The organism is Streptococcus sp. S784/96/1 (assembly GCF_902729355.1).
Taxonomy (GTDB): domain Bacteria; phylum Bacillota; class Bacilli; order Lactobacillales; family Streptococcaceae; genus Streptococcus; species Streptococcus caledonicus.
On record NZ_CACVCC010000008.1, the window covers coordinates 1 to 57,671 of the forward strand.

Genomic DNA, 57,671 nt, shown 5'->3' on the forward strand with positions numbered 1-57,671 from the left:
GTTATGTTTACCACAAACAGGGAAGGATGTTCCTTAGCGTCATAAAAGATTGTTATGACAACTCTATTCTAGCATATACTCTTTCAGATTATAACGATAATCAGCTCGTTTTTGAAAATTTAGACCTCGTCTTCAATGAAAATTGGGATGCCACACACATTTGTGTCTTGCATTCTGATCAAGGTTTTCAGTACACCAACCAACTTTATCTCAGAAAACTAGATCAGTATGGTGTTACGATTTCCCATTCTGGAAAAGGGAATTGTTATGACAATGCTTCTTGTGAAAATTTCTTTTCCCATCTCAAGAGTGAGTCCTTACGGCTCTTTCCTCCTAATAACAGAGATGAACTCATCCAACAAATTAAAGAATACATGGACTGGTATAACTATGATAGACCACAAGAAATATTAAAAGGTATGACCCCTATGGAATTCAGGGAGTCATACCTTACTAACTAATGTTCTTTTTTACACTGTCTATTTTAGACGGGGCTTGACAATTTGGTCTTCTTTTTGTTTTACCAGGATGGGTTTAAAAGATACAATTACAAAAAATGAAGAAATCTTGTAAAAGAGTTGACAATTTAAAAGAAAAGGCTTACAGTCATTGTGTTATCAAAACAGATGCAACTGTTGAAATAAGTTTTATTTTTTATAAGGAACCATATCTCTATTAAGGAAGTAGTGTTTGGTTCACATAAAAGTCTAACAAAGTAGGATGGCTGGCAGGAATAGTTTCAGTTAATATTGTCTATAACGATAATTTTAGTTAGGAGAAAGCAACAAGTTTTCTCCTTTTCTTTATAAAGTCACTTTTGGGGGATTATTTTATGACCTATTTTATAACGGAGTTCAAGCGAGCAGTGTTTTCAAAAAATACTGTCATAGCCTTTTGTCTCATTCTGAGCAGTTTAGTGATAGGGATGGTTAGTAGTTGGACCTCAATACAGGCATTTAAGGGGATTTTTTTTTCTTTATTCTTTTTCGCTCAGTCAAGGGGCAATCTTATCTGTTATCATTCTAATGATAGTTGCTCTGCCATTTTCGAATGCTTATCTTCAGGATAAGGAAAATAATATGATATATGGTATGTTGACGAGAACTACTCTAAAGAGGTATTACCTTACTAAATTCCTTGTTAATAGTTTGGTTTCTACCTTAGTTGGTATATTACCTTTAGCGCTATTTTTAACTGCTAATGAGGTATTATTTCCAGTTGAACAAGGCAGTTATTTTGGTGAAATCGGTGGCGCTTGGTCAGTTATTTTTAAGAAATCACCGTTGCTTTATTCAGTGATAACGATTATCAATAGTGGCTTTTTTGCTACTATCTATGCTAATCTAGGCTTGGTATCAACCTTTTTTATACGCCATAAACTTGTCTCCATTGTGATGCCGTTTATGATTTACATTTTGCCTTCTTTTGTATTTCCGTTTGTTGGATTAGATCAATTTGAACCCGTGACAACTTTTGATTTGACAGCCAACACATCGGCAACAGCAGTTCTTGTTTATAGTCAAATGGTAGTATTTTTCTTAGTGATAGCGGTGCTAGGATATGTCAGACTAAAGAAGGAAGTGATCACCTATGATTGAAACCATTTTTAAGTTTTTTGGAAGACGTATGAAAGAAAATGCTATCTGTATTTGTCGACTTGTGGCTTACTAATAGGGTTAAGTTATATCCAATTTAATAGCTTACCATTAGGGAAACATAGTTTTTGGATTTGGCAATTATACATTAGCAGTGACCTCTATATAGCTATTGTTGGTTTGCCTCTCATTTGTGTCATTGGATATCAGTTTTTATCGACAGTTTTTTTCTCAAATATGTTAACCTTATTACGTTTTAAAGATAAGACGAGATTATTTAAACAACGCATGTTGCTACAGTTGGTTTTTATAGGTGGCTTTATACTTCTAATCGGCTTACTTGGAAGTCTGATTTGTCTATTGTCCGCAACTTATCATCCTGTTTGGGAGTCAGATAATATCAATCAATACACTCATCTTTTTTTAACCGTTCCTGATTTAGAGATACCATTGATTAAGCAAGTGATATTGACAACGATAAATTTTTGGTTGTACTTATTATTGTTATTGAGTCTGCACCATTTTTTGAGATTGCTTTTCAAGGAAAAAATAGCTCTATTTTTGGTAATTGGATTTATTTTTTTACAATCATTTCTTTACAAAATGGCGAATCATTCTCCCTTGTTGGCATTATTTCCCGTTTATCACTATCAAGTGACTAATGTCACAGATGTTTTTGGAAATATCAGTTACTGGGTGATTAGCCATGTATTTTTGAATGAGGTGAAATAAGGTTTCATTACATTTCAGTACACGCTGAAAACCTTGATTTTATGCGATTTCTAATTTTTTTGAAATTCAGTAGATTGCAATAAAAATCAGTTGAAACTCTACCTTTTACTCTACCTTTTTTGGGATAGAATACATTGAACGGATAGTGCTAAAACCCTCATCAGCTTTTGCTGATGAGGGTTTTCTATATCATTTACTGTAGACGCATAAAGTTATTCTTACAAAATACCTACATGGAAGTCTCATGCTCTCAATATAATCAATCTGTATTAAACTCATGGCAGGTACTGGCAAAATTGTTTCTAAATCTAAATATTTTTTCAGTCTATCTATCTAGGCTGAAATACCTTTGTCTTTGCTCCTGCTCTTGTTCTGATTCCTTGCCCCCCAGTCCAGGGTTGTGTCGGACGGATTGGAACTCTTCATAGAGTTCTGGATCCTCTTCCCTAAAAATTCCGAATTTGAACGATTTCCAGGCAAAAATTGACTTCAAATACTCCTCAGCCTTGTCAAAAGCACGCTGTAATGTGTTTAGAGCCTTCGATAGAATCCCATTCTCGCGCTTTAGATTCTCGTTTTCTTTTTCTAGTTTTTTATACTTAACTGACCACAATTGATTCAAATCAGACAGTTTCTTTTCCGCTTCATAGGCTTTACGTTCAGCCCGAAAAGCTCGTTCATCCAACTCGTCAGTACGTTGTTTTGTCAGCTCATCTGCCTTTTCGAGAATCCTATCAACGTCCTTTTCAACCAATTTTCGCTTTGCTCTGTCGAAAACAGAGCCTTCATTTAGCTCTTGCTTGACAAGCTTTTTCTTTTCGTTCAGTTTCTTCAATTCATCATTCTTTTTGTCAGCTTCGTTGAAGATACGTCCCTTCAAATCTTTTAGTTCTGCGGTCTCACGTTTCAACACTTCAATGGTCTTGTTATAAGCTTTAGTCTTTGCGTTAGGCTTGTCAGCCCACACGCCAACATCAAAACCAAATTCCCGCTCCAAGTGCTCAGAAAGTTCTGGATGGAACTTCTTCAAATCATCGATCGAAAACATTTCCTTTGCTGAAAACTTGTGCTTCTCTTTCTTCTTGTCGAAAAAGACAGGAGTAACCTTAATATGCACGTGCGGAGTTGTTTCGTCATTGTGGACATATGCTCCAACCAAATTATCATACCCATACCTATCCCCCACAAACCTAACCGACGATTCAAAGAATCGTCTCTTGTCAGCCTCTGAAGCGTTTTTAAGGTTCTTTGGTAGTGTTATTATCCCAAGACCCTACCCAATTGACATCTGCTCGATTACGCACGTTTTTAGCGAGATATTTCATCGCGCGCTGCTTAATAAATTCATAATCAGAAAGACCATCGTTTCTTTCATGGAGATTGTAATTCAAATGCGTTCTAGAACTGTCGATACTGTCGTTCCCGAATCGAATATAATTGCCTTTCTCGTCTCTCGCTCGTTCATCATGTTTGAGAAGATGAGGCAATTTTTTGCTTGTGTATTTTCCTAAATGTGCCATGAAATCCCCTCCCGCTTAACAAATCCATTGCTGACCATAAACTGGAAGAGTATATAAGCCCATTCCAGAGAAAAACATGGTCTAGTATAGAACACCAAATATGCCATAGAAAACTCCTTTCTCTTAATTAGTCCATTTTTGGCAAATAATTGGGAGACTATATAAGTCCATTCAGAGGACGGAAACATGGTCTAGTATAGAACGCCACGTTCAATACCAGGGCCACACCCCCAATCGCTATTATTATGCCGGAAAAAGTTTTTGAAAAAAGATTGGTATAGCACGTTATACCAATCCAAAGGATTGAACGTGGGCTGTCTGCCGACTCCTAACGGAGAGCTCGCCCACTCCGTGGACGACTGGGGGCCTCCCCCACGAAAAAAGATCAGCCAAGCTGACCTTATTTTCTCCCCCTAGTCTCCTCTTCCACCCCCTCGAAAACATGCCAGCCTGACGGCTGACAAGTTCGGGGTGTCGTCTTCGACTGTCGCACGAACAACGTGCGATTGTCTGCGCTTCGCATTGCAGACAAAAAAAGCAGACTTTCGTCTGCTAAAAATTGAAGAAAAGTCCATTTTGGACAATTTTCTTCAATCTGGGAACACTTCGTACGAAGTGTTCCTTTTGTGTTCTCTAATAACAGTTCTTATCTGATTAGGTAGGATGGTTCATGAATCAGAAGTTCGGCTTGACAAGAGCAGGCGATTAGTAGGATTTTCCGACAAATCCTGCTAATAATTCAACCGTCGCTGGGTCATGATGGTCTGCAAATACAGTAGAGTCGGTGTTAATATCCTTGATAGCTTTCATATCTTCAGCTGTGAGTTCAAAGTCAAAGATGCCGAAGTTTTGGCGAACACGCTCTGGGTTAGCTGATTTAGAAAGGCTAACGATGCCACGTTGTAACTGCCAACGAAGCATGACTTGGGCAGTGGTTTTACCGTATTTGTCTGCGATGGCTGTTAAGACTGGGTGGTTAAAGACATCGAATTTTCCTTCTGCAAAAGCACCCCAGCTCTCAACTTGAATCCCTTTTGAGGCTTGATAGGCAACGGAAGCTTCTTTTTGGTGGAAGACATGGAGCTCGATTTGGTTGACGGCTGGAACGATGTTATTGAAAAGGGAAAGATTAGCAATTTGGTCGTCTTTGAAGTTGGACACGCCAATAGCTCTCACTTTTCCTTCCTTGTAAAGTTCTTCCAGCGCACGCCATGCCCCAAAAGTATCGCCAAGTGGCTGGTGGAGCAGATAGAGGTCAATGTAGTCCAAGTCCAATTTTTTCAAAGATTCTGCAAAGGCCTCCTTAATCCCCTCGTAGCTCATGTGCTGGATGAAGGCCTTGGTCGTGATGAACAGCTCCTCACGCGGAACACCTGCTGCCTTGATGGCCTTGCCGACCGCTTCTTCGTTGCCATAAGCCTCTGCCGTGTCAATCAAGCGGTAGCCCGTCTTGATGGCCGTTTCCACCACTTCTTGACAGACGGTTGGATCTGGGATTTGGAAAACGCCAAAGCCGACTGCTGGGATTTTCACACCGTTGTTAAGGGTAAATGTTGCTAGTGTCATATGAGTCTCTCCTCTATATTTTGATGATATTAGTTTACCCTGAAATTCTTGACTTGAAAATGACTTTATTTGTATAATAGTATGCAAAAAATGTATACTAGAAAGGAAAGGACATGATTGACCTTTACTTACTTGAAGAATTAGTAGCCTTTGCGAGATTCGGAACCTTAGCCGCCACAGCCCAGCATCTTAGGGTGACTCAGCCAACCGTCACTCGTGGCATGCAAAAGATCGAAGAGGAACTCGGTGTCAAAATTTTTGACCGCAAGCCCAATCGTATCACGTTGACAGAAACCGGAAAACTTGCTGTTCAAGAAGCCCAGAAACTTATAGATGCACAAGCCGCTTTTATTGAGACCATTCAAAATTTTGACCGCCATCATGCGGTTATCCGCATCGCCAGCGTAGCGCCTGGCCCCCTCTTTCTTACCCGCAAGCTCCATCAGCATTTTCAAATTGAGCAACTAGACCGCCTACTTGCCCTAGAGCATATTGAGCATGTTCTGACGACACGACAGGCTGACCTGGTCTTCTCCCACAAGCCTCTGGAGACACCCGAAATGACCTCTACCTACATCGGAACAGAGTATCTCTCAGTCAATGTCGATAATATGGTACTACCTGCGGGACAAACAAGCCTCACGTTCCAAGACATGAATCACATGAGCTTTATCGTTTTATCTGATATCGGAGTCTGGAAAGAGATTATCCATGAACAAATTCCTCAAGCCACCTTCCTCTACCAGACTGGTGATGAATCCTTTACGGTTATTTTAGAAAATTCCAATCTCCCCTATTTTGTGACCAACTTATCTGCAGCGGCTAATCACCATCAGTACCCAGATACACGAAGACGGAAGCTAGACATCACAGATGATACTGCCCAATTGGATTTTTTCGTCACTTATCGAAAGGAAGACGAAAATCGTCTCCATGCCATCATTTCAGCCTTGCAAAATGCATGGAGCTATGACGATTGATCGTTTTGTAAAGCTTTTTTATAATTATCTGCCTTATCAGCTAGGACTTGTAAGGCTTTTTGCAGCGCTTTGATTTGCTGTTGGACATTGAGTTGCTGCTGATGAATGAGCTCATAACGCTCAGTAATGGTGCTATCACCCATTTCATAGAGTTTAAAATAGCGTCTGATTTCTTTGATAGGCATGCCTGCGGTTTTGAAACAGCTGATATGAGTCAAGATATCAATATCCACATCTGAAAATTGGCGCAAGCCTGATTCTGTCCGTCGAACCAAAGGCAAAAGACCATGCTTATCGTAATAACGAATGGTTGAAATGGGAATATTGAGGCGCTTAGAAACCTCTCCAATACTGTAATAGGATGTCGTCATAACATTTTTTCTCCAAAATCGTATTTTTTGCTTGACCTAAACCTAAGTTTAGGTCGTATACTGCTATTATAACAAAAAAGAAATGGAGCATTCAAATGACAAACACCTATACATTTGATTTACATGACAACGTAACTCGCACCAGCGTTCGCTTTAAAAATCGCTACGGCATCGAGCTGGCGGGTGACCTTTACCAACCTAAAAATACCATTGGGAAATTAGCTGCCCTGCCTGTCTCAGGTGCCTTTGGAGCTGTCAAAGAGCAAACTTCAGGTTTTTACGCCAATGAATTGGCTAGCCGTGGCTTTGTGGCCCTTGCATTTGACAATGCTTTCACAGGCGAAAGCGGTGGAGAAGTGAGAAATGTGGCTTCACCAGATATTTTTACAGAAGATTATAGCGCTGCTGTTGATTTTCTAGGAAAGCTAGATAACGTAGATCGCAACCGTATCGGGGTTATGGCAATTTGCGGTTTAAGTGGTATGGCCATTACCGCTGCTATCAATGACAAGCGCATCAAAGCGGTAGCAACAGCCTCTATGTATGACATGTCTCGCAGTATTTCGAAAGGCTACGCTGACAACTACAGCTTGGCTGACCGCAATAAAATCCGTGACTACCTAGCTGCTCAACGCTGGGCAGATGTGGACGCAGGAAACTTTGCAACCGGCCCTCATGAGATTGCCTTTGATGAAAATGGCGACGTTCTGGTCACACAAGGTCTGCCTGATATCATTCCAGATTTCTTGAAGGATAATCCTGTTCTTACAGCTTTTCATCATTACTACAAAACAGAGCGTGGTTACCATGAACGTTCTGTCAACTCCACAGGGGCTTGGACAGCGACGACACCGCAAGCTTTCTTTAACTTTCCATTGGTAACTAACATCGAAGAGATGGATCGGCCAATGCTGTTGATTGCAGGGGAAAATGCCCACTCACGCTATTATTCTGAGGATGTCGCCAAAGCAGCTGGCGATATCGCAGAATTGGTTATCGTCCCCAATGCAGACCATGTTGACCTCTATGACAAGGTAGAAAAAATCCCGTTTGATCAGTTGGTCAGCTTCTTTAACCAAGCATTATCCTAAAAAGGGATTACAATGAAAACAATCCATTTTTCCTTACTCCTCCTCACCCTCTTTGGTTTAACAGCTTGTGGTAAACAGCCAAAACTAGCTACTGAAACGACTTCGCAATCCACCACGGCAACAACTATATCTGAGACTATTACCGACCAAAAGGAGACAGAGATGACCCTAACACTTAGCATCAATCACGAAACACTCCCTGTAACTTGGGAGAATAATCACACCGTTCAAAGTTTAAAAACAAAGCTCACTGACCAGTCGCTTACTGTTAATCTTTCTGCTTACGGCGGATTTGAACAAGTTGGTAGCCTTGGATTTACACTTCCAAGCCAAGACCAGCAACTACGGGCAACTTCTGGCGACATCATGATCTATAACAGCAATAACATCGTTCTGTTTTTTGGTAGTAATAGTTGGTCCTACACCAAGCTAGGGCATATCGACTTGTCCCAGTCAGAGCTAGATAAACTCCTTAACCAAGATAGTGTCAGCATCACCCTATCGCTTTCAGATGCAAAATAACTGATTGGTAGCCAGCACGTCAGTTTATACCTCAGACCCATTAGATTTTATCTGATGGGTTTTATTAGAGAAGTCATATGACTTTTTTGACATTCTTGTCAGCTCATTCACTAGCCTATTTTTAAAATATACCTTGTGATTTGCGACCGCTTAGATACCAAATTCATCTGATGCCATTCAAGAAACAAACCATGAAATACTCACCAGGAACATCAGATGGCGCCTCTATCCCAAACATCTGATCTGGAACGTGACCGAATTTTGAATAGTAAGTAGATTCTCCTAAAACAAAGGAATCCATCTCTTTTTTATAGTATACGCCCAACAATTTCTCTGTCAACTTCCACTACAAAAGATAAGTCGGAAATATCGGAAAATCTCCACCTTTTATGTCAAGGATTTTGAAGATGATATTTCTTGAAAATTATAACTCTCGTCAATCATCTAATTATCTCTATATAATAATATTTCAAAAATGCTGATTCGTTCTTTTCAGACTGGTGAGATAGTGACATTTTGCGCAGTTCGCAAAACATCGGTTCTTTAGAACCGACTGCCAAGAAAAAAGAAAGATTACCGCCGTCACTAAGTTATCAAAATAGGTGTCAAATAGGCAGAGAATGTTATTATTCCCTGCCCGTTTTTATTTTATGGACCTCTCTCTTTAGGAGGCTACTATTTAAAGGATAACTGGGTCTCCTTGCCACTCCATCATTAGAAATAGAGTTGGCTATTTTAGTTAGTCATATTTGGCAACAACAGGGACTTCTATACTATTTCAATTTTTTAACAATGTATTTTTCTTAATTGATAAATGCTAATATCATCTCATAAGCAGCCTGAGCTGCTCCTGTTTTATCGTATTTAAGGTTGGACAGGTAGCCATGGGCAGTTAAGCCGTAGGTTTCCTCGTCCGTGTGAAAGTAGGTATTGGTGACACCGAGCTGACTGAGCTTGTCACTAAAGGCTCTCATATCTTCTGGGAAACCATCAGCTGTGCCTGCCAGCATGATTGAAGGTGGGTAGTCAGTGGTCAGATAGGGGATGGGATTGTATGATTTGAGCAATTTTTTCTGTTGCCACAAGAGGTTATCATCCAGATAGTTTGATATCATCAGGTCCAGTGCCAGATTGCCGCTGGGGATTTGAAAGGGGGCATCATCAATGACCATGGCTTGGACTTGAGCGCTGGTAAGTTTTGGGTCTTGGGTCAAGGGATAGAGGGCTCGGTAGTCAGGATTTGACAGAATGGCGCCGTACTGGCCGACCATGATAGCGCCAGCCGATTGTCCAAAGAAAATCACCCGATCCATGTTTAGGCCTAGCTCTGTTTGATGGTCCACCAAATAGTTGACCGCCTCATTCATCTGAACAATGGGGTCTGGGAAATGGTGGTCAGGCACCAGCACATAGTTGACGTTGACCAAATTGTAGCCCTCCTGGACCAGCCGATCAAAGAGGTAGCTACTATCGTTGTTGGCAGCTAAGGGGTCGCCCATAGCCTTATCACCGCCAAAATAGCCACCGCCGTGAAAGTAGATAATGGTTGGTCTGTCCACTCTGATATCCTCAGACAGATAGGAAATGTCTAAAAACGAGTTGGGGTAGGTGTCGCCATAGTCGATATCATTGCGGTAATAAATCCCATTTTCCTTGACCTGTTGGGAAGTGGGATTGAGGGGGTCGGTTGGGTTAATGGGTTTGCCCTTGGGATACAAGGCTGACTGGATGACGCCTATAGCCAGTTGAGGTTTAAGGGCAATAGCTCCCGCTAGGAGGCTAAGCAGGCCGAATAGACTGGCTAGGGTAATCCCAACAATCTTCCAGAGTCGTTTTGATTTTTTCTTCTGTGTCATTAGGGATGCCCTTTCTACTTGTTCAATAACTCTAATCCATAGCTCTTCACGTCACCATTAACGGCATCGTCCATCCAGTCAGCAATGCTTTTGTCATTTGTCATGGGAGTGAAAAAGGTGGGGAAATTGATGGTTGTGTGTTGGGTAGCCGTTGTTTGGTCATCTTGACCGTGGTTCCAGACATAGATACCAACGCCGTCAATACGGCTTTGTAGGCTGTCAACCATGGCTTTCAGCTCGGCTTGAAATTGCTGGCTAGTCTCGGGTGTCGGGTCAGCCAGCTGTCCCTTGTCGATATAGTTCTGGTATTGTTGGAGAGTGCCGTCACGATAGGAGCTATCAAAGAGGATTTTGACGGTATCGCCTCGCTTATCATGGAGGGCGACCAGACTATCCAGGACCAGATTGTTAGAGTTCAGGCGGTCGCTGATGTGGTCAGGCGTTTGCCAAACCCTTTCGGCGATGCCCTTCCAGTCCTCATGCAACAAGAGGGAGCTATCAACTGCCACAGTGATGTTTTTTGCGGTTGGAAACTGGTCAATCACATCGTCAGCAAGGAGAGATGTGGCAAAACCACCAGCTGAAAATCCTGTGACCAGAAGGGTATCAGGATTGCCCATATAAGTTTTGGCTTCAGACAACAGAGCCATCAGGTTCTGGTAACCCTTGTGATGGAGGATTTTTTCTTGACCGTTTTTATCGGTGTAGGAAAATTCCCCTGTTCCAGCATGAAAATCACCGGTACTGTAAGGCAGGGCTAAGATGGTCCAATCCTTAAAAGGATTGTCTTCCTGGGAACTGCCAATTCCCCAGGTAGCGACAAAATCTTGTTGCTTGGTTGAGGTGGCGTAGAAGGCCTTACCAGCTGCAGCTGTTTCAGCGTTAATGCTGACCCCGCCACCAAAGAAATAGACCATGACCTTGTTTTTGTCCTTACCAATCCTCAGCAAACCATGGGCTGGTTGACCGGTCGAATCAACCACACCATCAGGACTGAGGCGGTACCATTTCCCCACATCAGGTCTTTCTTGTCTGAGTTCAGGTGCCGACAAGCCAAAGGTCTGTTTGTAGGCGGCAAAACCAATTAAAGCAAGGCTAGCTAGGATAACTGTAAAAACTTTAAAAAATTTTTTCTTGTAGAAGGGTTGTTTGGTCACGATGTTCTCCTCTTGTGGTATAATTTTAGAAACAAGTGTTTCTGTTTTGCTAGTATAGCAGATGACGGGCTAGAAAACTAGTGCTAGCTCTGCTATTGCTCCAAAAGGAAACAAAAGAAAGGAAGTGTTTCGCATAGATAAGGTTAAGCGGCAGGAATCGCTGTTTGTGGAGAGCGTGATTGGGGCGATGTGGGAGCTACTTGCGGTCAAGCCCTTTGAGAAGATTAGCGTGTCCGAACTGGTGGCATGGGCTGGTGTGGGGCGAGTGACCTTTTACCGTAATTTTACCAGTAAGGAGGAGGTGCTGGCCCGCTCCCTCCGTCATGAGATGCAGGCTTGGTTGGAGAGGTGGGAGATGGATTTGTCGGATTTGTCGGATGCTCATTTGATGCTGGTCCTGCGGCAGTTTTTCGATTTTTGGTATGGGCAGCAGGAGCCAACTCGCCTCCTCATGGCAAATCGCTTGGATTACTTGCTGGAAGAAGAATTAAATCGGTATTTTCAAGATCGGCTAGGGCATCTGACGGATGATTTTCACCTGCAATTTATTGTCGGTGGCTTTTTCAGGGTTCTACGGACTTGGGTGGCCAAAGGTTGTCAAGAGAGTCCTGATGAGATTATGGCTTTACTGAAAAAGGAATAAGTTTACAAACTCAAAAAGACGGGCGACCTTACCCGTCTTTTGTCTAGATCAATATGCAAATATATTCATGTACTTAAACACTGTTTATTCCATAAATAGAGTTCGTGGCTACCTTGATAGCTACCTCTTGCCAACTTTTGGTGATTTCCAAATTGACCAAATTTCTTCGAGTGATATTCAACTTTGGATAAATAATCAAGCTCAAAAAGCTAAAAAGTCTGTAGAATCTGGTGTAAGACGGTCAAAAAAAGGAGAAGCTAAAGACTTTGGTGCCATCGCTCATAAACTTAGTGATATTTTTGATTTTGGTATGACTAATTTTGGATTACAGCATAATCCAGCAAAAAACATACTATTCCACCCAAGCCAAAATCTAACAAGAAAAGGGTTATGGTGTTACAGGACGAAGAATTGAGTAAATAATCACTACCAAATACAAGAGCTAATCGAAGGTTTAACATCATTTGCGATACATTGTTAGCTTCAGCATTGCGCATTAATGAACTGCTTGCGTTAACCATTGATGATTTAGATTTTTCTACCAATGAAATCACTGTCTCAAAGACGTTAATGTGGAAAGCAGCTAACCGTAAATTCGGTACCAAGGGACAGGTAGTATGTAAAAATACACCCAAAACAGATTCGGGTAATCGCAGTGTTTCGGTTCCAGGTGAAATTCTTGAAGGGCTTCGCTCTTTCCACAATGAAATGAACGAATGCTTCGAAAAAAATGGGTTGCCACAAACCAAACTTATCTTTCCTACTATCTACGGCAATTATATGTGTGATAGAAATGAACGTGCGACATTAAAAAAGCGTCTAGCTTCCATGGGCTTGCCGGAGTACGGATTCCATCTGTTCCGTCACACACATGCTTCCCTCATGCTAAATGCTGGTTTGAATTGGAAAGAATTACAGGTTAGAATGGGCCACAAATCTATTTCAACAACTATGGATACCTATGCGGAACTTGCACCAAAAAAGAAAGCAGCAGCTGTCAATATTTTTCTTGACAAGATAGCTAGTCTATCCTAGTACATTCACTCTACCTTTTTAAATTTAAAGCTAAAAACCCTATTACAATAAGGCTTTAATAGGAAATACTAAACCTTTACTGAGGTTAATTATTTTCTAACTCTAAAAGGAGAGTATAAATAGGGAGGCTGCGATGTTAAAGGTTTTAATAAAAAGAAATGTGACTCAAAAGCAGGTTATTAAGGTGTTATTGTTTTTATCCTGCTTCATTTATCTGGAAAAGCTTTACTTGATGTTGATTTCCCAATGAGCGTACTGCATTATTATCACATCGAACATCGTAATTTTTACCTCATCGTGAAATATTTACTGCCTATCATAGTCTATCTGTATCTATTTGTAGGTCGTATTGACTTAGCCGAAGATGATATGTTGCTGGTAATCATTAGAACTCGTAAAAAATATGAACATCTAAAGGCTATTAGCCTCTACATTCTTCTGACAGGCACTACCTACTGGTTGTTTTATTTTTTATCTTTTATTGCTTAACGGGAATTGGTGATTTAATCATTGCTAGAGAAATATTAAGGATGCTCATTATCGTTTCTCAGATGAGTAGTATGTACTTTTATTTATCAAGGGGCATTAAACAGGCGCAAATAGCCGCATTGATTTCGTATGTTTTCTTAATGGTACTAAGTTTTCAGTCACATTATATAGCTGATATTATCACATTATCATCACTAGCAATTTTAATACTGATAATAAATGTCTCTCTTCTCATTAGGGATATTGCAAAAAAGGGGGTATTAACATTATGAAAATCATTGAAGTAAAGGATTTATCGTTTTCTTTTGGGAAGCACCACATTTTTAAGGAACTGAATTTGTCCTTGGACTCAGGAGAAATTGTCGGTATTATTGGTAAAAATGGTTCTGGTAAATCTGCTTTATTTAAATTAATTGCTGGCTTAATCAAGCTTAAGAAGGGAGAAGTCTGGGTAAACGGTGTAGAAATTGGCAACTCCACTAAATTTGCTGAAAACATCGGTGTTCTTAGTGAAGAGCCATCTTTTTTACCGGAGTTAACAGCCTTTGATAATTTGGCCTTATTATTGAGTATCAATCAAAAGGTTTCAAAGGAGGTTGTCGAAAAGGCTTTAGATGCTAAGGAAGATTTATTAAGATTAGCCGAAAAGCTAATTGAAGAAATTCCAGATTACTTGCTTGGGATAGCTGCTTTAATGACAGCAATCAACACAAGCAAACAAAAAAAGCGAAAACCAAAGCCTCGCAAGCATAAGTAATCGCTCTTAGGACACGAGGGGGTGCCACCCCTCGGCTTGTCCTTATTGTATCAAAAAGAAAGAGGTAACGCAATGTCTAAGGTAATTGCAATTATCCTAATCGCTATCAACTTGTATTTAATCAATAAGGAGAAATAATCATGGAAACAATCACTATCAAAAAGCACACCCCAGCGCTAAAAATTAATACGTTATTTAATACGTTGTTTTTAAATTGATTGGAATTGAATAGTATCTATAATTTCAAAACCCCCTTATTTCACAAGCAAAAACCAACTGAATATTATTGATTGGTAACCAAAAATAAAATGTGTTATAATGTAGGAAACATTACAGGATAAGAGGAGCTAGCGGTTTAAATTGTGCTAGGTGAATACATGTACGTAGAATTTGTAGATGAGACTGGTCAAGTCTCAGAGGACATCAAAAAACAAACCTTGGAGTTGCTAGATTTTGCGGCGGAAAAGTTGGGGAAGCAAAATAAGGAAATGGCAGTTACCTTTGTAACGAACGAACGTAGTCATGAGCTTAATTTAGAATTTCGTGATACAGATCGTCCAACAGATGTGATTAGTTTAGAATATAAGCCAGAAGTTCCTATTATGTTTGAAGAAGATTTGGCAGATAATCCTGAACTGGCTGAGATGATGGATGAATTTGATGCTTACATCGGAGAGCTTTTTATTTCGATTGATAAAGCAAGAGAACAAGCTGAGGAGTACGGTCACTCATATGAACGTGAGATGGGCTTTTTGGCGGTACACGGCTTCTTGCACATCAATGGCTATGATCACTACACGCCTGAGGAAGAGGCGGAAATGTTTGGCTTACAAGAGGAGATTCTGACGGCCTATGGACTTACGAGACACTAATTCACAAAAAAAGTGGAAAAACATGACTTTGGTTGCCAGCCTTGAATTTGCATTGACAGGTATCTTAACGGCTTTTAAAGAGGAACGAAATCTTCGGAAGCATGCTGTTTCAGCAATTTTGGTAACCATATCTGGATTGCTTTTTCAGATTTCAGCGATTGAATGGCTATTTTTATTACTAGCAATTTTTTTAGTGATTACATTTGAAATTGTCAATTCGGCGATTGAAAATGTTGTTGATTTGGCAAGTAATTACCATTTTTCAATGCTGGCTAAGAATGCTAAGGATATGGCAGCAGGAGCGGTTTTAGTTATTTCAGCCTATGCTATTTTAACTGGACTCATTATCTTTTTACCTAAAATCTGGACTGTTTTCTTTGGATAATTTAAAAGACATTACTTGAAATTAAATGCACAAAATATTATAAGGTGTCAACTTACTGATGCCTTATTTTTATGGTATAATGAGAAAAAAACTTGGAGATGGTGATGAAAGAAGAAAAACGTCGTATTCGGCTTTTAAGAAAAGGTCAAAAAGGTTTTTGGCGTCTCGTTTTTAGTCGTGTTTGGATTATGGGATTTTTCATTATCCTGCAATTTCTATTGTTATTGACTACATTTCAATGGCTGGAAGATTATGAGACATTATTTCAAATGATTTCTTTTGTGTTAGTTTTTGGTGCAGTGCTCTATCTTTTTAATAGCCAGATGGAAGCGACGGCGAAGATGACTTGGTTGCTTTTAATTATGCCTTTTCCAATTTTTGGCTCAGCTATGCTTTTTTACAGTAAAGCAGATATCGGCTATCGTGGTCTAAAGCGGCGCATAAATGCCTTGGAGAAGGAAGGGCTTAGGTATTTAAAGCAAAAATCCGAAGTTGAAATGGAATTGCGCGAAACGCACTCGACAACCTATAATCTGGTAAAATATTTTAGAAGAAGCGATGGTTATTACCCTGTTTATAAAAATACTCGTCTGACTTATTTTCCAACTGGAGAAGCCAAGTTTGAAGAAATGAAAAAACAACTTTTGAAAGCCAAAAAATACATTTTTTTAGAGTATTTTATCATTGCGGAAGGTAAGATGTGGGGGGAGATTCTGGCTATTTTAAGGCAGAAAGTCCAAGAGGGAGTCGAAGTTCGCGTCCTTTATGATGGGATGAATGAATTCTCGACCTTATCCTTTGACTATGCTGAGCGATTACGGAAACTTGGGATAAAGGCCAAGTCCTTTGCTCCGCTTTCTCCTTTTTTATCAACCTACTATAATTACCGTGATCACCGTAAAATCTTAGTGATTGATAATGAAGTGGCCTTCACAGGAGGAGTTAATTTAGCAGATGAGTACATCAATCATATTAATCGTTTTGGTCATTGGAAAGACACGGCGATTATGCTTCAAGGTGAGTCTGTTCAAACCTTTACCGTCCTCTTTATACAAATGTGGTCAACTTTGGAGCGAGAAGTGGATTACACATCCTATCTTATCGAACCTGCAAAGTCTTACGCTAGTGATGGATTTATCATTCCTTTTGGGGATTCGCCTATGGATCAGGATAAGGTCGCCGAAAATGTTTACATTGATATTCTAAATCATGCGCGCGATTACGTCTATATTATGACACCGTATCTGATTTTAGATAGCGCACTTGAACACGCTATTTGCTTTGCGGCAGAGCGTGGGGTAGATGTCCGTATCATTATGCCGGGTATTCCAGATAAGCCTATTCCTTACGCTCTTGCCAAGACCTACTATCAGCGATTGATGCTGTCAGGGGTTAAGATTTATGAGTACACGCCAGGGTTTATTCACGCAAAGGTTTTTCTTTCGGACAATAGCAAAGCTGTTGTGGGGACAATTAACCTAGATTATAGAAGCCTTTATCACCACTTTGAGTGTGGTGCTTATATTTATCGATCATCAGTTTTAACAGACATATCCAAAGATTTTACTGATACCTTTAATCAAAGTAAGCTGGTAACCTTGAGTGAAATTGAAAATCGTTCCCTCTCTTCAAAAATGATTGGAAGTTTAGCACGAATGGTTGCACCTCTCTTGTAAAATAAAGGATGGTTTGTTATAATGATAACATGCGATGAGCCGAATTTGCTATTCATCTAGAATGAGCAATTTTGCGCAGGGGAAATTATAAACGCAGGAGCGGATTTTGATTAGATGATGTGAACCTTCTAATCACATTCTTTTAGGAGAATGCCCCCGACGACCGTAAGGTCGTTTTTTTCATATCGTTTTTAGGAAATTTAGAATAATCGTGAAGGAGTAGATGATGTATCAAACGAAAATTACTGGTGATAAGCTTTATCATGCCGTGTCATCTGGTTATGGAAGCCCCATTGAAACATTTGGCTTTGTAGAAAAGGGGGAGACACCGATGAGTTTATTGGTGATTGCTTTATCGTCATGTGTAACTATGTGTATTCAAGGTTATTATAAGAGAAAGCATGGTCTTGAACGTTTTGATATGGAAACAGTTGCTTCTTATGACGATGGAACATTTGAATTGACCATCCAACTCCCTGCACAGCTTTTGGCAGAGACAAATCAGGAAGCTTTGAGAGATTATGCAGATCGCTACTGTCGCGTGAAGTCATTGTTACGTGAAGATGTCATTGTTTCAATGATGTTTGAGGGAGTATTATAATGGCGATTTCTTTTTTAGTTTTTGAAAAATTAGTAGTTCTTTTTTTATTGATGGGAATGGGGCTGCTTTTTGCTCAGCAAGGGATTTTTTCTAAAGCAGTAACTTTACAGCTTTCCAAATTATTGACAAAATTTGTAGCACCTAGTCTGTTTGTTTCCTCTTTTATAGCTTCAGAATTTTCTTGGGAAAAGCTGAGCAATCTTGGAGTAAGCGTCCTCTCAGCTTTTTTGATTTTAGGGATACGAATTGTTATTGTTCATTTTCTCTTTCCTTCTGAACGTAATATGGATAAGTATGCTGTTAATTTTGCTAATGTTGGTTTTATGGGAACGCCTTTAGCTTTGGCAGTAGGTGGCAAAGAAGCTGTCTTTTACATATCAGCTTTTGTCATTGCTAATCAGTTGACTCAGTGGACTTATGGAATCTATTTGATTTCAAGGGATAAATCTGTGATTAATGTTCGTTCGCTTTTAATTAATCCTGCAACTATTGGAACGGCAATCGGGATTTTTTTCTTTATGCTACCAATGGATTTACCTCAGGTTATCACGAATGCAGTCGATTCGTTTGCGACGCTCAACACGCCTCTTTCAACCTTGGTTTTAGGTTCTTACTTTTATAAGGCAAGTCCGCGGAAAATTTTTCTTTACCCGCCTGCTTATCAAACAGCTTTTTGGCGCTTAGTAGGGACATCGATACTTAGTATCATGATAATTTGGCTTTTGCCAATAGCAGAGCAGGAGGTCAAGTTGGCGCTCAGCATTGCTTCAACAGCACCAGCAGCTATGAATACAGCCCTTTTAAGTCAAGTTTATGGAGGCGATTACGAATACGGTTCACGCTTAGTTTTATTAACGACAACGCTCTCTCTTATAACAATTCCTTTAACAATGGGATTGGCTGGAATCTTGTATCTCTAATCAAACAGAAAAAGACCTACTCAGTCATTTCTAGTAAATGATAGAATAGGTCTTTTTGTTAACTTCAAAAGGTTACATTAGCGTGATACACGACGACGTGCAGCTTTTTTACGATTTTCCTCGATAAAAGCAGCTTTCTTTTCTTCAGGTTCGATAATGGTTTTTTGGATTGCAAAAAGCGCACCAGCAGCGGCAACAACTGAACCAACAACACCAGTCACAAGACCTTTAACAAAAGGATATTTTTTAGCCATAAGAGTGTCTCCTATCTTCTTTAAGATACCTTAATCATAGCAAAATAGAGAAATTAGTCAAGTTTTAACTTCCTGTGGTATAATGATGTTATGATTGCTATTGAAGAAATTGGTAAGCTAACCAAAGAAAAATTGTGGCTGATTACGGTCGTGACTGGTGAGGATTTAGGCCAGTATAGTCAGCTAAAAGAAGCTTTTATGAAGGCTATTGCATTTGATAAGGACGATTTGACCTATTCTTATTTTGATATGGCTGAAACTGATTATGCAACAGCTGAAATGGATTTGGAAAGTCTCCCTTTTTTTGCAGATGAAAAGGTTGTGATTTTTGATAATCTTCTAGACATTACAACAGATAGAAAATCTTATTTGGCTGAGCAAGAACTCAAACGATTTGAAGCTTATCTGGAGAATCCTGTGGAGACGACACGCCTTGTCATTATGGCGCCAGGAAAACTAGATGGTAAACGCCGTCTTGTCAAAATCCTGAAACGTGATGCTAGGATTTTTGAAGCTGGCCCTTTAAAAGAAGCAGAGCTGAGAACCTATTTTCAGAAATGGGCTCATAAGGAAGGATTGGCGTTTGAGTCAGGTGTTTTTGAAGAGCTCTTGATTAAGTCTAACTTTGATTTTTCTGATACCTCAAAAAATCTAGCTTTTCTCCAATCTTATAAGAAGCAGGGCACGGTGACACATGAGGATATTGCGCAAGCTATTCCCAAAAGCCTACAAGATAATTTATTTGACCTGACCCAGTATATCCTGTCTGGCAAGATTGATGTTAGTCGTGAGTTGGTGAGGGACTTGCGACTTCAAGGGGAGGATGAGATTAAGCTGATTGCCATTATGCTTGGGCAGTTTCGTCTCTTTTTGCAGGTCAAGATTTTAGCTAGTCAGGGGAAACCTGAGCAGGCTATGGTAGCTGAGCTTTCTAGCTTGATAGGACGGAACGTCAATCCCTACCAAGTTAAATTTGCCATGAGAGACAGTCGTAGCCTGTCACTGTCTTTTCTGAAAAAAGCTGTCGCAACGCTCATTGAATGCGATTATCAGATTAAGACAGGTGTTTATGACAAAGATTATCTCTTTGAAGTGGCATTGTTGAAGATAGCGGGTTTAACGAAAAAATAATACATTAGAAATTGAACAAAATAAAAAGTACTCTGTTGAGATCTTGTGAGAGCTACAAAGCTTATTGCATTTTAACAGAGTTTTTTGTTGCTTTTCTTGAAAAAGAAATTTAAAATCTAAAAAATTTTTCTAATTTTTTTCTAAAAATAGCTTTCTGGCAAAATGCTTGCTAGGTGATGTGGTATCTTGAGAGAGTTAGAAATTTCTAGTGATTTTTTGAAGAGGTGCTTAGGTAATATAAAAAACTTGCGAAACTCTTCATAAAATAATGTCTAATAAAAAGGAGAAACTAATGTATAAAATCATTAAAATTGAAGACGGTGTTGTTTATGTGGGGAAAAGTTCAGATAGTCAGTTTATTGAAATTTCTCAGAATAATTTTGGTTTTGAACCTGTAGTTGGGGACTACGTAGAATTTTATAAAAATGGGGAAACTTATATTGTTTCGAAAGTTGATCAACTAGCTCAATTTGCTAATTTTCAAGGAGTAGGTGGTCAAAGTGATAAATCGAAAATTGTTGCTGCTATTTTAGCGTTTTTGGGAGCATTTGGCTTTTATGAGTTTTATATTGGAAATACAGGTAAGGGTATTTTACGTGTTCTATTGACGATCGTCGGATCCATTCCTTTTATCTTACCACTGATGGTTTTGATGAACATAATATGGAATGTGATTAATATGATTCTAGTATTAACGTCAAAACCAGGAAGTAAGTGGCATCAAGATGCTCAAGGTAGAGAATTGAAAGATTAATTCTTAGTAAAGAGAAATGTCATAACAATTGAGGAGTTTTGATATGAAAAAGAGTGTTTTAAGCCTTATTTTATTAAGTTCACTTTTGCTTGTAGCATGCCAGCAAAAGAGTGAGCCTGAGCTAGGTGAGAAGAAGGAAGTGACTACTTCTGCTGTCAGAGAAGATAAATCAAAATCATCTAGTGAGAACTCTGTGAACACTACAATGGATGAAGAGAAGAACCTAGCGACTTCTTTACTACTGGATCCAAGTACAGTTTCTGAGCAGGAGCTTAATTCATTTGCGAGTACTCCATTTAAGCTTTCTAGTATGGTGAAAGATGTTGTAGGAACCTATAGAGGAATATCTTATACTAATTCTTTTGCTGGTAATGAGTTATATGAGCTTAGGATAAAAGAGGATGGAACTTATTTTAAAGTCACTCGACCTTTTATGCCGAAAGATTGGGCTGAAGATAGTAACAAAGTGTATTATCTTGATAATGCGAACACAATGCAAGTGGTGAATAAAAGTGTTTCAATGGATGGTAAAGACTTTGTGTATGATGATCATTTTTCTGTAGAACAAGGGGTTCTGGTTGAAAAATTTGGTAAACTACACTTTATCTCACTTTACTATAAGGATTTAATTGATTATTACTATAATCAAGATGGATCAATGGATTTAGGAAAATCATTTGTTAGTGCCACAATGGATTTACAAGGAATTCCTGACACAGAGAGTCGCTTAGAATCCTATGCGATATCATTATATTCAAATTATGAGAAAGAATTCTTTTTTGAAGAGGATAGTGACTATATCATGGATGGTAAAATCTTTTTTGGAGAAACAGAGTTAACGGAGTCTAATGAAGTGTCCCAGCTTGTATCAGAGGATTTAGATAGACTTGTTACACCAGATCATGTGAAGGATATACTCAATAGTCCGAATGGTCTTTTCCAAGTGACTTTACATGGTGGTTGGGATGATTTAAAGGTATCTGAATTTACTGATTATGATAAAATCTTTGAAAAAGATGGTGAAAAAGCTAAAGTAAGTTTTTCTATTAGAGATAAGAATTCAGGTGATATATATGTTTATCAACCTGGAAAAGTAAAGTATGCTGATGACCTAAATGGTACGTTTGTTTTGAGAGATTATAATTAAGGGATAGCTCATGGATAAAATGAAAAAAATAGTAGTAATGGTAGCGGTATTGGTTCTTACAAGTTTAACATTAGTCGCATGTGGAAAACCAGACATTAGTGGAAAGTGGTATTCGACAGATAATAGCAACGAGTTTCAAATGTATTTACAAATTAAAGATGATAAAGTGACTTTAAATTATGCCTTTGTTAATTACACTAAAGAAGGATTGTTTTCATCTGTTGAAAGTGAAGTGAAATCTGGGAAAATGTTGACAGGAAAAGTTATATCAGGATCAAAGATAGAGATTACGGAAACCTATCAAGTCGAAGGCGCTAAGGGAAATCCTTTTGATGGAGTAGAGGAGTTCAATTATTCACTGTCCAAAGACAAAGAAAGTTTAAGTTTGTCAATTGAGGGAGAAGAAAGTAGTTCCGACTTTGTCAAGAAAAATCCAGTTGCAACTTTGGAATGATATTTTATATGAGAGTAAAGAAAAGGTTATTAATAAAATGAAAAAAATCTTACTAGGTTTAATTTTGATTTCATCGATCACGTTAACAGCATGTCAAAACAAGACTAACGAAAAAACATCGGTTTCAAAGGAAAGTAAGGTGACTACAACAACTGAAACGACTGCATCAACTACTGCTACACCAAAGGTTGATGAAAGTTTGTATCAGACCATTATTGATCAGTATGCTACGGCTATTGGTTCAAACACGGCTAATCAAGAGTTGAACCCTCTAGCTGTGACGTATGCATCGGTGTATGACACGGCTACTGGCTATGCCTACCATGATTTTGATAAAAATGGGATTCGGGAGTTAGTCATAGGATTTTTACCAAGTAAAATAATACCTGCTCATACAGTTACGGACATTTATACGATAACAAAAGACAATCAGTTGGTTCGTGTGACTTCAAAAGAATTAAATCTTGATATGATTGGGGAACGGATGACGCTTTGGCCGTTGGCTGATGGTAATTTTATATATGGCGGAAGTTCTGGGGATGGTTATCGTTGGTCAGCGACTGGGGATAAATTGGAGAAAATCGATACTCCAACATCAACAGAAAGATTTGATCTTTCTAGTCTTGAATGGGCATCTGTTATCAAAGAAGCAGAACCACAAGTAGAAGTTGATTCATCTGTGGATGTAAATGCTTTGGTAGCTGGCGATTATGCTAGTCTTGCTGGCACATGGACAAATGCGAAGGGAGATGTCCTTGTCATTGATACCAGAGGCAATGTGACGAATAAAGAGTCTAACCGAATTGAAGTTAGAACCATTTCAGAGAATGGGCAAGCTTCTGGTAGCTATATTGCAGGGATGACAGGCGCAAATATCAGTATTTTTCCAGTTGGTGTATCTTTGACGAATTTTGCTAATCCAGAAGAAGTTGATATTAGTGATACATCTAAAGACAGAATTTTTATTACACAATCATTTAGGACACCTGAAGAAGCCGCAAATGAGATGTATTACCGTCAATAGTGGATTAGTATAGTATTCATATCAATAAAAGCATCCGTGTCGAGAAGATTCGGATGTTTTTAGGAGTGATAATCTATCCTTTATCTGATTTATTTTAGAATTAGGTTAGAATAATAGAAATGGAGGTATTATGCTTCAAAAAGATAATAGTGGCAAGAGACAGATGACAATGCTACTTCAGTTATTAGATGGTCAACAGTTAAATAAAAAAGAGTTGGAATTAATGTTTGGTGTGTCACCTCGTACCATTCAAAATGACATTGCCCAAATTAAGCAAGTTTTGGAAGAATGTATTTCACAGCGCTATGATTTATTACTTGGAAGTAGTAATTTAATAGATTCCCTTACTGATCGCTTTCAAGTTCAACTGAGAAAGTCGGGGGAAGGAGGGCAATATTTTGTTAAAGAAAATATTGCTAAACTATCAAGCTTCGGCAATTTATTATCTGCCAATGAAAGCTTTGCTATTTTAAAAATTCTCCTTGAAAGTCGTGCATTATCAAATGATGAAATGTTTGGTCTAATTGACAGTATTGTTCAGATTGGTGACAATAATGAATACTTGAAAAATAGTATTTTGAATGAGCGATTTCACTATAAAGGTGTTCCAGACTCTCCGTTACTTGAAATACTAGGGATGATTAATGATGCTATTGAACAGCAATTAGAGATTAGTTTTGATTATACGAAGAATTTTGTAACTCATCATTTTAAGAAACTTCCAGAACAATTATATTTTCAAGATTTGTATTTTTATATGGTTTCTGATCATCATACTAGTCAAGATGACCGTGATTTAACAAATTTAAATAAGTTTCGTGTTAATAATATGAAAAATATTCAGCTTCATGGTAAGAGAAGAAAGCTAGATTATAACAATCGCTTTCAAGCGGGTATTCTTCGTAATAACACGGGCGTGTGGGGGTATTTTGGGAAACCGATTACGTTGAGTATTGAATTTTACTATGATCCAGTCTATGTGCTGGACCGTTTCCCAGGTGCTAAAATCATTTCGCAACATTTTGATGATGATCGACAACAGGTTGTGAGTCGTATTGATATAGCAACAAATGATGGTTATGGTGTCAAAATGTGGCTTCTGATGCAGTCTGATCAATTGAAAATTTTGTCTCCAAAGTCAGTTAGAGATTACGTAATCCAGAGCGCTCGTAATATGCTAAATTATTACTCAGAAGATTTAGAAAAGAAGTGAGCAAATCAGTTGAAAGCTCTGCCATTTTCCTATAAAATGAGACTAGAAAAACGAAATGAGGAATTTAATCATGGCAATTATTTTACCAGATTTACCATACGCTTACGATGCACTTGAGCCAGTTATTGATGCTGAAACAATGACCCTTCACCACGATAAACACCACGCAACTTACGTGGCAAATGTGAATGCTGCGCTTGAAAAACACCCTGAAATCGGTGAAGATTTAGTGGCGCTCTTGTCAGATGTTGAGTCAATTCCAGCAGACATTCGTCAAGCAGTTATCAACAACGGTGGTGGTCACTTAAATCACGCTCTTTTCTGGGAACTCCTTTCACCAGAAAAAACAGAAATCACAGCAGAAGTAGCAACAGCTATTGATGAAGCCTTTGGTTCATTTGACGCTTTCAAAGAGGCGTTCACAGTAGCAGCAACAACACGCTTTGGTTCAGGATGGGCTTTCCTTGTTGTCAATGCAGAAGGTAAACTTGAAGTAGTATCAACACCAAATCAAGAAACACCAATTATGGATGGCAAACAACCAATCTTAGCACTTGACGTTTGGGAACATGCTTATTACCTCAACTACCGTAACGTACGTCCAAACTACATCAAAGCATTCTTTGAAATCATCAACTGGAATAAAGTTGATGAACTCTATAAAGCAGCAAAATAATTGGCGATGCTTTTCAAGTAAGACGATAATTCTTTCTTGAAAAGTTAGTAAGTCCTCTAGAAAAGTCTCATAGGACTTTTCGCGTGACATCGAGCGCTTCTCCGATGGAGCTGAGGAGTGGAATAAAGTAACTGAATTGTACGCAGTAACTAGATAATACTGAGAGAACTGGCTTTGGTCGGTTCTTTTTTGATGTTATTATTAGAGACTTCTTCAAATTTGGTTTATAATGACCAATGGATATGAAAAAAGAAAATAGATGTCGTTCTGATCAACGACACAGAAAACGAGGATTTTCAGATTATTTGAAAACTGTTGTAAAAAATATTAAGAGACGTAGGCGGAGAAATCAAAGAAAATCTGGAGTTATTGCAGACTTGAGAATTCCTAAGGTAAGAGTTACTCAGCTTTTAATTGTATTTTGGCTACTTATTATACCTTTTTTACTTTGGAGGTTTCCCCTAAAGATGAATAGGAAAGAATCTCAGTTTTTCGCGTATCATGCTAAAGAGGAGGAGGTAGCTCTGATAAATCTGGATATTAAGGAAGTTATCGTGACTCCAACTTTTAAAAGTATGGAAGCAAAAGAAGCTGTTATAGCTGAAGATTTGCCTTATATGTATTCATTGGGATTGTATTATGATTACAGCCACCTCAGTTTAGAAGAAACGATTAAAACGTTTTTATCTGAACAGGGGCTAGATGCTTCTCAAGTTGCGTTCTCTTATAAGTTGCGTTCTCTTATAAGAATTTGAATACAAATGAGACATTTTCATTGAATGATACTCAGCCTATGACTGCAGGCTCTACTTATAAGTTGCCACTTGGAATGTTGATTATTGATGAGGTTGAAGCTGGACGTCTTGATATGGCTGAGGAAGTGTCTTATACAACTATTAACAATATCACTGAGGCGCCTGATTACCCTCTTTACTTAACTGGCTTTGGGGAAACGATGAATTGGACACAGATTCTTGATAATGCCCTCATTCATTCTGAAAATACGCCAGCTTATATTATGGCTGATCGTTTGGGAGGGTTTCATGACGCCTATCAAAAAATATCAACATTTGGTCAATCAAAGGGAGATATTAAGACCATTGACTATGAAGGAGGTAATAAGACGACCAGTGCTTACTACATACAGGTACTTGATTATCTATGGCAACATAAGGAAAAGTATGCGCCAATCATTGCTCGATTAGATGCTTCTTTCTCGGGTCAATGGTATGAGCAATATGTTCACTCAGTGCGCATTTCTCAAAAACCAGTTTTTTCTCAGGAAGCTTTGAATGTGAATGCTATCGTAGAAGAAGAGATTCCTTATATTATTTCGGTTTATACAGCAGGATTTGGTGGAAGCAATGAAAATACAGTAGAGATGAGTGGGTATGGTCACTATCAATTAGCCTGTCTAGCATATGTCATTAACGAATGGCATAGAGTTAATATGAATCCAGAAAAAGAAATTCCTAAAGTGGAGATAACACTAGAAAATAATTGATTTTTGGTGATGGGAACTAACTAGGAGGTTGCTTTTGCAGTCTCTTTTTTTTGATTTTATGTGCAGCTCTAGCCTTTATCTTGAAAAATACCCTTATAAAAGGTAAAATAAATAGGATATAAATGATAGAATGGACTTGTTGTGGCATGAAACAGATCACAGATTTTAAAAATAAAAAAGTACTTGTATTAGGTTTAGCACGATCAGGAGAAGCAGCAGCACGGCTTTTAGCAAGTCTTGGAGCTATTGTGACGGTTAATGATGGCAAACCATTCAATGAAAATCCATCAGCACAGGCTCTCCTTGAAGAAGGAATTAAGGTTGTTTGTGGCAGCCATCCTATCGAACTTTTGGATGAAAATTTTGAAGTCATGGTAAAAAATCCAGGGATTCGTTACGATAACCCAATGGTGGCTCGTGCACTTGAAAAAGGTATTCCAGTGTGGACTGAGGTTGAACTAGCTTACCTTATTTCGGAGGCGCAGATTGTTGCTATTACAGGTTCAAATGGTAAGACAACAACAACAACAATGATTGCTGAGGTGTTTAATCATGGTGGAAAGTCTGCACTTTTATCTGGAAATATTGGGTTTCCAGCCTCTGAAGTAGCAGTTACTGCCACAGCAAAAGATACCCTTATTATGGAGTTATCTTCCTTCCAACTTATGGGCATCAATAATTTTCATCCTCATATTGCGTTGATTACTAATTTGATGCCGACACACATTGACTATCATGGTGATTTTGATGCTTATGTTGAAGCAAAGTGGAACATGCAAAATCGCATGACCGAAGAAGATTTTGTTGTTCTTAATTTTAATCAAGACTTGGCTAAAGAGCTAGCGCAAAAAACACAGGCTATAGTTGTCCCATTTTCAACGACAGAAAAAGTAGATGGTGCATATCTTTATGATGAGACACTTTATTATAAAAATGAGGCAATCATGTTAGCAGCTGAAATCGGTGTTCCTGGTTCGCATAATGTGGAAAATGCCCTAGCAACTATTGCTGTGGCTAAATTATCGGGCATTTCAAATCAAGTTATCAAAGAAGCTCTTGTGTCCTTTGGGGGTGTCAAACACCGTCTTCAATATGTTGGAGAAATTCAAGGGGTTAAATTTTATAACGATTCGAAATCAACTAATATTTTAGCCACACAAAAAGCTCTGTCTGGTTTTGATAATGCCAAAACAATATTAATTGCAGGAGGCTTGGATCGTGGTAATGAATTTGATGAACTTGTCCCTGATATTGAGGGACTTAAGTTGCTGGTTGTTCTTGGAGAATCAGCAACTCGTGTTAAAAGAGCAGCTCAAAAAGCAGGTGTAAGGACGCTTGACGCTAAAGACATAGCTGATGCTACTCGAATCGCCTTTGAACAAGCGCAAGCAGGTGAGTTTGTTCTCCTTAGTCCAGCAAATGCAAGCTGGGATATGTATAAAAATTTTGAAGTACGTGGCGATGAGTTTATCGCTAGCTTTGAAGAATTAACCTTAAACAATAGCAGATAATTAAAAATGGTAAAATAACACGTTTTCTTGCAAGTGTAGAGAGCGGTTAGGTTAATGCTCTTTAGGTGGTAGGAAGGCAAAGAAAAAATATGATGGCAAAAAAAATTGTATTTACTGGTGGCGGGACAGTTGGTCATGTTACACTTAATCTTATTTTAATTCCTAAGTTTATCGAAGACGGGTGGGAAGTTCACTATATTGGTGATAAAAATGGCATTGAGCACAAAGAAATTGAAAAATTAGGTCTTAATGTAACGTTCCATTCGATTGCAACAGGAAAACTTCGTCGCTATTTTTCATGGCAAAATATACTAGATATTTTTAAGGTTGCTTGGGGAGTCTTACAGTCATTTATTATCTTAGCTAGGATAAGACCACAGGCACTTTTCTCTAAAGGAGGATTTGTATCTGTTCCCCCCGTTGTAGCGGCTAAGAGTTTGCGTATTCCGGTATTTATTCACGAATCAGATTTATCTATGGGGTTGGCCAATAAAATTGCTTATAAATTTGCGACGACAATGTACACCACTTTTGAACAGGCAGAAGGGCTTGTTAAAACACAACATGTTGGTGCAATTACTAAAGTCGGTAAGGCTAAACCATTTGAACAGGGACAGCTTGACCAGATTAAAGAACAATTTGATACTGGTAAAATAACCTTGTTATTTATTGGTGGGTCAGCAGGTGCTAGAGTTTTTAATGAGTTTATCAACCAGCATGATTTGACAAATGATTTTAATATCATCAATATTTCTGGAGATGAAAGCCTTAATACCTTATCACAAAATTTGTATCGTATCCATTATGTAACGGATTTATATCAACCTTTGATGGATTTGGCTGATGTAGTTGTCACGCGTGGAGGCTCAAATACCATATTTGAATTGGTTGCCATGCAAAAACTTCATGTGATTGTACCGCTTGGAAAAGATGCTTCACGCGGTGATCAGCTGGAAAATGCGGCATATTTTGTGGAAAAAGGCTACGCTGAACAATTACTTGAGTCTGACTTAACAGTAGATAACTTAAAAGAGAAAGTTGCTCTGCTATTGTCTCAAAAAGAAAACTATCAAGAGGCTATGGCAAATTCAAAAGAAATTACCTCTCCAGAAGATTTCTATACAGTCTTGAGTAATGCCGTTGAAGGGAAGTAAATGACTAAAGAAAATGAAATGTTAGAGCCTGAAAAGTCAACTGAAAAAACGGAATGGCAGAAACGCCATGAAGAGTTTGTGGCGAGAAAGGCAACTAAAAAAATAGAAGAAGACAAACTGCTGACAGAAAAGAAAGCAGAATCATTAGAAGAGGAAAAGGAACTTTCAGGTGAAGAGATTTCTTCCGAGCCTTTTGAAAAGGAAACTCAGGAAGAGCCTCTTAATGAGGAGGATGCAACCGAGGAGCTGGAAGTAGAATCTGAGCTAGAAGATATTCCAAATGAAGAGCCAGAGGCAGGGCTTTCTGAAATCACTGAAGTGAAAAATTCATCTGATAAGAATTCGATAGATGATAAGTTGTTAAAACAACAGCTCAAGGCTGATAAAAAGGCAAAACGCTTGGAGCAACGTCTTCAAACCCGTCCCTTACGGCTAGCGAAGGTAAAAGTGGCTTCAATAACTTTTGTAGCGCTGATCACGATTATTATTTCAGGTTTCATTCTTAGCCCGTACAGCAAAAAGAAAATCTTTAACGTAACTGGATTAGAGCATGTTGATCGGAATGCCATTTTGATTTCTACGGGAATTCAAAAATCTGATTATATTAGTACTGTTTTTTTCAAGAAAAAGTCAACGGAACAAGCTATTTTGGCTGCCAATCCATGGGTGAAACAAGCAACTATCAGTTACCGTTTTCCTAATGTTTTTGATGTTACCATTATAGAAAATCGCATTATTGCCTATGCTCAGACAGAATCAGGTTACCAACCTGTTCTTGAAAATGGTGTCCGTATGCCGGTTATTTCAGAATCTCAGTTACCAGAGCATTTTTTGACGGTTAATTTGACTGATGAAAAAGCGGTGCAATCTTTGGTTGTGCAACTGGCTAAATTAGATGAAAAATTGGTTGCTAATATTCAAGTTGTGAATCCAGTGACTGATGCAGCCACAAAGGATTTAATTCTTTTAGAAGTTAAAGATGGACATCGTATTCGCGTCCCTCTTTCTCAAATTGATGTTAAATTACCATTTTATGCCAAAATTGCAGGCAAACTGACTTCACCTAGTATTATTGATATGGAAGTTGGGATTTTCACAACAAATGAGACTATAGAAGCAACCATGGCACAGGAAAAAGTAGAACGTGAGGAAGCTAAGAAGAAGGCAGAAGAAGAGGCTAAGAAATCTGAAAAATCAGCTGAAGATGGCGACAATTCAGAAGAAGGAACTTTAGAAAATCCCGAGGAAACGACTAGCCAAGAAGCTTTAAGTTCAGAATAAGAAGAACTGTCAGAAACTGAAGCAACTAGTACAGAAATGAAAAGTCAATAAGAAAATATACTCATTTGAACTCTCTTGAAAAAGGGAGTTTTTATTTATAATCAATTTGCATTTTTTTATGAAAACGTTATAATGATAGCAAAACGAGGTGATTTCATGGAAAAGAAGCTTTTTAAATATAAGATGCCAGTCCTCCTCCTTCTGACTTTATTTGGCGGTAGATTTTTTCTCAGTCAACCTAATGGAGGAAAAGAAAATAATCAGAATAATCAGCTGATCCAGGCAGAAAATTCGACAACATCTGAAAATGCCAAAATAGAGGATACTACTAAAGTTACGACAGGGACGACTACAACTGCAAGTTCTGAATCGACAATAGAAAAAAGTAGCGAGACAACAGACACACAAGATGTTCTGCAAACAGATGTTGCTAGTAGCAAGGCTACTAAACAAATGACTGAGACTACCATAAGTGCACCTCAATCAAGTAGCACATCTCAAGGAGGGCAAAAGGTTAGGTTAAATGTCATGCATCAACTTCAGAGAACGGCAACTTCCTGTGCCCCAACTACAGTCAGCATGCTCCTAGCTTATAAAGGCATAGATATTAGCCAAGAAATTTTGGCAGACCAGATGGGAACGGATAATTCCTTTGGGACTCATAATAGCGATGCTATTGGAGTCTTAAATCGTCATCTCTTTGGCTATGATGTTCCTGGAAATGGACAGGCAGGTTATCGCCTAGCAACAGTTACCAATCCGGAGGCGGATAAGGCCCTTTTCAAAGAAAGGCTTAAGCAAAACATTGACGATGATTATCCAATGTACTATACCATAGAACTGTCAACCCTTTACCCTAATATAAAGGCAGAGCATAATGTCCTTGGAGTAGGTTATCAGCTCAATGCTGCAGGAAATGATATTGAGTACGTTTACTACCTGGACCCAGCTCCGTCTATACAGGATCCCGTCTATGGTGGATTGAAAAAAATTACGGTTGAAGAATTGCTCTACTCAACCAGTGTCTGTGTGGAACCCAATTACGGATGGTAAGAAATAGCAAAGAAAATCCCCAGAAAATTTTTCCGGGGATGTTTTTGGTCTCTTTACAAGTTCTTGCGTTTTTTAGCTTCAGTGGTCAATTTAAAGTCTGAAACCTCTAGAACCTCAAGGAGGTGTTGGCTGAGGTTGAAGTCATCGTTTGGTGATAAGAGCTCAACTTCATAGGCCAGTTTAAGGTTACTACTTTTTTTGCCGCTTTTAACTGAGATCAGCTCAATGGCAGAGCAATATTTCTCGAGTGCAGCCTGAAGCTGCTTTTCCAGGTTCTGATCCTGAGCTAGGCTCAAAGTTAGGTGACGACGGGTCTGTAAGGGTAGCTTGCTCTGCCCTTTTTCTAAGAGAAACCAAATAGCAAGAATTAGGATGGTGGTGATGAGGGCAAGTAGCAAGTAACCTGTCCCTGCAGCAAGTCCGATAATCATAGAGATGAAGATGGCTAGGAGTTCACGAGAGCCGCTGGTCGCTGAACGGAAGCGAATTAGTGAGAAAGTTCCGGCAACGGCAATACTAGTCCCTAGACTGCCGTTGACTAAGAAGATTACCAGGGTCATGAGACTGGGGAGTAGGGTAAGTGTGATGATGAACTCCCGAGTATAGAGGGTCCGGTACTTGTAAACATAGGATAGAGCAAGTCCTAAAATAAGACTGACTCCTAGGGCCATAAAGAGGAGAAAGGGGTCCACAGAACTGCTAGTGGTTTGGAAAATGCTGTCAAAAATGGTCATCTAGGCACCTACGCTTTCTTTCTTAACTTTTGCTTGTGGCTGATAATCTAAACCTTGTGATCTATGATAGGCACAGGAATATTTAGAAAACTTCATCTTAACCAAACCATGTTTTTCTAAGATTTCCTTCAGCCATTCAGGTTTATCCTTACTGGCCTTGATTTCCATAACCATCTGGTTATCTTCTAATAAAGGAAGGCCTTCTGTTCCAGCACTTAAGTCAACATCAAAATCGCGGTAACGGAGGTTACGGTCAAAGGTAATCCTTACTTTATTGACCAACTTTTTCTTTTGTTTAAGCGAGAAACGATCATAGTAGATATAGATACGGGGTTCAAGTCCAGGATAGCGCTGGCCTAAGGCATTGATTTCTTGAATCAAAGCTCCATCAGTCATTGATTTGTCGGCTTCACCAGAGGTCAATAACCTATTGATTGCCTCAGGTTTTGAAACGAGTCTAAACTTGTGACCAATCCCTTCAGAATCTTTCTGTTTTATTTCCAAGAAGGCCGGGCAATCCTTGCTAGGATTTGCAGAATAGCTGCGCATTCTAATTTTTTCACGTAGATTCTTTTTTGCCAAGGCATCTTTGATAAGATCAAAATCAGGAGTGTCATAATAAATGTTACTGATAGTAGAGGTTGGGTAGTCATCTTCTTTTAAATAAACTTTTAAATCTTTTAGAAGCTCATCGAGTTGTTCTTTTTTGACAATGTATTTTGTCTCTACTCGTTTAAATTGTGTTTGAATCTTTTCAGTCATTTGAATCCTCCTCTTATATTCATATTGGTAATGGATGAGTTAGCTGACAGATTTAGTCAGGTCTTACTCTCCAGATTGCTTTCTGAAACTAACTATAAGGGAGAAAACTGAAAGTTTTATTAAAAAATAGCAGAGCAAAAATCATTTTAAGTTTTCTTTATGAAAACTTTCAGCCAAGTTTCAGATTTGACCGGTAAACTTAACCTATTCAAATGAAATGAGGGCAAGATTATGCTAAAAACAACACAAAAGAAAGTAGTTTTCACCAGTTTAACAGCTCTGCTTTTATTGACAGCTTGCTCAAGCAAACAAGCGGCGAGTCAATCAAGCAGTCAAACCACTACAAGTGAAACGGTGATGACAAGTATCAGTACTCCGACTAGCAGTATTAGTGCAAATTCTGATCATTTTACCAATACGGATTTAACGGATAGCTATGATGAATCGACGGCTGCAACCATTACTTTATCGGTAACAAATGCTGCCATATCTGGAGATGGCGTTTCTGTATCTGGTTCAACGGTAACCATTTCAACATCTGGAACCTATATCATTTCAGGTGAGAGTGAAGACATGCAAATCCTAGTCGAAGCCTCTGATGCAGATAAGGTTCAATTAGTCTTGAACGGTGTCACCATGAAGGGAAGCGATGCTTTGATCGCTGTTAAGGAGGCTGATAAGGTTGTTATCACAACAGCAGCTGGAACTATAAATACAATTGAAGATTCTAATCATTCCACTGATGACTACAGCGCAGCTATTTACAGTAAAAGCGATTTAACCTTTAACGGTTCAGGAAGCTTGACAGTCACAGGAAACTATAATAATGCTATCAAGGGTAATGATGATGTCAAGTTTACTGGCGGAACTTACACGATTACATCAACTGTTAAGCATGCCATTTCTGCCAATGATGCCTTAAATATTGTGAATTCTGACATGACCTTGACAGCGGCAGAAGATGCCATTCACTCAGATAATGATGAAGACACGGAGCTTGGTAATATCTATATTGAGTCTGGAAATATTACTATTAATGCAGGGGATGACGCTATCCATGCTTCAAATATCCTCACCATTGATAATGGAACGATTGATATCCAGTCATGTGTCGAAGGAATCGAAGGGAAGACTGTTACCATCAATGATGGAAGCATTAAGATTGTTTCTTCAGATGATGGTATTAACGGTAGCGACTGGGCTTCGACTGCAGGTGAGATGCAAAAGCAAGAAGGTGTCTCAGTTACCATCAATGGTGGTAATATCACTATTGATATGGCTCAAGGAGATACGGATGCCATTGATTCCAACGGAGATTTGACCATCACAGGAGGTACTGTAACCATTACCGGACAGTCAGCTTTCGACTATGATGGAACTGGAAAATATACTGGTGGGACCCTAATAGTTAATGGCAAAACTGTGACAGACCTTACCCAAACTGGTCCAGGTGCCATGGCTGGTTTCGGAGCAGGAGCACCAGGACAAGGCGGTCGTGGTTTCTAAATATGATTAAAGGCTACCTAAGGGTAGTCTTTTTGCTGACTTTAGGTTAGAATAAGAAAGGAAGGCCCTTCTTGCTATCGCTCTATTTTTTAGGCAGAGCTTTTATAGCTTGCTTTGTTCAAATTTTTAGATAAAATAGAATAAAATGTGATATAAAAGGGATAACAATCTATAAAAAAAAACGAACAATTATCACATTAGGTGCAAACAACACGTGTTTTTTAACCTGGGTCTGTTATAATAGATTTATTAAATTTGCGAGGTGTCTCATGAAATCTGATATCGAAATTGCACAAAGCGTTCAACTGAAACCAATCACGGAAATTGTCGAAAAAGTTGGAATTACTTTTGATGATATTGAACTCTATGGAAAATATAAAGCAAAACTATCTTTTGATAAAATTAAGGCTGTTCAAAATAACGATGCTGGTAAACTTGTTTTAGTAACTGCGATTAACCCAACGCCAGCAGGTGAAGGAAAATCAACCATGTCTATCGGTCTAGCAGATGCTCTTAATAAGATTGGTAAGAAAACCATGATTGCCCTTCGTGAACCATCTCTTGGACCGGTTATGGGAATTAAAGGCGGAGCAGCAGGGGGCGGTTACGCCCAAGTTCTTCCAATGGAGGATATTAACCTTCATTTTACAGGTGATATGCATGCCATTACAGCAGCTAACAATGCGCTTTCAGCTCTTCTAGATAATCATATTCAGCAGGGAAATGAGCTTGGTATCGACCAACGTCGTATTATTTGGAAGCGTGTGGTTGACCTCAATGATCGTGCCCTTCGTCAAGTAATTGTGGGACTTGGCAGTCCAGTCAACGGCATTCCTCGTGAAGACGGCTTCGACATTACGGTTGCTTCTGAAATTATGGCAATTTTGTGTCTTGCGACAGATTTGAAAGATTTGAAAAAACGCTTAGCTAATATCGTTGTGGCTTATACCTATGATCGTCAGCCTGTTTATGTCCGAGATCTTAAAGTTGAAGGTGCTCTGACTCTTATTCTTAAAGATGCCATTAAGCCAAATTTAGTACAAACGATTTATGGGACACCTGCGCTTGTTCATGGTGGTCCATTTGCTAATATTGCACATGGTTGTAACTCTGTTCTTGCAACGACAACTGCTTTACGTTTGGCAGATTATACGATTACAGAAGCAGGTTTTGGTGCAGATCTAGGTGCCGAGAAATTCCTTGATATTAAAACACCAAATCTACCAAAATCTCCAGATGCCGTTGTCATTGTTGCAACTCTTCGCGCGCTAAAAATGCATGGTGGTGTAGCTAAGACTGAATTGGGACAAGAAAATGTTGAAGCTGTTCGTAATGGTTTTGCTAATCTTAAACGCCATGTTGAAAATATTCGTAAGTTTGGTATTCCAGCAGTGGTTGCGATTAATGAATTTATTTCTGATACAGAAGCTGAAATCGCTACACTTAAAGAACTTTGCGCAGCAATTGAAGTTCCTGTTGAATTAGCTAGTGTTTGGGCAAATGGTGCAGATGGTGGTATAGATTTGGCTCACGCAGTGGTTGATGCGGTTGAAAATGGTGGGGCTGATTACAAGCGTCTTTACTCAGATGAGGATAGTCTTGAGGAAAAAATCACTAAAATTGTGACAGAAATTTATGGTGGAAAAGCTGTTCAGTTTGGGCCTAAAGCTAAAATGCAACTCAAACAATTCTCAGAATTTGGCTGGGATAAGCTACCAGTCTGCATGGCCAAGACACAGTACTCATTCTCAGATAATCAATTCTTGCTTGGTGCTCCTGAACATTTCGACATCACTATCCGTGAATTTGTACCAAAAACAGGAGCTGGTTTCATCGTTGCTTTAACAGGTGATGTTATGACTATGCCAGGGCTTCCAAAACAACCTGCAGCGCTCAATATGGATGTTTCAGAAGATGGGACTGCAGTAGGGTTGTTCTAGTAATTTTTTCTAATAATCAATTATAAAAGTCAACTTTAGTTGGCTTTTTTGGGTTACAAAAAACCTCTCCTGCAGCATCAGGAGAGATTATACTTATTTACAATCAAAATCTGATAACTTGTATTGTAGGGATGCTCCAAAAGTCTGGGAGACCTTTGGAGGTTGGAAATAAGATGATCGCTAACGATTCCGTAATATTAAAATGTTTTAGATTCAAGCTTGAAAACGAACGAGTGGGAATAATCCAGTGAATGTTTTAGGTAGACACTTGAAAATGAAGAAGTGTCCAGTTTAGGACTTCCAATCACCAACTGCATCAATCTGTTATTACTATAAAAAAAGAAGGTTGAGATATTTTTGTTCGAAGTTCTAGTCTCAATATAAACTATAAATCTGGTTGAATTTCTATAACAGGAGACATTTAATCCACTCCAATTGTTATAATATAAGGTCCACAATTCTAGATTTTGAATTGCATTCAGTATTGAAAAGTATCATTAGCTCAACTACAAAATATTTAAAGAGAAGTGAGAGTCAATGAAACTAATCTTTCTTTTCTGTTGTACTGGTTTGGCTAGTTGTTTCATTTTCCTCAGGTTTAGGATTGAGGGCTGTATAGCTAGGGGCATTAAAGCGATCAACGGTTGTTTTATTACCATTTTGGCTATAGATGCTAGTTGATTTAGGGCCACGTTTTTCTTCAATTTCTTTTAGTCTATCCAGACTTTGGGTGTAAGAAAAAGATTTAATATCAACGACTTTTAGCCCATTATCCGTATCAAAACGGAGTAAATCCCCCGTTTGAATCTCATCACTGATTTTAAGTTGTAATGTTGCTTCAGCTCGGACTTCCTCAAGTTTAGCAGAAGTATTTTCATCAGGGTTAGTGATTTCAAGTCCGCTGACGGTGTCGTATATGCGACCATTGTAGGAAGTATACTGAGGTGTGATGTAACTGCCAGCAGTTCGAAGTGCAACGATTTGTTTATTATCAGCAGATAATAAATCTTGACCAACTTGACTGAAGTTGGCAGTATCAATACCTAAGACATGAAGAAGGGTCGGAAGTCCATCAATTTCACCACCAAAAGTATCACTGATAAAACCTTTGGTCATTCCTGGAACATGAACCATATAGGGAACACGTTGTAACATGGCATTATCATATTGACTCCAAGTTTCAGAATCTTTGTCCAGTAGGGGGGCTAATTCTGGATTGCGCGAATTTGAAATACCGTAGTGATCGCCATAGAGTACTATAACAGAGTTATCATAAATGCCTGTATCTTTAAAATATTGAAAGAGTGCCTTTATGGATGAATCTAGGTAATTGGCAGTCGCAAAATAACCATTAATGGTTTCATCATTTGTTTGTGCCAATGGAAATCCTTGCTCATCACTGTTACCTGCTAGACTATTATAGGGGTAATGGTTAGTAACTGTTATAAATTTGGTATAAAAAGGTTGTTGCATGTGCTCCAAATATTTAATGGAATCAGCTAACATGGTTTTGTCGTTAAGTCCATATTGGAATGAATTACTTGCAGTTTGTTTAGAAAAGTATGAGGCATCAAAGAAGTAGTTGTATCCCCACTGTTTATAGGCATTGTTACGATTCCAAAAAGAGCCAACATTTCCATGAAAAACTGCGCTAGTGTAGTCACCGTTTTGGGCCAAAATAGTTGGTGCAGCAAATTGGGTATTTTCGCCTCCATAGTTAACCATGAAAGAGCCGTTTGAAAGGCCGAATAAACCTGTTTCCATCATGGTTTCGGCATCTGATGTTTTACCGGCTTTAACTTGATTAAAAAAGTTAGAGAAGGCAAATGTTTCTGTGGAATGATAAAGCGAATTGATAAAGGGAGTAACTTCATATTCTTTATCATCAATTTTGAGTTTGTAGTCAATTAAAAATTGTTGAAAACTCTCCAAATGTAGGACAATCACATTACGTCCTTTGCCAATTCCAAAATAATTTTGATTTGGTGCGGCGTATTGAGTAGTGAGATATTCCTTGACAGGAACCAAATCTTTAGCACTGGCACTATCACGTTCTTTTTGAGCTTGAATGGCTTGGTTCGTTGAGTAAATACTAAAGGTTGGCAAACCTAGAGCACGTACAACATAAGTATTTGAAAAACCACGTGTCAATAGTTCAGGGCGGTCTAACTCTGCCATGAAGAGGTTAATTGAAAAGGCGAGTGCTGACAAGGAGGTGACAGCGAAGCTAGCTCTTTTGTGAAAGGGGCGACTGTCTGTGGTGATTTTCTTTTTCCAAAATAACAACACCAAAATGAGGTAGTCAAGCAAATAGATGATGTCCCAAACTTGAAGAGAGTCAATGACAGTCTTACCAAGACCTTCAGAAGTTTTTCGGCTGGCCATAGCAGAGCTAAACGTGATAAAATCGGCAAATTCACGATAGTAAATGATGTTGGCAAAAAGAAGGATAGTCAGGAGGGCTGAAATCAACCAAGCAATGAAGTAAAACGATTTTTTTCGGTTAATATAAAGGGATAGCCCAATTAGCATCAAACCAATGGGAATAGGGTTAATTATAACTATGATCAGGCGGAGATAGTATTGGACCGGATGCTCAACAGAAGCTAGATCCAAATTAAAGGCCATAAAATATGCCCATATCGTTTTGAGGGTATAGCCTAATAATAACAACAAGATGAAGCCTAATCTGGTTGAGACGACATCAAAGAAAGTGTCTTTAAATCTTTTCAAAGTGTTTTCCTCATTCATAGAAATCATATGACTTCATTATAACACAAAACAAAAATCAAGAGTAATCTAAAACCATTGTGGCTAATTGTCTGAAAATTTGCTATAATACTCCTATGATTAAACTTGTTATGGGTGATTTAGCTGAAAAGCGTGTTAAATCAGGTATTCAGCTCATAGATGGCAGAGACTTTCTAGACCAAATAGTTACGGACGGAGTGGTTTCTTTGGTCAATCAAAAAGGCGCTTTTCTTGGTACGGCTTACTTGTCTCGCCAAAATAAGGGGATTGGTTGGGTTCTATCTCGAGAAGCGATTGAGGTAACGGAAGATTATCTGATTCATCTCTTTAAAAAGGCGAAACAAAAACGTAGGCAATTTGAGATGTCAGATTTAACGACAGCTTACCGTCTTTTTAATCAAGATGGAGATAATCTAGGTGGCCTTACTATTGACAGATATGGAGATTACGCTCTCTTTTCTTGGTATAATTCCTATATCTATCGTCAGAAAGAACTTATTATTTCTGCCTTTCAAAAGGTTTTTCCAGAACTCAAAGGTGCTTATGGGAAAGTACGTTTTAAAAGTGACCGTCCTGAAAGTTCTTATCTATATGGGGAAGAAGCGCTTAATCCTTTCGAGATTTTGGAAAATGGCGTGCGCTATTCAGTCTTTTTAAACGATGGACTAATGACAGGGATTTTCTTAGACCAACATGAGGTCAGAGGAAGTTTGGTTGATGGTTTAGCCTTAGGAAAAACAGTTCTTAATATGTTTTCTTACACTGCAGCCTTTTCTGTTGCCGCTGCCATGGGTGGTGCACTAGAGACTACATCAGTTGATTTGGCCAAAAGGTCTCGAGAACTCTCGCAAGCTCATTTTAAAGCAAATGGTCTTGGACTTGAAAATCACCAGTTTGTTGTCATGGATGTCTTTGACTATTTTAAATATGCGAGACGCCATGCTCTGAAATTTGATGTGATTGTCATCGACCCACCAAGTTTTGCTAGAAATAAAAAACAGACCTTTTCTGTCTTAAAAGATTATCATAAATTGATTGCGCAGGCATTAGATATTTTAAGTCCTAGAGGGATTATTGTTGCATCAACAAATGCCTCAAATATGACAACGCAGCAATTTAAGAAACAAATTCAAAAGGGACTTGGAAAAATCAAGTACCAATTTATAGATTTAAAACAGTTGCCGGGTGATTTCACTGTCAACAAAAATGATGAAAGCAGTAATTACTTAAAAGTATTTACGATAAAGGTAAACCAATGAAAATTGTCGTTCCAGTAATGCCTAGGAGCTTAGAAGAAGCTCAATTGCTTGACGTGACTAAGTATGATTTAGCAGATATTATTGAATGGCGGGCTGATTACTTGCCAAAAGAAGAGATTTTAACGGTTGCCCCTGCGATTTTTGAAAAATTTGTAGGTCGCGAGGTACTTTTTACCCTTCGCACAACTCATGAAGGTGGAAATATTGAATTAGAAGACCAGGAATATGTAGGTCTTATCAAAGAAATCAGTGCGATTTACCAGCCAGACTACATTGATTACGAGTATTTTTCACACATGGGTGTGTTTAACGAGATGCTTGATTTTTCAAATTTGGTATTGTCTTATCATAATTTTAATGAAACTCCAAGTAACATAATGGAAGCCTTTTCTGAGATGACAGCTCTGTCACCACGTATCGTAAAAATTGCAGTCATGCCTATTACACATCAAGATGTTCTTGATTTGATGAACTTTACTAGAGGTTTTAAGACTCTGAACCCTGAACAGGAATATGCGGTCATGTCGATGGGCAAATTGGGGCGTATTACCCGTATTGCAGGCGAGTTGATGGGATCGTGCTGGTCCTACGCCAGCCTTGAAGAGGAAAGTGCTCCTGGACAAATTCCTCTTCATCAATTGACGAAGTTTTTGGAGGTGCTAAATGCAGATTGATGGACATACACGTTTAGCTGCTGTGGTAGCAAGACCGATCAAGCATTCTATTTCTCCCTTTATTCACAACTATGCTTTTAACAAGACGAATATCAATGGTGTTTATGTAGCTTGGGACATTCCTGAAAGGGATCTTGAAGAAACCCTTAAAAATGTGAAGCGCTATGACATGTGGGGTGTTAATATTTCCATGCCTTATAAGCAAGCTGCTTTGCCTTATATGGACGAATTGACGGATTCAGCTCAACTTATTGGTGCGGTCAACACGGTTATCAACCGAGATGGAAAATTGATTGGCCATAATACAGACGGTATTGGATTTTTCAAATCATTATCGACTTTTTTAGATTTTGATGTCAAAGGTAAACATATGACCATTTTAGGCGGTGGTGGTGCGGCAACGGCAATTATTGCCCAAGCTGCGCTCAATGGTGCCAGTCATATCACGATATTTAACCAGACAGCATTTTTAGAGGAAACACAAGCAAAAGCGCAAGCCTTATCCCAAAAAACAGGTGTGGAAATTGATGTTTATCCGATTGAAAATCTTGCCTTGATTGAGGAAAAAGTGGCTGAAAGTCAGTTGTTTGTTAATGCGACTAGTGTGGGCATGGATGGTCAGTCAATGATTATTCGTGATGATTTTCAATTTCCAGAAGGTCTTACAGTAGCAGATGTGATTTACCAACCCTTTGAAACCCTATTTTTAAAACTGGCACGTAGCCGTGGACTCAAAGCTATTAATGGCTTAGGAATGCTTCTCTTTCAAGCGGCGGCAGCATTTGAAGAATGGACAGGGGCAGAAATGCCAACTGATGAGATTTGGCAGGTACTAGAGGAAAAGTATCAGTGTTAAGGACTTATCAGATTGGTAATTATGACAGTGATTTTCTAATTGAAAGCAAACGCCAGGCAGTGCGAGGACTTGTTGTCACTCCTGATGAGAAAGTTCTTGTGATGACTTATGGCAAGTATGATTTTTCAGTCTTACCAGGTGGTGGATTAGGAAAAGGTGAAACCTTCGAACAGGCTTTTCGTCGTGAGATTTTAGAAGAAACAGGATATCAGTGCAGATGGCTAAGTCAACTGTGCCAGATTGAAGATTACCGAAAAGATGAGAAGTTGCTTCAAATTCATCACGGGTTTGTTGCAGGGGTGTCTGAGAGCAAGCTAGCCCAGAATCTCGACGAGGATGAAAAATCCGATAAGGTTTATTTAGAATTGTTAACCTTGGAAGAACTTGTCAAACGTTTTTCTGTTCAACAACCTCATACAGAACAACAGAGCCTCTTACGCCAGCGTGATAGGATAATTTTACAAGAAGCCCTAACTTATTTACATCAAGTGAGGAAGTGATAGCGATGAAATTACATGTTGATTTAGCGACAAATCCCTATGATATCATGATTGAACGAGGGTCTCTTACAAGTGTAGGAGACTGGGCTCGTTCAATCTTGAATTGTCAGAAGATTGCGATTATAACAGATGACCACGTTGCCTCTCTCTATGCAGAGACGGTTCAACAAAGTCTTGAAACTGCCGGTTTTGAGATCTTTGTTTTTGAGTTTTTAGAAGGAGAGGCTTCCAAAAATCTTACAACAGTTAATAATGCCTACGATTTCTTGCTTGAAAATGGGCTAACCAGGGGTGATGGCATTGTTGCTCTTGGTGGTGGTGTTGTCGGTGATTTAGCTGGTTTTGTTGCTTCGACTTATATGCGAGGCATTCCATTTTTACAGATACCGACAAGTCTGACTGCACAAGTGGATTCTTCCATTGGTGGTAAAACAGGTGTCAATACGCCAAGGGCCAAGAATAGTGTGGGAACATTTGCTCAGCCTAAAGGGGTTTTTATTGATCCAGATGTTCTTAAGACGCTGGGAAAACGTGAACTTATTGAAGGTATGGGAGAAGTGATCAAATATGGTCTCATTGATGATGTTGACCTGTGGGAGATCCTAGAAACTTTAGATGGAAGTCCAGAATCTATTTTGGAGCATGCTGAAGACATTATTTATCATTCTTGTAATGTGAAACGTAAGATTGTTGTCGAGGATGAGTTTGAAGGTGGCATCCGTATGTACCTAAATTTTGGTCATACGATTGGGCATGCCATTGAACAAACAGCGGGATATGGTAAGGTCATGCACGGTGAGGCTGTTGCGATTGGTATGGTTCAAATATCTCGTGTAGCTGAGAAAAAAGGTTTGATGCCAGCTGGAATGACTGACAAAATTATTAACATGTGTGCAAAATTTGGTTTACCAACGGACCATAAGCCTTGGCTGGTTAATGATTTGTACGCTGCACTGACGCATGATAAAAAGGCAAGTGGTAATACTATCAAGACCGTCATTGTACCTAAATTAGGTAGCGCAGCCATTAACCAAATCCCTTTGGAGGAAATGAAAGAGTATCTGGAGAAATAAGATGAGATATTTAACCGCAGGTGAGTCCCACGGACCACGATTGACAGCTATTATTGAAGGTGTACCGGCAGGTTTACCCTTGACAGCCCAAGATATCAACGGTGATTTAAAACGTCGTCAGGGTGGTTATGGTCGCGGTGGTCGCATGAAAATCGAAAGCGACGTTGTTGAGATTACTTCTGGTGTTCGTCATGGAAAGACGACTGGAGCACCGATAACGCTTCATGTCATCAATAAAGACCATCAAAAATGGCTTGATATTATGGCAGTAGAAGATATTGAAGACCGTCTTAAAACAAAGAGAAAAATCAAACACCCCCGTCCAGGTCATGCAGACCTTGTTGGCGGTATGAAATATCGCTTTGATGATTTAAGAAATTCTCTAGAGCGTTCATCTGCGCGTGAAACAACGATGCGTGTGGCAGTTGGAGCAGTTGCCAAAAGAATTTTAGCAGAGCTTGATATTGAAATCGCTAATCATGTTGTTGTATTTGGTGGTAAAGAAATTGATGTTCCAGCTGATTTGACAGTCTCTGAGATTAAGAAATTGGCTCAGGAATCAGAAATTTCTGTTGTTAATCGAGAACGAGAACAGGAAATCAAGGATTACATAGATCAAATTAAAAAAGAAGGGGACACGATTGGTGGAGTTGTAGAAACAATCGTTGGTGGTGTTCCAGTAGGTTTAGGTTCTTTTGTACAATGGGATACCAAATTGGATGCTAAGTTAGCTCAGGCAGTTGTGTCTATCAATGCTTTTAAGGGCGTTGAATTTGGTGTCGGTTTCCAAGCAGGTTACCGTAAAGGTTCTGAGGTTATGGATGAAATTCTTTGGAATACAGAAGATGGCTATACGCGTCGTACCAATAACCTCGGTGGTTTTGAAGGTGGTATGACTAATGGTCAGCCTATTATCATTCGAGGTGTGATGAAGCCAATTCCGACTTTGTATAAACCCTTAATGTCAGTTGATATTGAAACACATGAACCTTATAAGGCAACTGTAGAGCGTTCAGATCCAACGGCTCTTCCAGCAGCAGGTGTGGTTATGGAAAGTGTCGTTGCTACAGTCATTGCTCAGGAAATCTTAGAGAAATTTTCATCAGACAATATGGAAGAATTAAAGGCAGCTGTGGATTCACACCGTAACTATGTTAGAAAGTTTTAGTCTATGTCAAAAACAATATACATTGCGGGACTAGGTTTGATTGGTGGTTCATTGGCTTTAGCCATTCGTAAGGCTCATCCAACTTATCGGATTCTAGGCTATAATCGCCCTGAAAAATCACAACAGATTGCTCGTGAACGAGGGATGGTTAATGATTTAACGGATGATTTTGCTAGTTTTGCTCCCTTAGCTGATATTATTATATTAGCAGTTCCTATTAAACAGACTATTCTTTTTTTAAAAGAGTTGGCTCAATTAGACTTGAAAAAAGGTGTGATTATTACAGATGTTGGTTCGACAAAACAGGAGATTGTTGCAGTAGCTGAAGCCTGTTTTGCTAATCGTGAGATTGATTTTATTGGCGGCCATCCGATGGCAGGCAGTCATAAGTCTGGAGCTATTGCAGCTGATGTTAGCTTGTTTGAAAATGCCTACTATATTTTCACACCGACTCAGTTCACCCAAGAAAGGGCTTTAACGTCTTTAAAAGACTTGTTTAAGGGAACTGGAGCTCGTTATATTGAGGTGGCTGCTGATGAGCACGACCGAGTAACTAGTCAGATTTCTCATTTCCCCCATATTTTAGCGACTAGCTTGATGTTGCAAACTGGCGACTACGCTGAATCTCACGAGCACACAAAGTATTTTACTGCCGGAGGTTTTAGGGATATGACTCGGATTGCAGAGTCAGAGCCTGATTTATGGACTTCTATTTTGCTGAGTAATAGCAGAGCTGTTCTTGACAGAATTGAGGAATTTAAAGAGCGTCTTGATGAGGTTGCGCAGCTTATTTTCCAGAAAAATGAGCCAGCAATCTGGAAGTTTTTCAATCAAGGACGTGCCATGAGGCAAGCTATGGAAATCCACAAAAAGGGTGGTGTAGATAGCTTTTACGATCTCTTTGTTGAAGTCCCTGACGAAGAAGATGTGGTCTTGAAAATTTTGGAATTACTAAGAGGAATTTCTCTCGTGAACTTGCACATCAATGAGGAAAACCGAGAAGATAGTCATGGTGTTTTGCAACTAACCTTTAAAAATGCTCAGGATTTAGCTACTGCCGAAGTTATTATTAAAAATAATACAGATTATCACATTACAATTACATAAAGGAGTTACTCATGGAAAATATTTATGATTTAGCAAATAACTTGGAACGTGCTATCCGTGCACTTCCAGAATATCAAGCTGTTAAAACGGCGAAAGAGGCAGTTGATGCTGATGCTGCTGCCAAAGGACTTTGGGAGGAATTTTTAGTCGCACAAAATAAAATTCAGGCCCTAATTCAATCTGGACAAATGCCTAGTCCAGAGGATCAAGCAGAAATGACTGCACTTGGTGATAAAATTGAAAAAAATAGTATTGTTAAAGCTTATTTCACAAACCAGCAAGCACTAGGTGTTTATGTTGCTGACTTGGAGCGAATCATCTTTAAACCTTTACAAGAATTAGCAGAGTAAGTCGCTAAAAATCAGTACATTTATATCAAATGTCTTACATAAGGCACAAGTACAGGAATTTTTAGAAATTTCTGTACTTTTTTGATATAATGAAAAAATACACGAGTGAGAGGTTTCTTATGAAGTTACAAACAACAGCTAAATCATTATCAGGTTCAATTCGTGTGCCTGGAGATAAATCAATTAGTCATCGTTCAATTATGTTTGGAAGTCTTGCCAAAGGAGTGACGACTGTTCGAGACATTTTGCGTGGTGAGGATGTTCTGTCAACCATGCAGGTTTTCCGTGACTTAGGAGTGCAAATTGAAGATAAGGGCGATGTTGTTGAAATACATGGTGTTGGTTTTGAGGGCTTAAAAGCTCCGCAGAATAAACTGGACATGGGAAATTCTGGCACGTCTATTCGTCTCATTTCAGGTGTTCTTGCAGGACAGGATTTTGAAGTGGAGATGTTTGGAGATGATAGTCTTTCAAAACGTCCGATGGATCGTGTGACTATTCCTTTACGCCAAATGGGAGTTGACGTATCTGGTCAGACTGACCGTGACTTGCCACCTCTTAAAATGAAGGGGAGAAGCTCACTTAAAACAATTACTTACCAATTACCGGTGGCCTCTGCTCAAGTAAAATCTGCTCTGATTTTTGCAGCTTTGCAGGCAGACGGAGAGTCTGTGATTATTGAAAAAGAGAAAACACGTAATCACACCGAGGATATGATTGTTCAATTTGGTGGTGAGATTCAGGTTGATGGCAAGGAGATTCGTATTTTAGGAGGTCAAGAATTTACTGCTCAAGAAGTGGTTGTTCCTGGGGATATCTCTTCGGCAGCTTTCTGGCTAGTAGCAGGGCTTATTGTCCCAAATAGTAAGATTATTCTTGAAAACGTTGGAATCAACGAAACGCGGACAGGCATTCTCGATGTGATCAAGGCCATGGGAGGGAATATTCAACTGTCTAATGTTAATCATATTGCTAAATCAGCGACCATTACTGTTGAAACATCAGAGCTTCATGGGACTGAGATAGCTGGTGACATCATTCCTCGCTTGATTGATGAATTACCGATTATTACGCTTTTGGCGACGCAGGCAAAAGGTAGAACAGTCATTCGTGATGCGGAAGAATTGAAAGTGAAGGAAACAGACCGTATTCAAGTAGTGGCTGACGCTCTAAATGCGATGGGTGCTAGTATTGAACCAACACCTGATGGAATGATTATAGAAGGTAAAACATCGCTTCATGGTGCTAACATTAACACCTTTGGTGATCATCGTATCGGTATGATGGCTGCCATTGCTGCTCTGCTTGTCCAGGATGGAGAGGTGAACTTAGAGAGAGCAGAAGCAATCAATACCAGTTATCCAGATTTCTTCAAACACATGGAGGTATTGGTACATGGCTAAGGTTTTAATTGGTTTTATGGGTTCTGGAAAATCAACCATTGCACGTCTCTTGGACTTAGATTATATTGATATGGATGCTATGATTGAAGACCGTATTGGGATGCCTATTGCAGACTTTTTTGCAACAAAAGGTGAATCTGCTTTTCGTGAGATTGAAAGTGATGTTTTATCAGATTTGATAGCTACTGATAAGGTTATTTCCACAGGAGGTGGAGTCGTTGTGACAGAAAAAAATCGTCAGTTGTTAACAGAAAATCAACAGACTATCTATCTGAAAGCTGATTTTGAAACGCTATATCAGCGCATTGCTAATGATACCAAAAATGTGCGACCGCTATTTGTTAACAATAGTAAAGAAGCCTTTAAAGCTATTTTTGATGGACGTCAAATCTGGTATGAAGAGGCGGCCAGTCAAATCATTGATGTGACCAATAAAACACCTCAGGAAATTGTAGAGGAAATCTTATGAAAATTGCCTATTTGGGACCAATAGGGTCGTTTACTCACAATGTGGCTCTAAGTGCCTTTCCTCAGGCTGATTTAGTCCCCTTTGAAACCATCACAGAAGTTCTGAAAGCCTATCAAGACAAGCAAGTCAGCTTTGCTATTGTTCCCGTAGAAAATTCGATTGAAGGATCGGTACATGAAACAATTGATTACCTTTTTGATCAAGAAAATTTAAAGGCTGTGGCAGAAATTATTCAACCAATCAAGCAACAACTCATGTCGGTGACAACACAATATCCAGAAAAAATCTATTCTCATCCTCAAGCGATAGCTCAAGGAAAACAGTATATTTCTCAACATTACCCTAAGGCCCAGTTTGAAGTAACTGCCTCGACCGCTTATGCTGCACGATTGGTAGCGGAACACCCAGATAAACCTTATGCAGCTATTGCCCCTCAAGCAGCAGCGAAACAGTATGGTTTAACTGTGATTGCTAAGGATATCCAAGAAATCGAGGAGAATTTCACTCGTTTTTGGATTTTAGGAACTCAAGAGCAGCTTGTTATTTTACCTAAAATCTCTAAAAAAATATCCCTAGCTCTAACTTTACCAGATAATCTGCCAGGAGCTCTATACAAAGCTTTATCGGTTTTTGCCTGGCGAGGGATTGATCTAACTAAAATTGAAAGCCGACCATTGAAAACGATACTTGGTGAATACTTTTTCATTATAGATGTTGATAATGAGAGTAAAGAATTGATTAAATATGCCTTATCTGAGTTGACAAGTCTAGGAATTGAGTTTAAAATTTTAGGAGATTATTCTGTTTATACTATGAGCACACCTTAAGGAGGTATTATGCCAGATCGCCGTTTAGAGGCTCTAACTCATCATGAAGCCCTACGATATGATTATTTATCGAAAAATATTCATTTTTTAAATCCTAAGGAAAAAGCTGAGCTAGAACATCTTAAGGCTAAGTTAGCCGGTGAATTAGTTTCGTATAGCCAAGAGAGGAATTTATCTCAAGATACTTTGAACGCTTTGCCTGTTTATCCTAAGAAGGAAAATTCGAAACGTTATTCTCGGAAAGAAAAGCATGGCGATTTAGATTTGCCTCCTTATCCAAATGGGATGGCGACAGCTTTTGACAAGGAGCAACCGAAGGAAAGAATTAAAGGATTACCTGCTTATCCCACCCAAGAGAGGTCTAAAAAGGTTAGCCGTCCTAAAATTCATGAACGAGTAGAACAACCTGTAAAAGAACAATCTATTAAGGTGAAATCTCCAAAACCAGCTAAGAAAAAACGCAATTTTAGTTTTAAACGCTTTTTGAAATGGATTGGTATCGTGATTCTTGCTGTTTTAACTGGAATGATTGTCATGTTTGTGAAAGGGATGAATGAGATCACTTCTGGAAAGAACAATTATCAACCTGCACAAGTTGAGGTGTTTAATGGTGAGGATACTTTGGATGGTACTAATATCCTTATTTTAGGAAGTGATAAGAGAGTTACGCAGAATTCTACCGATGCTAGAACTGATACGATTATGGTTATGAATATTGGTGGCAGTGACGGAAAAATCAAACTGGCTAGCTTTATGCGTGATACCTTAGTCAATATTCCAGGTTACAGTTCTGATGATTACTCAACAGACCTGAAACTGAATAGCTCATTTACGTTTGGAGAACAAGATGGCGACCAAGGAGCAGAATTTGTTCGTCTGGTTCTCAAACATAATTTTGACATTGATATTAAATATTATGTCATGATTGACTTTGAAACGTTTGCGATTGCGATTGATACCTTATTCCCTGAAGGTGTTGAAATTGATGCTGCATTTGAAACTGTTGGTGGTGAAACCGTAACGGAGGTTGAAGTTCCTGATGATTTAGGCTATGCACAAGGCGGAGCAATGTACCAGACCATTGCAGTCGGTAAACAGAGAATGGATGGTAAGACACTTCTAAATTATGCCCGTTTTCGTGGAGATGATACGGCTGATTTTGGGCGAGTGAAGCGCCAGCAACAGGTTTTGGAAGCTGTTTTTGCTCAAGTCAAAAATCCTGCTAAACTCTTTACAGGGTCAGCAGCGGTGGGTAAAATTTATGCTCTTACCTCTACAAATGTCTCTTATCCTGTGCTTTTGGCGGAGGGGTTAGGTATATTAACGAGCGGAAGAGGTGGTATTGAACGTCTTACCATTCCTCAACAAGGGGATTGGATTGATACCTATGACATGTATGGGGGTATGGGACTCGATATTGATCGTGATAACTATAAAGAATTATTAGCTCAGATGGGATTACGATAAATATGATATAATGGAGAGACGAAAGTCTCTCTTATTTCTTTTGGAAATAGCAGAGCTGAGAGTTAGAATGAGGATATGATGTTGCAAAAAAATGATATTGTAGAAGTAAAAATTGTCGATTTGACCCATGAAGGACAGGGCGTTGCTAAGGTAGATGGCTTGGTCTTTTTTGTGGAAAATGCCTTACCAGAAGAAGTGATTCGGATGCGCGTGCTCAAAGTAAAAAAGAACATCGGCTATGGAAAAGTAGAGGAATATCTGACTACTTCACCGCATCGCGTGGCAGAGATGGACATGGCCTATTTGCGGACAGGGATTGCTGATTTTGGGCATTTAGCCTATGCAGAACAACTGAAATTCAAGCGTAAGCAAGTGGTGGATAACCTCTATAAAATCGCTGGTATTTCAGATGTGGAAGTGGCAGAAACTATTGGTATGGATAACCCAACTGCCTATCGCAATAAGGCTACGATTCCAGTACGACGTGTCAACGGTCAACTGGAAACAGGCTTTTTCCGTAAAAATTCTCATGATTTGATGCCAATTGAAGATTATCTGATTCAAGACAAGGAGATTGACCGTTTTATCAATGCCACTCGTGATTTACTGCGCCGTTTTGACCTCAAACCTTATGATGAAAAAGAGCAGACTGGTTTGATTCGCAATATCGTGGTGCGTCGTGGGCATTACTCGGGTGAGATGATGTTGGTGCTTGTGACCACGCGTCCGAAGGTCTTTCGGATAGAGCAGTTGATTGAACAATTGGTAGCTGATTTTCCAGCACTGGTTTCTGTCATTCAAAATATTAACGACAAGAATACCAATGCTATTTTTGGGGCGGAATTCTATACCTTGTATGGCAAAGATACGATTACGGACACGATGCTGAGGAATCAGTACGAGATTTCAGCCCAGTCCTTCTATCAAGTCAATACCGAAATGGCAGAAAAACTCTATCAGGCAGCCATTGATTTTTCAGAATTAACGACGCAAGATGTAGTTGTTGATGCTTACTCAGGGATTGGGACCATCGGACTTTCCCTTGCTAAGAAAGTCAAAGCAGTTTATGGCGTTGAAGTCATTGAAGCAGCAGTGCGTGATGCGAAGAAAAATGCTGCGCTGAACGGCATTACCAACGCGCACTATGTAGTAGATAGCGCTGAAAATGCCATGGCTAACTGGAGCAAGGAAGGTATTCAACCAAGCGTGATTCTAGTAGACCCACCACGCAAAGGTCTTACAGAAAGCTTTATCAAGGCAAGCGTCGCCATGAAACCCAACAAAATTACCTATATCTCCTGTAACCCAGCCACCATGGCGCGTGATATTAAGCTTTATGAAGAATTAGGCTACAAGTTGCAGAAAGTACAGCCTGTGGATCTTTTTCCGCAAACGCATCATGTTGAGGCAGTGAGTTTGCTAGTCAAGGAGTGAAATGACATAGGATAGCAATTACTTCTGCCTATGCGATAGCTGTCCGTGGTTGACAAGTGCTGGTACGTAGTCAGAGCGGAGACAGCGAACCGCTGAGGTAGTTGGTTTGCTCGTGAAAGCCTAGAAAACATTGAACGAAAGGGATAATGAAAAGCCTTGTTAACAAGGCTTTTTGCTGTTGGGTGGGGTAGTATTAAAGTAACTATTTCAGTTGAGGTCGTTGAAGTTCTGGAGGATTTATAAGGTATTTATTTCCTTAGACACAAGGTGGGGACAAAAATATATAAGTATATCCCACTCTTAAATCACTGATATGGTCGAGGGAAATTAGTAGAAGATAAATGATACAAATAAATTCAGAAACTCCCCTGAAATCGCTTGGTTTCAAGGGAGTTTTAGTTTTGCCCTAAGTAATTTTAGTGATTTTTAGATACAAGTAAGTGTTATAAGAAAGGAATAGTTATAAAACGTTAAAAAGTATAGGTGTATAAAAGATTATCCAAGCCACTCAATTCCTTCTCTGTTCGCAGCATCTAATAATTGATTATCAGGCATTTTATCGGAGATGATTGTTTTGTATTGTCCTAAATTATTGATTTTGAAGAAGCCAGATTGATAAAATTTAGAATGGTCAATCAAAAGAATAGTTTCCTTAGCCCTGTCGATGATACTTTTTTTAGCTAAAGCCTGACTAAACGATACCTCGTAAACAAACTCTTCATCGATTCCTCTAGCGGAACAAAAGGCTAAATCAATTCTAAAGTGATCTAGGATAGAATTTTCTATGTTGTGATTGACAACCGAAGCAGAATGGTGCTTTACTTCTCCACCAGTAATGAAAATCTTCATTGTTGGGTTTGCAACAGTTGATAAAGCGTGAGCAGTGTTTAGACCGTTGGTAAATACAATCAGATTATCAATCTCTTTCAGATAGGCACAGAGTTCAAATACAGTTGTACTGGAATCAAGATATATACACATACCAGGTCCAATAAAATCTTTAGCCAAAGAAGCTATAACTTTCTTTTCTTGCCTATGCTCTGTTTCACGCATACTGTGAGATAGCTCAACAGTATTAAAGCTATTCAGAACAACTTCTCCGTGTCGCCGTTTTAGGAATCCTTGCTCTTCTAGTAAAAGAAGGTCTCTTCTTAAGGTGGACGTACTTGAGTAAGTTAATTGTTCTAGTTCTTTAACCGCAATTCTCCTTCTTTTCTGCAAGATAGAAGTAATTTCATTTAATCGTGTATCTCTAGACATAATATTCACCCTCTTCTATCATATCATATTTTGAACAATTATGAACTTAAAAAACATTATTTTTGAATATTTATCAATATTTTGTTCAAATATTGAAAAAAGTGTTCAGAATATATATAATCGAATTATGAAAGCGGTTTAACGGAGGTTCTTATGAAGTCGGTTTTAGCCATAGATTTAGGTGCTACTTCTGGTAGAGCAATTCTATACTACATTTTAGATGAGAAACTTCAGTCTGAGGAAATTAGTCGTTTTGAAAATCGACCAATTAAAGAAAGAGGTTTTCTATGCTGGGATGTAGAATTACTGTTTTCATATATACTAGAAGCGATCCGACTAGCAAATCAGAAATCTGACTTGCAGTCAGTCGGCATTGATACATGGGGTGTTGATTTCGCCCTAATAGATGGCAAAGGGCAATTGATTTCTTCTCCAGTTCACTACAGAGATAATCGAACAAAAGGAGTGTTAGAAGAAGTTGCACAATTCTCATCCCTTTCTGAACTTTATTATAAAACTGGTAATCAATTGATGGAAATCAATACCTTGTTTCAATTGCTGAGAACAAAGTCTAAAAACCTAGATACATATTTTAAAGCTGATACTTTGCTAATGATTCCAGATTTTCTTAATTACCGACTAACAGGGAAAAAGAGTGCAGAGAGAAGTATTGCTTCTACGATGCAAATGGTTAATCCTTTTACTAAGACATGGAATCAAGAAATTTTAGAAATGTTTGAAATTCCTAAGCATCTGCTTCCAGATATAGTTGACGAAGGAACTGTTCTTGGAACAGTACTTGAAAAATATCATGTTGGTACTCCTAAGGTCATTACAGTTTGTGAGCATGATACAGCGAGTGCAATTGTTGCTATTCCAACAGATGATGAACGGACACTATTCATTTCATCAGGAACCTGGTCGTTGATAGGAACAGAATTGCTCTTCCCGATTGTTAACGAAGACTCACTTAGTCATAATTTTACTAATGAAGCGGGGCATAGTGATACGACGACTTTCCTTAAGAACTGTACAGGTCTTTGGATAGTGGAGGAACTGAGAAGGAATTTTGAACTTTTAGACAAGCATTATAGCTTTGATGACATTACCGATATGGTTATGAAGGTAAGAGAAACAGTTGCAATTATTGATACAGATAGTCCTGAATTTGCAGAACCTGGTCATATGATTGAGAAAATACAATCTTATGCTGAGAGAACTTCTCAACCAGTTCCTATCACAGTAGGAGAATTGTTCAAGGTTGCTTATACCAGCTTATCACACAAGTATAAGGAAGTGATTGAGCAACTAGAGGTGATGTTGGGATATCAATTTGATCATATCCACCTTATTGGAGGAGGTTCAAAATCAAGATACTTCTCTCAACTAATAGCAGATGTTACTCAAAAAGTAGTAATAACCGGACTAAGTGAAGCTACCTCAATAGGAAATGCTCTGGTACAATTTGTAGCTTTAGGAGAACTTGATTCTATCAAAGAAGCAAGAAATCTTGTAAAGCATTCTATTCAGTTCGAACATTATTATCCAAATAAGGAGGCGGATGATGGCTCATTATCCTAAAATTGGTATTCGTCCAACCATTGATGGACGACAAGGTGGTGTACGTGAATCCTTAGAAGAAAAGACCATGCAAATGGCCTTGGCTGCAAAGGAACTCATTGAATCAAATCTCCACTATGCCGATGGAACGCCTGTTCAGTGTGTGGTAGCAAGTCGAACAATAGGTGGACAAGGGGATGCGGGTGTTGTATATGATGAATTTTCAACGCAAAATGTGGTTGGAACCTTATCTGTAACACCTAGCTGGTGCTATGGTACTGAAACAATGGATATGGATCCAAAAACCATTAAAGCTATTTGGGGCTTTAATGGAACTGAGAGACCAGGTGCTGTTTATTTAGCGGCAGCAATGAGTGGTTATGCTCAAAAAGGTTATCCTGCCTTTAAAATCTACGGTCACGATGTTCAGGACCTTGATGATAATAGCATTCCAGCAGATGTGGCAGAAAAAATCTTGCTTTTTGCCAAGGGAGTTGTTGCAGCAGGTCAAATGAAGGGCAAATCCTATGTGAATATCGGTGCCTCTTCGATGGGGATTGCAGGTTCACAGGTAACAACCTCTTTCTTTGAAGATTATCTGGGAATGATGGTTGAATTTGTTGATATGACTGAAATTCTTCGTCGTATCCAATTAGAAATCTACGATAAAGCAGAATATGAGAAAGCACTTGCTTGGATTAAAGAATACTGTAAAGAAGGTATTGATATTAACGAAGGCAAGGAATTCCCTGAAGTGATTACCAAGTCAAAAGTTATTCCAGCTGATAAAGATTGGGAGTTTATCGCTAAACAAACCTTGATTATCAGAGATATTCTGTTTGGTAATCCAGCTTTAGCAGATATTGGCTGGGAAGAGGAAGCCCGTGGTCGCAATGCTATTTCGGGTGGTTTCCAAGGACAACGTCAATGGACAGATTGGTTGCCAAATGGTGACTTTGCAGAAGCGATTCTTGCTTCAACATTTGACTGGAATGGTCCAAGACCTGTGACAGCATTTGCGACAGAAAATGATACCTTAAATGCTGCGGCTATGTTATTTGGGACTTTATTAACCAATAAAGCACCAATATTCTCTGATGTACGGACCTATTGGAGCCCAGAAGCAGTCAAGCGAGTGACTGGCAAAAAACTAGAAGGTCGTGCTAAAGACGGAATTCTGCACTTGATTAACTCTGGAGCTTCAGCTTTGGATGGTAGTGCAGCTTCTCGTGATGAGAATGGTCAACCGACCATGAAGGAATTTTGGAATATGACACCAGAAGATGTAGAGGCCTGTTTGCAAGCGACAGACTGGTGTCGAGCCAATTACGAGTATTTCCGTGGTGGAGGTTACTCTTCTCACTTTAAGACAGAAGGTGAGTTGCCAATCACCTTGATTCGAGTAAACCTAGTGAAAGGTGTCGGACCAAGTTTACAGATTGCAGAGGGTTATACTTGTCCGCTAGATGATGAGGTTCATCGTATCCTTGATGAACGAACAGATAAGACATGGCCAACAACTTGGTTTGCTCCTAATCTTGGAGAGCCAGGATTTGAAACAGTATATGATGTGATGAACCATTGGGGTTCAAATCACGGAGCCTTTGTACATGGACATATTGGTGATCAGGTGATTACATTAGCAAGTATGCTTCGTATTCCTGTAGCGTTACATAACGTTCCAAAAGAAAGGATTTTCCGCCCAAGTATCTTTGATGGTGTTGGCACAAAAGATTTAGAGGCGGCAGATTTCAAAATGTGTGAAGTTTTAGGCCCATTATATAGTAAATAAAGAGGTAATGAATATGTTGATGGAAAATGAACGAAAGGAAATTATTAAGTACGGTAAAAAATTAGTAACAGAAGGATTAACAAAAGGGACAGGTGGTAATCTCAGTGTCTTTGATAGAGATAAAAAGCTTATGGCTATTACACCATCGGGTATTGATTTTTTTGAAATCAAAGAAGAAGATATTGTCATTTTAGACTTTGATGGAAATGTGGTTGAAGGAGATAGACTACCGTCTAGTGAGTGGTTTATGCACCTCATTCAGTATCAAAAACGAGACGATATTGATGCTGTTATTCATGCCCATACCACTTATGGAACAGTTTTAGCCTGTTTACGTGAACCCTTGCCAGCAAGCCATTACATGATTGCGGTGGCTGGTAAAGACATCAGAGTTGCAGATTATGCTACTTATGGCACTAAAGCATTAGCTGAAAATGCTGCTAAAGCAATGGAAAATCGTAGAGCGGTATTTCTTGCCAATCATGGGATTTTAGCAGGTGCTCAAGATTTATTGAATGCTTTCAATATTATCGAAGAAATTGAATATTGTTCTAAAGTTTATTGTGTCGCAAAAAGTTTTGGTGAGCCAGTAATCCTACCAGATGAAGAGATGGAATTGATGGCTGAAAAATTCAAAACTTATGGTCAACGAAATTAAAAAAGTAAAAATATCCAAATTGGAGGAGAAAATCATGAAAAAACGTCTTTTGACTTCAGCATTTATCTGCTTGACAGCTTCAGCTTTCTTGGCAGCTTGTGGTAATGGCTCATCTGATAATAAGTCAGCTAGTGGTGGTGATGATAAAGTTTTAGAATTTTATCATGGCTATCATCACAGTGAAGAAGAGTGGCCAG

General features: G+C 38.9%; 58 protein-coding genes and 1 pseudogene (1 of these 59 running past the window's edge). 47 read left to right on the top strand and 12 right to left on the bottom strand.

From position 1 onward, the window contains the following. From GZ996_RS04065 to GZ996_RS04075, 3 genes are all read left to right on the top strand, one after another. On the top strand, positions 1-461 hold a 461-nt coding region (locus GZ996_RS04065), incomplete at its 5' end, for an IS3 family transposase (protein ID WP_238386387.1). Positions 462-1,025: 564 nt separating this feature from the next. Then, positions 1,026-1,598, top strand: a complete 573-nt coding sequence (locus GZ996_RS04070) for an ABC transporter permease (protein WP_238386388.1) — start codon at positions 1,026-1,028, stop codon at positions 1,596-1,598. 234 nt (positions 1,599-1,832) lie between these two features. Next, on the top strand, positions 1,833-2,327 hold the full coding sequence (locus tag GZ996_RS04075) for a hypothetical protein (protein WP_162011385.1): 495 nt from the start codon (positions 1,833-1,835) through the stop codon (positions 2,325-2,327). 325 nt (positions 2,328-2,652) lie between these two features. Here the strand turns inward: GZ996_RS04075 and GZ996_RS04080 are convergent, their stop codons facing one another. The 3 genes from GZ996_RS04080 to GZ996_RS04090 form a co-directional block, all read right to left on the bottom strand. Continuing rightward, positions 2,653-3,513: a plasmid recombination protein gene (locus GZ996_RS04080; RefSeq protein WP_238386389.1), complete on the bottom strand. Its 861-nt coding sequence runs from the start codon at positions 3,511-3,513 to the stop codon at positions 2,653-2,655. Positions 3,514-3,565: 52 nt separating this feature from the next. Then, on the bottom strand, positions 3,566-3,847 hold the full coding sequence (locus GZ996_RS04085; RefSeq protein WP_162011386.1) for a hypothetical protein: 282 nt from the start codon (positions 3,845-3,847) through the stop codon (positions 3,566-3,568). A gap of 705 nt (positions 3,848-4,552) precedes the next feature. After that, positions 4,553-5,413: an aldo/keto reductase gene (locus tag GZ996_RS04090; RefSeq protein ID WP_162011387.1), complete on the bottom strand. Its 861-nt coding sequence runs from the start codon at positions 5,411-5,413 to the stop codon at positions 4,553-4,555. Between the two features lie 113 nt (positions 5,414-5,526). Between GZ996_RS04090 and GZ996_RS04095 the strand changes: the two genes are divergently transcribed. Next, positions 5,527-6,393: a LysR family transcriptional regulator gene (locus GZ996_RS04095; RefSeq protein ID WP_162011388.1), complete on the top strand. Its 867-nt coding sequence runs from the start codon at positions 5,527-5,529 to the stop codon at positions 6,391-6,393. Here the strand turns inward: GZ996_RS04095 and GZ996_RS04100 are convergent. After that, positions 6,381-6,764 carry a MerR family transcriptional regulator gene (locus GZ996_RS04100; RefSeq protein WP_162011389.1) on the bottom strand — a complete coding sequence of 128 codons (384 nt, stop codon included), beginning with the start codon at positions 6,762-6,764 and terminating at the stop codon, positions 6,381-6,383. The two genes, GZ996_RS04095 and GZ996_RS04100, sit on opposite strands and share 13 nt — an antisense overlap. Positions 6,765-6,859: 95 nt before the next feature. On the opposite strand from GZ996_RS04100, the gene GZ996_RS04105 reads away from it, so the two are divergent. Beyond that, a complete protein-coding gene (locus GZ996_RS04105) occupies positions 6,860-7,855 on the top strand; it encodes an alpha/beta hydrolase (RefSeq protein WP_162011390.1) in 996 nt (331 codons plus the stop codon). Between the two features lie 12 nt (positions 7,856-7,867). Then, the gene (locus GZ996_RS04110; protein ID WP_238386390.1) at positions 7,868-8,377 is read left to right on the top strand and encodes a cyclophilin-like fold protein; all 510 of its coding nucleotides are present in this window, start codon (positions 7,868-7,870) and stop codon (positions 8,375-8,377) included. A 163-nt stretch (positions 8,378-8,540) separates the two neighbouring features. Here GZ996_RS04110 and GZ996_RS04115 read toward each other — a convergent pair whose 3' ends face one another. The 3 genes from GZ996_RS04115 to GZ996_RS04125 form a co-directional block, all read right to left on the bottom strand. Further along, a complete protein-coding gene (locus tag GZ996_RS04115; protein ID WP_162011391.1) occupies positions 8,541-8,678 on the bottom strand; it encodes a hypothetical protein in 138 nt (45 codons plus the stop codon). Between the two features lie 502 nt (positions 8,679-9,180). Then, positions 9,181-10,233 carry an alpha/beta hydrolase gene (locus tag GZ996_RS04120; protein WP_162011392.1) on the bottom strand — a complete coding sequence of 351 codons (1,053 nt, stop codon included), beginning with the start codon at positions 10,231-10,233 and terminating at the stop codon, positions 9,181-9,183. 14 nt (positions 10,234-10,247) lie between these two features. After that, positions 10,248-11,390, bottom strand: a complete 1,143-nt coding sequence (locus GZ996_RS04125; RefSeq protein ID WP_162011393.1) for a pectin acetylesterase-family hydrolase — start codon at positions 11,388-11,390, stop codon at positions 10,248-10,250. Positions 11,391-11,523: 133 nt separating this feature from the next. Here GZ996_RS04125 and GZ996_RS12190 point away from each other — a divergent pair, with 133 nt between their 5' ends. The 9 genes and pseudogenes from GZ996_RS12190 (at position 11,524) to GZ996_RS04170 (ending at position 18,768) form a co-directional block, all read left to right on the top strand. Then, entirely contained in the window at positions 11,524-12,033 is a 510-nt protein-coding gene (locus tag GZ996_RS12190; protein ID WP_162011430.1) for a TetR/AcrR family transcriptional regulator, read from the top strand. A gap of 91 nt (positions 12,034-12,124) precedes the next feature. Continuing rightward, a pseudogene (locus GZ996_RS04135) lies at positions 12,125-13,068 on the top strand (tyrosine-type recombinase/integrase); the annotation flags it as partial. Between the two features lie 246 nt (positions 13,069-13,314). Further along, the gene (locus tag GZ996_RS04140; RefSeq protein ID WP_162011394.1) at positions 13,315-13,557 is read left to right on the top strand and encodes a hypothetical protein; all 243 of its coding nucleotides are present in this window, start codon (positions 13,315-13,317) and stop codon (positions 13,555-13,557) included. 268 nt (positions 13,558-13,825) lie between these two features. After that, complete coding sequence (locus GZ996_RS04145; RefSeq protein ID WP_162011395.1) at positions 13,826-14,314, top strand: ATP-binding cassette domain-containing protein; 489 nt, start codon at positions 13,826-13,828, stop codon at positions 14,312-14,314. A 377-nt stretch (positions 14,315-14,691) separates the two neighbouring features. After that, complete coding sequence (gene ybeY, locus GZ996_RS04150; RefSeq protein WP_161980033.1) at positions 14,692-15,186, top strand: rRNA maturation RNase YbeY; 495 nt, start codon at positions 14,692-14,694, stop codon at positions 15,184-15,186. Continuing rightward, on the top strand, positions 15,167-15,571 hold the full coding sequence (dagK, locus tag GZ996_RS04155; protein ID WP_156805570.1) for a diacylglycerol kinase: 405 nt from the start codon (positions 15,167-15,169) through the stop codon (positions 15,569-15,571). Before ybeY ends, dagK begins: the two co-directional genes overlap by 20 nt. Before the next feature lie 98 nt (positions 15,572-15,669). After that, positions 15,670-17,247, top strand: coding sequence for a cardiolipin synthase (gene cls, locus GZ996_RS04160; RefSeq protein ID WP_161978862.1), 1,578 nt, complete (start codon positions 15,670-15,672; stop codon positions 17,245-17,247). 226 nt (positions 17,248-17,473) lie between these two features. Continuing rightward, on the top strand, positions 17,474-17,848 hold the full coding sequence (locus GZ996_RS04165; RefSeq protein ID WP_162011396.1) for an OsmC family protein: 375 nt from the start codon (positions 17,474-17,476) through the stop codon (positions 17,846-17,848). After that, positions 17,848-18,768: an AEC family transporter gene (locus GZ996_RS04170; protein WP_162011397.1), complete on the top strand. Its 921-nt coding sequence runs from the start codon at positions 17,848-17,850 to the stop codon at positions 18,766-18,768. Before GZ996_RS04165 ends, GZ996_RS04170 begins: the two co-directional genes overlap by 1 nt. 77 nt (positions 18,769-18,845) lie before the next feature. Here the strand turns inward: GZ996_RS04170 and GZ996_RS04175 are convergent, their stop codons facing one another. Next, entirely contained in the window at positions 18,846-19,022 is a 177-nt protein-coding gene (locus tag GZ996_RS04175) for a DUF3042 family protein (RefSeq protein WP_156805566.1), read from the bottom strand. A gap of 90 nt (positions 19,023-19,112) precedes the next feature. Here GZ996_RS04175 and holA point away from each other — a divergent pair, with 90 nt between their 5' ends. The 13 genes from holA to GZ996_RS04240 all read left to right on the top strand — a co-directional run bounded on the left by holA (position 19,113) and on the right by GZ996_RS04240 (position 31,924). Then, the gene (gene holA / locus GZ996_RS04180) at positions 19,113-20,153 is read left to right on the top strand and encodes a DNA polymerase III subunit delta (protein WP_156805565.1); all 1,041 of its coding nucleotides are present in this window, start codon (positions 19,113-19,115) and stop codon (positions 20,151-20,153) included. A gap of 292 nt (positions 20,154-20,445) precedes the next feature. Next, positions 20,446-20,907: a TM2 domain-containing protein gene (locus GZ996_RS04185; RefSeq protein ID WP_161978857.1), complete on the top strand. Its 462-nt coding sequence runs from the start codon at positions 20,446-20,448 to the stop codon at positions 20,905-20,907. A gap of 43 nt (positions 20,908-20,950) precedes the next feature. Next, positions 20,951-22,054 carry a hypothetical protein gene (locus tag GZ996_RS04190; protein WP_162011398.1) on the top strand — a complete coding sequence of 368 codons (1,104 nt, stop codon included), beginning with the start codon at positions 20,951-20,953 and terminating at the stop codon, positions 22,052-22,054. A gap of 19 nt (positions 22,055-22,073) precedes the next feature. Next, positions 22,074-22,508: a hypothetical protein gene (locus GZ996_RS04195; RefSeq protein ID WP_162011399.1), complete on the top strand. Its 435-nt coding sequence runs from the start codon at positions 22,074-22,076 to the stop codon at positions 22,506-22,508. A 139-nt stretch (positions 22,509-22,647) separates the two neighbouring features. Next, positions 22,648-23,532, top strand: a complete 885-nt coding sequence (locus GZ996_RS04200) for a DUF6287 domain-containing protein (protein ID WP_162011400.1) — start codon at positions 22,648-22,650, stop codon at positions 23,530-23,532. Between the two features lie 130 nt (positions 23,533-23,662). Continuing rightward, positions 23,663-24,745, top strand: a complete 1,083-nt coding sequence (locus GZ996_RS04205) for a helix-turn-helix transcriptional regulator (protein ID WP_162011401.1) — start codon at positions 23,663-23,665, stop codon at positions 24,743-24,745. Between the two features lie 70 nt (positions 24,746-24,815). Continuing rightward, positions 24,816-25,421: a superoxide dismutase SodA gene (gene sodA, locus GZ996_RS04210; protein WP_156805559.1), complete on the top strand. Its 606-nt coding sequence runs from the start codon at positions 24,816-24,818 to the stop codon at positions 25,419-25,421. A gap of 242 nt (positions 25,422-25,663) precedes the next feature. Next, positions 25,664-26,176: a hypothetical protein gene (locus GZ996_RS04215; RefSeq protein WP_162011402.1), complete on the top strand. Its 513-nt coding sequence runs from the start codon at positions 25,664-25,666 to the stop codon at positions 26,174-26,176. 38 nt (positions 26,177-26,214) lie between these two features. Next, positions 26,215-26,925: a serine hydrolase gene (locus GZ996_RS04220; protein WP_238386392.1), complete on the top strand. Its 711-nt coding sequence runs from the start codon at positions 26,215-26,217 to the stop codon at positions 26,923-26,925. 146 nt (positions 26,926-27,071) lie between these two features. Further along, positions 27,072-28,436, top strand: coding sequence for a UDP-N-acetylmuramoyl-L-alanine--D-glutamate ligase (murD, locus tag GZ996_RS04225; protein ID WP_162011404.1), 1,365 nt, complete (start codon positions 27,072-27,074; stop codon positions 28,434-28,436). Between the two features lie 92 nt (positions 28,437-28,528). After that, positions 28,529-29,590, top strand: coding sequence for a UDP-N-acetylglucosamine--N-acetylmuramyl-(pentapeptide) pyrophosphoryl-undecaprenol N-acetylglucosamine transferase (locus GZ996_RS04230; RefSeq protein ID WP_162011405.1), 1,062 nt, complete (start codon positions 28,529-28,531; stop codon positions 29,588-29,590). Then, a complete protein-coding gene (locus GZ996_RS04235) occupies positions 29,591-30,871 on the top strand; it encodes a cell division protein FtsQ/DivIB (protein WP_162011406.1) in 1,281 nt (426 codons plus the stop codon). 156 nt (positions 30,872-31,027) lie between these two features. Beyond that, a complete protein-coding gene (locus GZ996_RS04240) occupies positions 31,028-31,924 on the top strand; it encodes a C39 family peptidase (RefSeq protein WP_238386393.1) in 897 nt (298 codons plus the stop codon). Positions 31,925-31,977: 53 nt separating this feature from the next. On the opposite strand, the gene GZ996_RS04245 is transcribed toward GZ996_RS04240, so the two are convergent. Beyond that, a complete protein-coding gene (locus GZ996_RS04245) occupies positions 31,978-32,658 on the bottom strand; it encodes a DUF4956 domain-containing protein (RefSeq protein WP_156805554.1) in 681 nt (226 codons plus the stop codon). After that, on the bottom strand, positions 32,659-33,420 hold the full coding sequence (locus GZ996_RS04250; RefSeq protein WP_162011407.1) for a polyphosphate polymerase domain-containing protein: 762 nt from the start codon (positions 33,418-33,420) through the stop codon (positions 32,659-32,661). It abuts the gene before it with no gap. A gap of 231 nt (positions 33,421-33,651) precedes the next feature. On the opposite strand from GZ996_RS04250, the gene GZ996_RS04255 reads away from it, so the two are divergent. After that, the gene (locus tag GZ996_RS04255; RefSeq protein WP_162011408.1) at positions 33,652-34,926 is read left to right on the top strand and encodes a carbohydrate-binding domain-containing protein; all 1,275 of its coding nucleotides are present in this window, start codon (positions 33,652-33,654) and stop codon (positions 34,924-34,926) included. A 269-nt stretch (positions 34,927-35,195) separates the two neighbouring features. Then, positions 35,196-36,866 (top strand): formate--tetrahydrofolate ligase, encoded by a 1,671-nt coding sequence (locus tag GZ996_RS04260; RefSeq protein ID WP_156805551.1) that lies wholly within the window; start codon positions 35,196-35,198, stop codon positions 36,864-36,866. Positions 36,867-37,409: 543 nt separating this feature from the next. Here the strand turns inward: GZ996_RS04260 and GZ996_RS04265 are convergent. After that, a complete protein-coding gene (locus tag GZ996_RS04265; protein WP_338014792.1) occupies positions 37,410-39,599 on the bottom strand; it encodes an LTA synthase family protein in 2,190 nt (729 codons plus the stop codon). 113 nt (positions 39,600-39,712) lie between these two features. Between GZ996_RS04265 and GZ996_RS04270 the strand changes: the two genes are divergently transcribed. The 13 genes from GZ996_RS04270 to rlmD all read left to right on the top strand — a co-directional run bounded on the left by GZ996_RS04270 (position 39,713) and on the right by rlmD (position 52,204). Beyond that, positions 39,713-40,876, top strand: coding sequence for a class I SAM-dependent rRNA methyltransferase (locus GZ996_RS04270; RefSeq protein ID WP_162011410.1), 1,164 nt, complete (start codon positions 39,713-39,715; stop codon positions 40,874-40,876). Next, a complete protein-coding gene (gene aroD / locus GZ996_RS04275) occupies positions 40,873-41,550 on the top strand; it encodes a type I 3-dehydroquinate dehydratase (RefSeq protein WP_156805549.1) in 678 nt (225 codons plus the stop codon). The genes GZ996_RS04270 and aroD overlap by 4 nt, the downstream gene beginning before the upstream one ends. After that, positions 41,540-42,406, top strand: a complete 867-nt coding sequence (locus GZ996_RS04280) for a shikimate dehydrogenase (RefSeq protein ID WP_162011411.1) — start codon at positions 41,540-41,542, stop codon at positions 42,404-42,406. The genes aroD and GZ996_RS04280 overlap by 11 nt, the downstream gene beginning before the upstream one ends. Next, on the top strand, positions 42,400-42,906 hold the full coding sequence (locus GZ996_RS04285; protein WP_162011412.1) for an NUDIX hydrolase: 507 nt from the start codon (positions 42,400-42,402) through the stop codon (positions 42,904-42,906). The genes GZ996_RS04280 and GZ996_RS04285 overlap by 7 nt, the downstream gene beginning before the upstream one ends. 5 nt (positions 42,907-42,911) lie before the next feature. Next, entirely contained in the window at positions 42,912-43,979 is a 1,068-nt protein-coding gene (aroB, locus tag GZ996_RS04290) for a 3-dehydroquinate synthase (protein ID WP_156805546.1), read from the top strand. A 1-nt stretch (position 43,980) separates the two neighbouring features. Then, positions 43,981-45,147 carry a chorismate synthase gene (gene aroC / locus GZ996_RS04295; protein ID WP_156805545.1) on the top strand — a complete coding sequence of 389 codons (1,167 nt, stop codon included), beginning with the start codon at positions 43,981-43,983 and terminating at the stop codon, positions 45,145-45,147. A 3-nt stretch (positions 45,148-45,150) separates the two neighbouring features. Continuing rightward, complete coding sequence (locus GZ996_RS04300; protein WP_162011413.1) at positions 45,151-46,254, top strand: prephenate dehydrogenase; 1,104 nt, start codon at positions 45,151-45,153, stop codon at positions 46,252-46,254. Positions 46,255-46,265: 11 nt separating this feature from the next. Next, entirely contained in the window at positions 46,266-46,604 is a 339-nt protein-coding gene (locus GZ996_RS04305) for a YlbF/YmcA family competence regulator (RefSeq protein ID WP_162011414.1), read from the top strand. Between the two features lie 119 nt (positions 46,605-46,723). Then, positions 46,724-48,007, top strand: a complete 1,284-nt coding sequence (aroA, locus tag GZ996_RS04310; RefSeq protein ID WP_162011415.1) for a 3-phosphoshikimate 1-carboxyvinyltransferase — start codon at positions 46,724-46,726, stop codon at positions 48,005-48,007. Beyond that, a complete protein-coding gene (locus GZ996_RS04315) occupies positions 48,000-48,476 on the top strand; it encodes a shikimate kinase (protein WP_161978835.1) in 477 nt (158 codons plus the stop codon). Before aroA ends, GZ996_RS04315 begins: the two co-directional genes overlap by 8 nt. Then, positions 48,473-49,303 carry a prephenate dehydratase gene (gene pheA, locus GZ996_RS04320; protein WP_156805540.1) on the top strand — a complete coding sequence of 277 codons (831 nt, stop codon included), beginning with the start codon at positions 48,473-48,475 and terminating at the stop codon, positions 49,301-49,303. Before GZ996_RS04315 ends, pheA begins: the two co-directional genes overlap by 4 nt. A gap of 9 nt (positions 49,304-49,312) precedes the next feature. Continuing rightward, a complete protein-coding gene (locus tag GZ996_RS04325; protein WP_162011416.1) occupies positions 49,313-50,770 on the top strand; it encodes an LCP family protein in 1,458 nt (485 codons plus the stop codon). A 78-nt stretch (positions 50,771-50,848) separates the two neighbouring features. Next, a complete protein-coding gene (gene rlmD, locus GZ996_RS04330) occupies positions 50,849-52,204 on the top strand; it encodes a 23S rRNA (uracil(1939)-C(5))-methyltransferase RlmD (RefSeq protein WP_162011431.1) in 1,356 nt (451 codons plus the stop codon). 495 nt (positions 52,205-52,699) lie between these two features. On the opposite strand, the gene GZ996_RS04335 is transcribed toward rlmD, so the two are convergent. Further along, on the bottom strand, positions 52,700-53,464 hold the full coding sequence (locus GZ996_RS04335; protein WP_161978832.1) for a DeoR/GlpR family DNA-binding transcription regulator: 765 nt from the start codon (positions 53,462-53,464) through the stop codon (positions 52,700-52,702). A gap of 153 nt (positions 53,465-53,617) precedes the next feature. On the opposite strand from GZ996_RS04335, the gene GZ996_RS04340 reads away from it, so the two are divergent. The 4 genes in view from GZ996_RS04340 to GZ996_RS04355 are tightly spaced (at most 34 nt apart) and all read left to right on the top strand, a layout consistent with a single transcriptional unit that may run on beyond the window. Then, entirely contained in the window at positions 53,618-55,045 is a 1,428-nt protein-coding gene (locus tag GZ996_RS04340) for a rhamnulokinase (protein ID WP_161978831.1), read from the top strand. Continuing rightward, entirely contained in the window at positions 55,029-56,816 is a 1,788-nt protein-coding gene (locus GZ996_RS04345; protein ID WP_161980011.1) for an L-fucose isomerase, read from the top strand. The genes GZ996_RS04340 and GZ996_RS04345 overlap by 17 nt, the downstream gene beginning before the upstream one ends. Before the next feature lie 13 nt (positions 56,817-56,829). Continuing rightward, positions 56,830-57,474, top strand: coding sequence for an L-fuculose-phosphate aldolase (locus tag GZ996_RS04350; RefSeq protein ID WP_162011417.1), 645 nt, complete (start codon positions 56,830-56,832; stop codon positions 57,472-57,474). A gap of 34 nt (positions 57,475-57,508) precedes the next feature. Then, positions 57,509-57,671, top strand: the 5' portion of a protein-coding gene (locus tag GZ996_RS04355; RefSeq protein WP_161980009.1) for an ABC transporter substrate-binding protein. It continues 1,130 nt past the right edge of the window; 163 of the gene's 1,293 nt are visible here — the first part of the coding sequence; its start codon is at positions 57,509-57,511; its stop codon lies off the right edge, out of view.

What these genes read in the sequence shown, in the direction of transcription:
- GZ996_RS04215 (WP_162011402.1), top strand. Translation starts at nt 25,664, where the DNA reads ATGAAAAAAGAAAATAGATGTCGTTCTGATCAACGACACAGAAAACGA.
- GZ996_RS04335 (WP_161978832.1), bottom strand. Translation starts at nt 53,464, where the DNA reads ATGTCTAGAGATACACGATTAAATGAAATTACTTCTATCTTGCAGAAA.
- GZ996_RS04095 (WP_162011388.1), top strand. Translation starts at nt 5,527, where the DNA reads ATGATTGACCTTTACTTACTTGAAGAATTAGTAGCCTTTGCGAGATTC.
- GZ996_RS04245 (WP_156805554.1), bottom strand. Translation starts at nt 32,658, where the DNA reads ATGACCATTTTTGACAGCATTTTCCAAACCACTAGCAGTTCTGTGGAC.
- GZ996_RS04085 (WP_162011386.1), bottom strand. Translation starts at nt 3,847, where the DNA reads ATGGCACATTTAGGAAAATACACAAGCAAAAAATTGCCTCATCTTCTC.
- cls (WP_161978862.1), top strand. Translation starts at nt 15,670, where the DNA reads ATGGTGATGAAAGAAGAAAAACGTCGTATTCGGCTTTTAAGAAAAGGT.
- GZ996_RS04100 (WP_162011389.1), bottom strand. Translation starts at nt 6,764, where the DNA reads ATGACGACATCCTATTACAGTATTGGAGAGGTTTCTAAGCGCCTCAAT.
- GZ996_RS04185 (WP_161978857.1), top strand. Translation starts at nt 20,446, where the DNA reads ATGTATAAAATCATTAAAATTGAAGACGGTGTTGTTTATGTGGGGAAA.
- aroB (WP_156805546.1), top strand. Translation starts at nt 42,912, where the DNA reads ATGAAATTACATGTTGATTTAGCGACAAATCCCTATGATATCATGATT.
- GZ996_RS04115 (WP_162011391.1), bottom strand. Translation starts at nt 8,678, where the DNA reads ATGGATTCCTTTGTTTTAGGAGAATCTACTTACTATTCAAAATTCGGT.
- aroC (WP_156805545.1), top strand. Translation starts at nt 43,981, where the DNA reads ATGAGATATTTAACCGCAGGTGAGTCCCACGGACCACGATTGACAGCT.
- rlmD (WP_162011431.1), top strand. Translation starts at nt 50,849, where the DNA reads ATGTTGCAAAAAAATGATATTGTAGAAGTAAAAATTGTCGATTTGACC.
- GZ996_RS04255 (WP_162011408.1), top strand. Translation starts at nt 33,652, where the DNA reads ATGCTAAAAACAACACAAAAGAAAGTAGTTTTCACCAGTTTAACAGCT.
- GZ996_RS04260 (WP_156805551.1), top strand. Translation starts at nt 35,196, where the DNA reads ATGAAATCTGATATCGAAATTGCACAAAGCGTTCAACTGAAACCAATC.
- GZ996_RS04235 (WP_162011406.1), top strand. Translation starts at nt 29,591, where the DNA reads ATGACTAAAGAAAATGAAATGTTAGAGCCTGAAAAGTCAACTGAAAAA.
- GZ996_RS04105 (WP_162011390.1), top strand. Translation starts at nt 6,860, where the DNA reads ATGACAAACACCTATACATTTGATTTACATGACAACGTAACTCGCACC.
- GZ996_RS04300 (WP_162011413.1), top strand. Translation starts at nt 45,151, where the DNA reads ATGTCAAAAACAATATACATTGCGGGACTAGGTTTGATTGGTGGTTCA.
- GZ996_RS04165 (WP_162011396.1), top strand. Translation starts at nt 17,474, where the DNA reads ATGTATCAAACGAAAATTACTGGTGATAAGCTTTATCATGCCGTGTCA.
- ybeY (WP_161980033.1), top strand. Translation starts at nt 14,692, where the DNA reads ATGTACGTAGAATTTGTAGATGAGACTGGTCAAGTCTCAGAGGACATC.
- GZ996_RS04230 (WP_162011405.1), top strand. Translation starts at nt 28,529, where the DNA reads ATGGCAAAAAAAATTGTATTTACTGGTGGCGGGACAGTTGGTCATGTT.
- GZ996_RS04145 (WP_162011395.1), top strand. Translation starts at nt 13,826, where the DNA reads ATGAAAATCATTGAAGTAAAGGATTTATCGTTTTCTTTTGGGAAGCAC.
- GZ996_RS04170 (WP_162011397.1), top strand. Translation starts at nt 17,848, where the DNA reads ATGGCGATTTCTTTTTTAGTTTTTGAAAAATTAGTAGTTCTTTTTTTA.
- GZ996_RS04070 (WP_238386388.1), top strand. Translation starts at nt 1,026, where the DNA reads ATGATAGTTGCTCTGCCATTTTCGAATGCTTATCTTCAGGATAAGGAA.
- GZ996_RS04280 (WP_162011411.1), top strand. Translation starts at nt 41,540, where the DNA reads ATGCAGATTGATGGACATACACGTTTAGCTGCTGTGGTAGCAAGACCG.
- sodA (WP_156805559.1), top strand. Translation starts at nt 24,816, where the DNA reads ATGGCAATTATTTTACCAGATTTACCATACGCTTACGATGCACTTGAG.
- GZ996_RS04270 (WP_162011410.1), top strand. Translation starts at nt 39,713, where the DNA reads ATGATTAAACTTGTTATGGGTGATTTAGCTGAAAAGCGTGTTAAATCA.
- pheA (WP_156805540.1), top strand. Translation starts at nt 48,473, where the DNA reads ATGAAAATTGCCTATTTGGGACCAATAGGGTCGTTTACTCACAATGTG.
- GZ996_RS04240 (WP_238386393.1), top strand. Translation starts at nt 31,028, where the DNA reads ATGGAAAAGAAGCTTTTTAAATATAAGATGCCAGTCCTCCTCCTTCTG.
- GZ996_RS04340 (WP_161978831.1), top strand. Translation starts at nt 53,618, where the DNA reads ATGAAGTCGGTTTTAGCCATAGATTTAGGTGCTACTTCTGGTAGAGCA.
- GZ996_RS04140 (WP_162011394.1), top strand. Translation starts at nt 13,315, where the DNA reads ATGAGCGTACTGCATTATTATCACATCGAACATCGTAATTTTTACCTC.
- GZ996_RS04315 (WP_161978835.1), top strand. Translation starts at nt 48,000, where the DNA reads ATGGCTAAGGTTTTAATTGGTTTTATGGGTTCTGGAAAATCAACCATT.
- aroA (WP_162011415.1), top strand. Translation starts at nt 46,724, where the DNA reads ATGAAGTTACAAACAACAGCTAAATCATTATCAGGTTCAATTCGTGTG.
- dagK (WP_156805570.1), top strand. Translation starts at nt 15,167, where the DNA reads ATGGACTTACGAGACACTAATTCACAAAAAAAGTGGAAAAACATGACT.
- GZ996_RS04250 (WP_162011407.1), bottom strand. Translation starts at nt 33,420, where the DNA reads ATGACTGAAAAGATTCAAACACAATTTAAACGAGTAGAGACAAAATAC.
- GZ996_RS04220 (WP_238386392.1), top strand. Translation starts at nt 26,215, where the DNA reads ATGACTGCAGGCTCTACTTATAAGTTGCCACTTGGAATGTTGATTATT.
- GZ996_RS04090 (WP_162011387.1), bottom strand. Translation starts at nt 5,413, where the DNA reads ATGACACTAGCAACATTTACCCTTAACAACGGTGTGAAAATCCCAGCA.
- aroD (WP_156805549.1), top strand. Translation starts at nt 40,873, where the DNA reads ATGAAAATTGTCGTTCCAGTAATGCCTAGGAGCTTAGAAGAAGCTCAA.
- GZ996_RS04305 (WP_162011414.1), top strand. Translation starts at nt 46,266, where the DNA reads ATGGAAAATATTTATGATTTAGCAAATAACTTGGAACGTGCTATCCGT.
- GZ996_RS04345 (WP_161980011.1), top strand. Translation starts at nt 55,029, where the DNA reads ATGGCTCATTATCCTAAAATTGGTATTCGTCCAACCATTGATGGACGA.
- GZ996_RS04120 (WP_162011392.1), bottom strand. Translation starts at nt 10,233, where the DNA reads ATGACACAGAAGAAAAAATCAAAACGACTCTGGAAGATTGTTGGGATT.
- GZ996_RS04110 (WP_238386390.1), top strand. Translation starts at nt 7,868, where the DNA reads ATGAAAACAATCCATTTTTCCTTACTCCTCCTCACCCTCTTTGGTTTA.
- murD (WP_162011404.1), top strand. Translation starts at nt 27,072, where the DNA reads ATGAAACAGATCACAGATTTTAAAAATAAAAAAGTACTTGTATTAGGT.
- GZ996_RS04195 (WP_162011399.1), top strand. Translation starts at nt 22,074, where the DNA reads ATGAAAAAAATAGTAGTAATGGTAGCGGTATTGGTTCTTACAAGTTTA.
- GZ996_RS04075 (WP_162011385.1), top strand. Translation starts at nt 1,833, where the DNA reads ATGTTAACCTTATTACGTTTTAAAGATAAGACGAGATTATTTAAACAA.
- holA (WP_156805565.1), top strand. Translation starts at nt 19,113, where the DNA reads ATGATTGCTATTGAAGAAATTGGTAAGCTAACCAAAGAAAAATTGTGG.
- GZ996_RS04175 (WP_156805566.1), bottom strand. Translation starts at nt 19,022, where the DNA reads ATGGCTAAAAAATATCCTTTTGTTAAAGGTCTTGTGACTGGTGTTGTT.
- GZ996_RS04350 (WP_162011417.1), top strand. Translation starts at nt 56,830, where the DNA reads ATGTTGATGGAAAATGAACGAAAGGAAATTATTAAGTACGGTAAAAAA.
- GZ996_RS04190 (WP_162011398.1), top strand. Translation starts at nt 20,951, where the DNA reads ATGAAAAAGAGTGTTTTAAGCCTTATTTTATTAAGTTCACTTTTGCTT.
- GZ996_RS04325 (WP_162011416.1), top strand. Translation starts at nt 49,313, where the DNA reads ATGCCAGATCGCCGTTTAGAGGCTCTAACTCATCATGAAGCCCTACGA.
- GZ996_RS04205 (WP_162011401.1), top strand. Translation starts at nt 23,663, where the DNA reads ATGCTTCAAAAAGATAATAGTGGCAAGAGACAGATGACAATGCTACTT.